The sequence below is a fragment of the Pseudomonas sp. NKUCC02_KPG genome (assembly GCF_019345465.1).
GTDB lineage: Bacteria > Pseudomonadota > Gammaproteobacteria > Pseudomonadales > Pseudomonadaceae > Aquipseudomonas.
In genome coordinates, this window is sequence record NZ_JAHKRC010000004.1 from 170,384 (window position 1) to 228,054 (window position 57,671).

Genomic DNA, 57,671 nt, shown 5'->3' on the forward strand with positions numbered 1-57,671 from the left:
TCACCCACCGCACCTTCAATGGCGTAATTGGTCGCTGCCATGGCCACGGCCAGTGAATCCGTTGCACAGGTATGCCAGCACCAATCGTTGAGGGCCTGGAATTCAGCGGGAAGGTCCTGCGCGTTCAGCTCTTCAAGGCTCACGCCATGCGCCCGAGCCCAGTACACCCAGTAATCGGCATGGTTGAGCTCGACCCGAATATTGCGGATCAGCCAGCGACGCGCCATGTCCTCACCGGGATGACGCCCATAACGGGTTTTCCCAAGGTTACGTCCCATATACAACGAGAACTGCTCGACGACCGGCCAGCCGCCAATCAGGTACGTTCGCATGGCCCGTGGACTCAGGGTGTTATCACGCATGCGCTTGTATATTTCGTGCCCGACAGCCCGGCGCTTGCTCTCGCTGCAGTCGCGAATCAACTGCTGCGCCCACTGCGGATAACTGGCCTCTTCCATGAGAGGCCCTGCCCGGTTAAATACAGTAATCACAATCCAAATCCTTTTTGAGAAGAGACTTCAGAAACTGTACAACACCTCAACGTAAAGTTCCCGGCAACTTCAATGTCAAAGATCTGGATCGCACAGGGCGCTTTAATAAACTGTCAAAGGTAAACAACTGCGGACGCTGAACTATATAGCCCTGCGCATAATCAACTCCGATTTCAATCAACGCCTGCTCGATTTTCGTGCTTTCAACAAACTCTGCAATGGTGCGTTTACCCATGACATGGCCAATATGATTAATAACTTCAACCATGGCCCGGTTGATTGGATCATCCAGCATGTCCTTGACGAAACTGCCATCAATTTTCAAAAAGTCGACGGGCAAATGTTTCAAGTATGCAAATGACGACATACCGGCACAAAAGTCGTCCAACGAAAAATGACAACCCAACGCCTTGAGATCATTAATAAATCGGATGGCACTGCCCAAGTTTGCAATGGCGCTGGTTTCGGTTATTTCAAAGCAGATCAGTTTGGGCGACACGCCATAAAAATCAAATTGCTCATGCAAGAACTCCAGGAAATCGTCATCCCCAATGGTCGAACCTGACAAGTTGATGGCACACATTGCCATCGGCTGTCCGTCCGCCTGGGCTGAACATTCGGAAATGACCCTGAATACATTTTCGACTACCCAGCGGTCGATCAGGCTCATCAACCCATAACGTTCGGCGGCGGGAATAAAACTGTCAGGAAAAATCATCCGCCCGCTTTCATCCTGCAACCGCAGCAGAATCTCGATGTGCCCGCCGCCTTCCTGCACCTCCCCCAAGGGCGTGATTTCTTGTGCATAGAGGCTGAAATGGTTTTCTTCCAGCGCCACATGCAAACGCTGCACCCATGCCATTTCACCAAAACGCAACGAAAGCTCGGTGTCATCCACGTGATAGACCTGCACCCGGTTGCGGCCCTTCTCCTTGGCCATATAACAGGCCATGTCCGCAGCGCGCATCAACCCTTCCAGGGTCGCGGGGGGTTGATGGATGTGTACCAGGCCAATGCTGATGGTGCTCATGAACGGTCGCCCCTTCCAGGCAAAATGCAGGTTTTGCACCGACTGGCGCAAACCTCCCGCTATTTTTTCTGCCATATCGACCGGGCAGTTTTCCAGCAGGATACCGAACTCATCCCCTCCCAATCTTGCCAGGGTGTCGCCTTCGCGCAACCCGGCTCGCAGCAACACACATATATGTCGTAACAGCTCATCACCTGCCGCGTGGCCGCAGGTATCATTGACCAGCTTGAACTGGTCAAGATCGAGAAACATCAGTGCATGCCGGCCTTGTTGTCGGCCCAGATTCTTCAGCACCAACTCCAGGCGGTATTCAAACTCACGGCGGTTGGCCAAACCGGTTAGCCCGTCGTGGGTGGCTTGCCAGGACAGGTTGGCGATGTATTGACGCTCCTGGGTCATGTCATGCAGCACCAGCACCGCACCGCTCACCTCCCCCCCGTGGAGGATAGGTGCACCCACCAGCGTAACCGCGACGGTACTGCCATCCATTCGCTGAATCTGCCTGGAATGCTCGCGGCTGTTACCCAGCTGGCCGCTGAGAATACGATCAATCAGCTTGAAGCCGTCGTCCTGATCATTGTCGTCGAGCAACTTGAACAGCGCCGCGAGGGTGACGCCTTGTGCCTGCTCGGACTTCCATTGGGTCAGTTGCTCGGCCGCCGGATTCAGGTAGGCAATGGCACCATTCACGTCGGTCGTTATGACGCCGTCGCCAATGGACTGAAGCGTGATTTGTGCCCGTTCTTTTTCCAGCTGAAGCGCTTCTGCAAATGCCCGACTCTGAGCAAGTACTTTATGAGTCCGCTTGAGCACCAGAAGGATCAGCCCCAGGGCTGTGGCTAAATTGATGGCGACCAGCAACTGCCAGATAAAACGCGACCCCTCACCCAGGGCATCGCTGAAAGCCTTGGCCGCCGGTGCAATACCTTCATTGATGGCAAAGATATTGTCTTCCCAGCGCTTGACGTCCACTTCACTGACCGGGCCGCCAAGCAATGCCTGGTGCATATCTTGAGCCAGCTCATCGAGTTGAATGAGGTAAGCATCTCCCAGGGTCCACTTCTCAATGGCCGTTTTCATATAACTGACGTTACGGAAGTAGCGGTAGAACCAAATGATGCTGGAAGCATCTTGCTCACTGTTACCGCCTTGCAAAATACCTTCTCGGGCAGAGGCTACATCAGGGGGAGATTGATCCATCGCAAGCCGCAGCTTGTGGCCGCCCTGGGGGACACTTATAGCCTGCTGATATTTGCTGAAGTAAAGCGGATTTTGAGTATCGGAATACAAGTGGAGGAAGTAGATGGCATCTTTCTGGCCCTTGGACCACAAACTTTCGCCCCCTACATAACTGCGCACTGCAGAGAGCATATACAGACTCACACACCCCAATAGCGCCTGGAAAAGCACGACGGCAATAAAGGGCCAAACAATGCCCAGCAAGCGTGGTGTCCCATGGGGGCGTTTTGATTTCATGAGTTTCCTTGCTTCATGGCGTCGGATGAAAACCAGAGAGAAAATCTCACTACAAATCAGCCTAGGCCAATTTTCAAAAACCTGAGCAGTGCGTGTTGCCCGAAACCGACAAAAAACCCGAACCTGGGCAGCCCCCTGCCCTTTAAAGACAACCGCTTGTATCAAGTTTGTTGAAGATGCCCGTAGAGCTTGGCGTAAAGCCCTCCCTCTGCAATCAATTGCTGGTGACCGCCTTCTTCAGCAATGCACCCACCATCAAACACCAGCACTCTGTCTGCCTGTTTCACCGCAGACAAACGATGAGCGATGATTAAAGTGGTACGCCCGCTCAAGAATTTTCCCAAAGCGTGATGCAAGTTGTATTCGGTGGCCGCATCCAGGGCGCTGGTCGCCTCATCCAGGATCACGACCTTGGGTTCGGCCAGCACCATCCGTGCAATGGCCAGACGCTGGCGCTGACCACCCGACAATCGCACGCCTGAACGCCCGACAATACTGTCCAACCCTTGGGGGAGCGTGCGAATGGTGCCGTCGAGCTGGGCGATTTCCAGGGCATGCCAGCACGCCTCATCCGTTCGCTCACGGCCCATTGTGAGATTGGCGCGCACGGTATCGTTGAACAACGAGGGATGTTGCAGCACCACCGCGACATGCTCGCGAATGGTCTGCAAACCGATTTCTGGCTGGCTCGCACCTGCAAAGTGGATGCTCCCCGACTGCGGCGTATACAGCCCGAGCAACAGTTGCACCAACGTGCTTTTGCCCCCGCCACTGGTGCCCACGATGGCCACCTTTTCGCCCGGAGCAATGGTCAGGTTCAGATGATCCAGTACCTTTTCATCGCCATAGCTGAAACTCAGGTCGCGCACCTCGATACCCACGGTCTGGCGGCCCAGAAACGGATTAACACCTGCGGGGTATTGCGGCTCGTCGCTGCGTGCCAGTAACTGGTTGATTCTCGTCACGGCACCGTCGGCGGCGTAGAACGCATATTGCAAGTTAAGCAACTGCTCGACGGGCCCGATCATGAACCACAGGTAGCTGAACACGGCGAGCATCTGGCCAATGGACAAATCCGAAAACAGCACCGTGAGCATCGCAGCGGCGCGAAAAATATCGATGCCAAACTGGAACAACAACCCGCTGGCACGATTTGAAGCATCGCTCTTCCATTGCGAAGCCACGGCAAAGTCCCGGACTTCCCGCGCACGCAACCCCAGACGACCGAGGAAAAAGCCCTGGCGGTTACCCGCACGGACCTCTTGAATCGCGTCCAGTGTCTCGGTCAATGCTTGAGTGAAACGCGCCGTACTGTCGTTTTCGAGTTTTTTCAGATGCTTGACCCGCTTGCCCAATTGCACCGTGGCGTAGATCACCAGCGGGTTGAACAGCAAGATCAGCAGAGCCAGTTGCCAGTGCATCCATAGCAAAATCGCCGAAGTTCCCACCAGCGTGAGCATGGCCACCAAAAACCGGCTCAAGGTTTCGCCGACAAACTTGTCGAGGGTTTCGAGATCGGTGACCAGATGGGTGGTCACCGTGCCACTGCCCAGGTTTTCATACTCAGCCAGGGATATTCGCTTCAAACGCTCAATCAGGCGTAAGCGAATGCGAAACACGATGTCCTTGGCCAGGCGTGAAAACAGACGGGCCTGCAGGACGTTAAACAGCAATGCCCCACAGCGCAGCATCAAAGTAATGGCCAGCATGAGGCCAATGTAGCCCGCTGCACTTTGCCAGGCTGTCGGTAGCCAGTGGTTCATGACTTTCAGCGCTGCATCACCGTTGCCCAGCAACACTTCGTCCACCAGCAAGGGCAGTAGCAACGGGATGGGGACGCTGCACAGCGTAGCCAGCACGGCCACGCCGTTGGCAATCCACAGTGCTTTTTTATGGCGCAAGGCCAGGCGACGAATTTCAGCCCAGGTCAGGCGATCCGTCACAGGGGACGAGGGCGAGGACTGCACCGCAGAAGGGTCAAACACGCGTAGCGCGTTCAAGCCAACGGGCAAGCAGGTCAGACAATGGCTCAAGTGGCTGATAGCCATTGGTCAGCAAGGCCAGTTGACCGTTACGCTCGGCGAGCAACGTCGGAAAACCGGCAATTCCCAGGTCTTGTACCCAGGTAAAATCGGCACCCGTGGCCGTATGTTGTTCGGCCGAGTCAAAGGCGGCAGCAAACTCGATACGCGGCACCCCTGCCGTTTCAGCGAGCTCAACCAGCACACTGGCCTGGGTGACATCGCGCCCTTGCACATAAAAGGCCTGCTGAATCAGCTTGACCAGCCGCCAGGCGCAATCGGGCGCAAGACTGCGTGCCGCCACCACAGCCCGGCAGGCAGGTTCGGTGTCATACACAAAACCGTCCGGCAAGGCACCGTCGAAATTGAAGGTTTGCCCGGTAGCTTCTGTGACCGCCTGCCAATGCTCAAGGATGTAGCGTCGCGTGGCGGGCTCAAGCGCCGAGCCACTGCCAGTGCGCAATCCACCCACCACCAGGTGCAACTCGACGCCTGCGGCCTGCGCCTGCTCAACCAGCGCTTCGGCGATGGGCGAAAAGCCCCAGCACCAGGAGCACATAGGGTCCATCACATAGAGCAGGCGCGCTGTCATATCAGGCCTCGGCAGCTTTACGGTAGTTGTGGCCAATCGGGTGCGGCTGGTTACGTTCCTTGGCCAGGTCGATCTGCTTTTGCCGATCAATTGCGCTGCGACGGGTTTTCTCGCTCAGCGTGTCCCAGCAATGGGGGCAACTGATGCCGGGCTGATAGTGCTCGGACTCACGATCCGCGATGCTGATCGGCGTGCGGCAGGCATGGCACTGGTCGTACTCACCGGCACTCAGGTCATGGCGCACGGTGACGCGGTTATCGAATACGAAGCAGTCGCCCTGCCATTTGGTTTCTTCCTGCGGCACTTCTTCGAGGTACTTCAGGATTCCGCCTTTAAGGTGGTAAACCTCGTCAAAACCCTGGCTGAGCATGTAGCTCGACGCTTTTTCACAACGAATGCCACCGGTGCAGAACATCGCGACTTTTTTGTGCTTGGCCGGGTCGAAATTGGCTTTGATGTAGTCAGGAAATTCGCGAAAGCTGGTGGTCTTCGGGTCAATGGCACCTTCAAACGTACCGATCGAGACTTCGTAGTCGTTGCGGGTGTCAATCAGCAACACCTCTGGATCGCTGATCAGCGCATTCCAGTTCTCGGGGTCGACATAGGTTCCGACTTTCTTGTTCGGGTCTACGCCTTCAACGCCAAGGGTAACGATCTCTTTCTTGAGCTTGACCTTGGTCCGATAGAACGGCTGGTCATCGCAGTAGGATTCTTTGTGGTCGATATCGACCATGCGCGGATCGTTCTTGAGCCAGGCCATCAGCCCGTCAATGCCTTCACGAGTTCCGGAAACCGTGCCGTTGATGCCCTCTTCGGCAATCAGCAGGGTGCCCTTGATGCCGTTGGCGACCATGGCATTGAGCAGCGGTTCACGCAGTTCAACGTAATCTTCAAGGGTGACGAATTTGTACAGTGCAGCTACAACAATTGGCGCGGTCATCGTGTTTCTCTCCAGGTGGCTACCCTCGCAAAGGGTGAACCGGATGCAAAAAAAACGCGCCGGCTAAGCGGCGCGCTGCGGATTCTAGCAAAAAGCAGGTGTATTACACCAACTCAGTGCCCACCGCCAGCACAGGTCGGCGATGCCGGGGCCGTGCCGATTTTTGCCCATTCCTCAGGCGTGTACGTGTGCAGGGCCAGCGCATGGAACTCGCCCATCAGGTCACCCAGGGTGGCATAGACCTTCTGGTGACGCTTGACGCTGTTGAGCCCGGCGAACTGCTCGCTGACCACCACCGCCTTGAAGTGGGTCTGCAACCCGCGACTGTGCATGTGGCTTTCATCCAGCACACTCAGGTGCTCAGGTTGCAACGCGCTGAGCGTCGATTCGATACGTTGCTGCATGTCCATTCAGGCTCCGCTTACTTCTTCTTGGCCGGGGCCGCTGCTGGCTCCAGCTCGGCGGTCATGTCGGCCAACAGCTTGTTGACGACCGGCACTGCGCTTTCCAGTTTGGCCTGGGTCATTTGTGCCGATTGCTGGGTCAGCTGCGGCATTTTTTCCAGGACTTTCTTGCCCAGTGGAGACTGGTAGAACGCTACCAGGTCCTTGAGCTCGGATTCGGTGAAGTTGGTGGTGTACAGCTTGACCATGTCCGGCTTGAGTTTATTCCAGCCGATGGCCTGGTCCAGAGCGGTGTTGGCTTTGGCCTGGTAGGTTTCCAGCAGGGCTTTCTTGGAGGCTGGCGCTTTGGTTTGCTCGAAACGCTGAGCGAACATTTGCTGCACTTGCATATACACCGGGGTACCCAGCTTATCGGCATGTGCCAGTTTCAGGAACGTTTCAGCACTGGCAGCGTGGCTAGCTGCATCGGCGAAAACCTGGCCGCTGGCGCAAACCAGAGCAACCGCTGTACAGATGGCGCGAAGACGGGTCATCGAGTTTCCTTTTCTAGCAAGCGAGGTTGAACCCCAAGGGCGGTCATTCTGCGCCTAATAAAGTGTGTCACTCAACCCCGAGTCTGATAGACGTTCTCATCATCTGACCAAAAGCATTAAAAACATCAGATTGAACCCCCGGTGCAAACCAGCGCCTAAGCTGTCTGGTCAGACCTATAGGAGAAAGAGCCGATGAGCCGTATCGAAACCGACAGCCTGGGTGAAGTAAGTGTGGCCGATGAGGCTTATTGGGGCGCTCAGACTCAACGATCGCTGATCAATTTCGCCATCGGCAACGAAAAGATGCCCCTGGCCGTGTTGCACGCCCTGGTGCTGATCAAGAAAGCCGCTGCCCGGGTCAATAACCGCAACGGCGACCTGCCCGCCGACATCGCCCGCCTGATCGAACAGGCCGCCGATGAAGTACTCGACGGTGAGCACGACGACCAGTTCCCGCTGGTCGTCTGGCAAACCGGCAGCGGCACGCAAAGCAACATGAACGCCAACGAAGTGATCGCCGGACGCGCCAACGAGCTGGCCGGCAAAGGCCGGGGCGGCAAATCCCCGGTCCACCCCAATGACCACGTCAACCGTTCACAAAGCTCCAATGACTGCTTCCCGACCGCCATGCATATCGCCACCGCCAAAGCGGTACACGAGCATTTGCTGCCCGCGATCAGCGAGCTGTCAGGCGGACTGGCCGAGTTGTCGGCGCGGCACATGAAACTGGTTAAAACCGGCCGCACCCACATGATGGACGCCACACCCATTACCTTTGGCCAGGAGCTTTCAGCCTATATCGCCCAACTCGATTACGCCGAGCAAGCCATACGCTCAGCCATTCTGGCGGTGTATGAACTGGCGCAAGGGGGCACGGCGGTAGGGACCGGACTCAACGCGCCACACGGCTTTGCCGAAGCGATTGCCGCTGAGATCGCCGCATTGTCCGGGTTGCCATTTATCACGGCGCCAAACAAGTTTGCTGCACTGGCGGGGCACGAACCCCTGACCACCCTCTCCGGCGCACTCAAAACCCTGGCCGTTACCCTGATGAAACTGGCCAATGACTTCCGCTTGCTGGGTTCTGGCCCGCGTGCCGGGTTGGCCGAGATCAAGCTGCCAGCCAATGAGCCGGGCAGCTCGATCATGCCGGGCAAGGTCAACCCGACCCAGTGCGAAGCCCTGTCGATGCTGGCCTGCCAGGTGATGGGCAATGACGTGACCATCGGCTTTGCTGCAAGCCAGGGGCACCTGCAGCTGAACGTCTACAAACCGGTGATCATTCACAACCTGCTGCAGTCGATTCAGTTGCTGGGGGACGGTTGCGTCAACTTCCAAAAACACTGCGTCACCGGCCTTGAAGCCGACGCCGAAAAAATGGCCGAGCATCTGGAGCGCGGCTTGATGCTGGTGACAGCGCTCAACCCGCACATTGGCTACGACAAGTCGGCCGAGATTGCCAAAAAAGCCTACGCCGAAGGACTGACCCTGCGCGAAGCGGCATTGGCGCTGGGCTATCTGACCGATGCCGAGTTCGATCAGTGGGTACGCCCGGAAAACATGCTGGGTGCTGGCAAGCACTGAAACGTCGCCCTGTAGCCGCTGCCGAAGGCTGGGAGGGACTTGCAGGGGCATCAAGAAAACGGGGGGCTTCGCCCCCCTTCGCAGCCTTCGGCAGCGACTACTTCTTGCGCTTCTTGTCGCTCTTCTCGAATGCGGCTTCCAGCGCCTCGTTGATCGTGCGCAACACTTTGACCCGCGCCCAGCGCTTGTCATTGGCTTCAACCAGTGTCCAGGAGGAAATCTCGGTGCTGGTGCGGTCAACCATGTCGCACACTGCCTTGCGATACACATCCCACTTCTCGCGGTTGCGCCAGTCTTCCTCGGTGATTTTGAAGCGCTTGAACGGGATTTCTTCACGCTCATGAAAACGCTCAAGCTGGACATCTTTATCAATCGCCAGCCAGAACTTGACGACAATCACGCCCGCAGCACGCAACTGCTCCTCGAAGTCATTGATCTCACCATAGGCGCGCATCCAGTCAGCCGGGGTGCAAAAGCCTTCGACCCGCTCCACCAGTACCCGCCCATACCATGAGCGATCAAAGATCGTGAACTTGCCGCGCCCCGGAATCTGTCGCCAGAAGCGCCACAAGTAGGGCTGTGCGCGCTCATCTTCAGAAGGCGCAGCAATCGGCACGATATTGTACTGACGCGGGTCAAGCGCCGCCGCCACGCGCTTGATCGATCCGCCCTTGCCTGCCGCATCGTTGCCTTCAAACACCGATACCAGCGCATGACGACGCATCCGCTTGTCGCGCATCAATCCCGACAAGCGTGCCTGCTCGGTGATCAACTGTTCCTGATAATCGTCTTTTTCCAGATGCTGGGTCATATCCAGGCAGTCGAGCAGGCTCAAACCGTCCTGGGTTTCAGTCAACGGCGCGACATGGGTGGCGCGCACTTTTGTTTTGGGTTCATTCAGCGCGGCTTGCAGACCCTCAAGCAGAATCTTGCCCACTGTCAGGCTGCGGTAATACGGATCGACACCCTCAACGATGTTCCAGGGCGCGTAGTCACGGCTGGTTCGACGAATCACACGCTCGCCAAACCGTACGAAGCGATCGTAGGTTTCTGACTGTTGCCAATCCAGTGGACTGATACGCCAGCTATGCAACGGGTCATCCTTGAGTGCCTTGAGACGGGCTTTCATCTGTTTCTTGGACAAATGGAACCAGAACTTGAAAATCACCGCCCCTTCGTTGCACAGCATTTTTTCCAGACGTTCCGCGCCATTGATGGCCTGATCGAGCACGGCATCCTTGAAACGACCATGAACCCGGCCCTGCAGCATCTGGCTGTACCAGTTACCGAAGAACACCCCCATGCGACCTTTGGCCGGTAACTGGCGCCAGTAGCGCCAGGCGGGCGGGTGCGCCAACTCTTCATCGGTTTGCTGATCAAAGGTTCGCACTTCAATCAGCCGCGGATCCATCCACTCACTCAACAGCTTGACCGTCTCGCCTTTGCCGGCGCCTTCAATACCATTGATCAACACGATGACAGCCGAGCGCTTCTGCTGGTGGAGATCGTATTGAGCTTCAAGCAACGCTTCGCGTAAGGCGGGAACTTCCCTGTCGTAGGTTTCTTTATCGATGGCATGACCGATTTCAGCGGATTCGAACATAGAAAGCTCCCTGGCAAGATTTCACAAGCCTAGCGGATTGCGTCTAAACGTGTAGGAACAACACTCACAAAACTGTCATGGATCAGTCGCACCGCTGCTGATCCGCTAGAATGGCCGCCTTAACGTTGCCGAGCCGCACATGACTACTGAAATGCCCAATGCCCAGATTGACTGGGATGACCAAGGTCGCCCCCATTCGCGGGTGTTTGATGACGTGTACTTTTCGGACAAGTCCGGCCTGGAAGAAACCCGTTATGTCTTTATCGAGCAGAACGCACTCGCAGAGCGTTTCGCGGCTTTGCCCGCCAATGCCCAGCTGGTGATTGGCGAGACCGGTTTCGGCACCGGCCTGAATTTTCTGTGCGCCTGGCAGTTGTTTGAACAAACGGCACGGCCCGACGCCCGCCTGCACTTCATCAGTGTCGAGAAGTACCCGCTCACCCGCCAGGACCTGCAGCGGGCCCTCGCCCTGTGGCCCGAACTGACGCCATTCAGCGATCAGTTGCTGGCGGCCTACTTTGCGATTCACCCGGGATTCCAGACCCTGAGCCTGGACAATGGCCGGGTAACCCTCACGTTATTGATCGGTGACGTGCTGGAACAACTGCCGCAACTGGACGCGCAAGTCGACGCCTGGTTTCTCGATGGCTTCGCTCCGGCAAAAAACCCCGAGATGTGGACACCCGAACTGTTCGCGCAACTGGCGCGCCTGGCAGCTCCCGAGTCCACCATCAGTACCTTCACCAGCACCGGCTGGGTGCGCCGGGCGCTGAACGAAGCGGGTTTCAAGATGCGCCGCACGCCTGGGATCGGTCATAAATGGGAAATCCTGCGCGGCACTTTTGTCGGGTTGCCTGACAGCGTGACCGCGACACCCGGCGTCAAACCCTGGTTTGCCCGCCCGCCTCAGGTACAAGGCCCACGCAAAGCGTTGGTCATTGGTGGCGGCCTGTCGGGTTGCGCCAGTGCCAACAGCCTGGCCCGCCGCGGTTGGCAGGTGGTTCTGCTGGAGCGCCATGAGCGGCTGGCCAAGGAAGCATCGGGTAATCCACAGGGCGTGCTGTACCTCAAGCTGTCGGCGCACGGTACAACCCTGTCGCAGTTGATTGTCAGCGGATTCGGCTACACCCGTCGCCTGCTGGAACACCTGCAACGCGGGCGTGACTGGGATGATTGCGGCGTTCTGCAATTGGGCTTCAATGCCAAGGAAGCCCAACGCCAGGCCCAACTGGCCGCGGCATTTCCACCTGAGCTGGTGCATCTGGTGGATCAGCCCCAGGCACAAGCGCTGGCCGGAATAGAACTGGCTCACGGCGGGCTGTTCTATCCCGAGGGAGGCTGGGTTAACCCGCCCGCACTTTGCCATTACCAGACCTTGCACCCCAATGTTCAGGTCTTGACGCACCATGAGGTGTTGCAACTGCACAAGGTCGATGACCAGTGGCAAGCCTGTCAGGACGACACACTACTGGCTCAAGCACCGGTGGTAATTCTTGCCGGTGCTGCAGAGGTCAAGCGTTTCCCGGCCAGCAGCGACTTGCCGCTCAAGCGCATTCGAGGACAAATCACTCAGCTGGTTGAAACCCAGAACAGCGCCGTGCTTAAAACGGTGGTCTGTGCCGAAGGATATGTGGCCCCCGGCCGCCTGGGTGAGCACACGCTGGGTGCCAGTTTCGACTTTCATAACGAAGACCTGACCACCACCCCCGAGGGGCATCAGGGCAACCTCGACCTGCTACAGGAAATATCCCCGGACCTTGCCCATCGACTCGGTGACGGGCAACTCGATCCCCATACCCTGCAGGGTTGGGCTGCCTTTCGTTGCACCAGCCCGGACTATTTGCCGATTGTTGGCCCACTGACGGACCCGGAGCAGTTTGCAAGTGCCTATGCCGTTTTGCGCAAGGATGCCCGCCAGGTGCCAGACACGTCCTGCCCCTGGCTCGCAGGCTTGTATATCAACAGCGGCCACGGTTCCCGAGGGCTGATTACCGCGCCGCTGTCCGGTGAACTACTGGCGGCCTGGATCAACAATGAGCCTCTGCCCCTGCCACGGGTTGTGGCCGAAGCCTGCCTGCCAAACCGTTTCGGTCTGCGAGCGCTGATCAAAGGGTTATAGCCTTAGTGCTGGCCGGTTAACGGCAGATTTCTGCCCCCTTGCGTTAACCGGCAGCCCATTGATGGATGGCATTGCTCAACAGCAATCGTTGAGGATGCCTTGTCGCCTATCCAGAGGTGCATAAAGCCCTGGTCAACCCCCTTGAAATACCCTGCCTTGCGCCCCGTGCAAACGTCTGCTTGATCAACCTCCTGTAAGTTTTATTGAACGATCCGGGCCTCAGTTACTCGATAAAACACGGTCGTTTACCGCGCCGCGGGTATCTTTTGCCCTGCGCCGCACGGGCTGGCGATGGCGCCTGACGCTTCATCGCCCCTTTAAAACCGGGCCCAAGCGCTACATGGCGTCTCGCAAAGACGCTGACTCAACCTGTAGCACCACATGCCGAAATACCAAGGATTTAAACACCATGTGCGGATTAGCTGGAGAGTTACGTTTTGATCAACACCCTGCCGACCTGGCAGCCATCGAACGCATTACCCACCACCTGGCCCCCCGTGGACCTGATGCCTGGGGTTTCCACAGCCAGGGGCCGATAGCCCTCGGCCACCGTCGTCTGAAAATCATGGATTTGTCGGACGGCTCCGCTCAACCGATGGTTGACAGCCAACTGGGCCTGTCACTGGCGTTCAACGGCGCAATCTATAACTTCCCCGAATTGAGAGCCGAGCTTGAACACCTCGGTTATGCCTTTTACTCCGACGGCGACACTGAAGTGCTGCTCAAGGGCTATCACGCCTGGGGTGAAGCGCTGCTGCCCAAACTCAATGGCATGTTTGCGTTTGCCATTTGGGAGCGCGACACCCAGCGCCTGTTTATCGCCCGCGACCGTTTGGGGGTTAAGCCTCTTTACCTGTCACGTACCGGGGAACGTTTGCGCTTTGCCTCCACCCTGCCCGCGCTGCTCAAGGGCGGCGATATCAATCCGATGCTCGACCCCGTGGCACTCAATCACTATTTGAATTTCCATGCCGTGGTGCCCGCGCCCCGCACGCTGATTGCCGGGATTGAAAAATTGCCCCCCGCCACCTGGCTGCGTATCGATGCCAACGGTCATACCGAGCAGAAAACCTGGTGGACCCTGCCCTACGGCCCCCATGCCGATGAACTCGACTTGACCCTCGAGGACTGGCGCGACCGTGTTCTGGACAGTACCCGCGAAGCTGTGGCTATTCGCCAACGTGCGGCAGTGGATGTCGGCGTGCTGCTCTCGGGCGGGGTTGACTCCAGCTTGCTGGTGGGTTTGTTGCGCGAAGTGGGCGTACAGGACTTGTCGACCTTTTCCATCGGCTTTGAGGACTCGGGCGGCGAGCGCGGCGATGAGTTCCAGTATTCGGACTTGATCGCCCGGCATTACGGCACCCGCCATCACCAACTGCGCATTGGTGAGCACGAAATCATTGAGCAACTGCCTGCGGCCTTTCGCGCCATGAGCGAACCGATGGTCAGCCACGACTGCATCGCGTTTTATCTGCTGTCGCGTGAGGTGGCCAAGCACTGCAAGGTGGTGCAGAGCGGCCAGGGCGCCGACGAACTGTTTGCCGGGTATCACTGGTATCCGCCCGTCGATGCCGCCGACGACCCTTATGCCGCTTACCGCGAAGCGTTTTTTGATCGCAGTTACGACGAGTACAAGGCCACGGTGCAGCCGCAATGGCTGACGGCCAATGATGCGGCCGGGGATTTTGTACGCGAGCACTTTGCCCAGCCAGGCGCCAGCGCGGGGGTGGACAAAGCCCTGCGACTGGACAGCACGGTGATGCTGGTGGATGACCCGGTCAAACGGGTCGACAACATGACCATGGCCTGGGGCCTTGAGGCCCGTACACCGTTTCTGGATTACCGTCTGGCCGAACTCTCGGCACGTATTCCGGCGCGGTTCAAATTGCCGGACGGCGGCAAGCAGGTACTCAAGGAAGCGGCGCGGCTGGTGATCCCAAGCGAAGTGATCGACCGCAAGAAAGGTTACTTCCCGGTGCCTGGTCTCAAGCACTTGCAGGGCGACACGCTGAACTGGGTCCGTGACCTGCTGCTGGACCCGAGCCAGGATCGAGGGCTGTTTCAGCCAGCGATGCTTGATCAACTGCTGACCCACCCACAAAGCCAGCTGACGCCTCTTAACGGTTCAAAGCTATGGCAACTGGCAGCCTTGAACCTGTGGCTGAGCGAACAAGGAATCTGATCGATGAAACCCCTCGCTACGGCTTACAGCCAGCGTCTGTTGCGTGGTCAAACACCGTCCTACGAACGCCTGCAAGCGCGCCTGGCCGAAGACGGCAGCCCACTCGACGCACAACCCGTGGCCGTGCATTGCGGCTGGGGGCGGTTGCTGATCGGGCATACTTTTCCCGACCCCGCCAGCCTCGCCAACGAGTTGCTCAACGAACAACCCGGTGAGCGCGATATCGCGCTGTATGTGGCGGCGCCGCAGCAAGTGCTGGCCCAGTCGCCACAACAGCTGTTTCTCGACCCTTCGGACACCTTGCGCCTGTGGTTTACCGATTACCGCCCGGCTACCCGCGTGTTTCGCGGCTTCCGGATCCGTCGGGCACAAAGCGAAGCGGACTGGAACTCGATCAACACGCTGTATCAGGCGCGCTCGATGCTGCCCATCGACCCGGCATTGCTCACCTCCCGAGATCAGGGCGGGCCGGTGTACTGGATGGCCGAGGATGAAGACAGCGGCGCGGTGATCGGCAGCGTCATGGGCCTGAACCATCACACCGCGTTCCACGACCCGGAGAACGGCAGCAGCCTCTGGTGCCTGGCAGTGGACCCCCACTGCTCGCGGCCCGGTGTAGGCGAAGTGCTGGTCCGGCATTTGATCGAACACTTCATGAGCCGCGGCTTGAGCTACCTCGACCTGTCGGTGCTGCACGACAACGCCCAAGCGAAAAGCCTCTACAGCAAACTGGGCTTTCGTACCCTGTCGACCTTTGCCATCAAGCGCAAAAATGGCATCAACCAACCGCTGTTTCTCGGCCCCGGGCCTGAAGTCGGGCTCAACCCCTATGCCCGAATCCTGGTCGAAGAAGCCTTTAAACGCGGCATTGATGTGCAAATTGACGACGCGCCCGCCGGACTTTTCACTCTGAGCCACGGCGGACGACGGATTCGTTGCCGCGAATCCCTGAGCGATCTGACCAGCGCCATCAGCATGAGTCTGTGCCAGGACAAATGCCTGACCCACACAGTGTTGCAACAGGCAGGACTGAATGTCCCAAGCCAGCAATTGGCCGGTAATGCCGACGACAACCTGGGCTTTCTTGAGCAACACACGCGGGTGGTGGTCAAACCTGTGGATGGCGAGCAAGGCAATGGCGTGGCGGTGGATCTGGACAGCCTCGAGCAGGTGCAACTGGCCATCGAAGCAGCGCGTGCATTCGATAGCCGGGTGCTGCTCGAAAGCTTCCACGAGGGGCTCGACCTGCGAATTGTGGTGATCGGCTTTGAGGTCGTGGCAGCCGCCATCCGCCGTCCTGCCCAGGTGACGGGTGATGGCCTGCACACGGTCCATCGACTGATCGAAGCACAAAGCCGACGCCGTCAGGCCGCCACTGCGGGTGAAAGCCGCATCCCGCTGGACGCAGAAACCCGGCGCACCGTACAAGCCGCTGGCTATGAGTACGACAGTATCTTGCCCGCAGGCCTGGTGCTCGCCGTGCGCCGTACGGCCAATCTGCACACGGGCGGTTGCCTCGAAGATGTGACCTCCGTGCTGCACCCGGCGCTGGCCGACGCGGCCATTCGCGCCGCCCGGGCGCTGGATATTCCCGTGGTCGGCCTGGACTTGATGGTGCCTGCCGCCGACCAGCCCGAGTACGTATTTATCGAAGCCAACGAACGGGCCGGGCTCGCCAACCATGAGCCACAGCCGACCGCCGAACGCTTTATCGATTTACTCTTCCCCCACTGTCAGCCTGCTCTCTAGCTGACCGGCCCTCAGGAGCTTTTATGAATCGCACCCTCCCTGAACCCGACCTCGACTACCTGCAACGGGTACTGCTGGAAATGCTCGCCATCCCCAGCCCCACCGGGTTTACCGACACCATCGTGCGCTATGTCGCCGAACGCCTCGATGAGCTGGGGATTCCCTTTGAGCTGACTCGACGCGGCACTTTGCGCGCGACCCTCAAGGGCCAGAAGAACAGTCCTGACCGTGCCGTTTCCGCGCATTTGGACACCATCGGCGCCAGCGTGCGGGCGATCAAGGACAACGGCCGTCTGGTCCTGGCGCCCGTGGGGTGCTGGTCCAGCCGTTTTGCTGAAGGCAGCCGGGTCAGCCTGTTCACTGACAATGGCGTGATCCGCGGCAGTGTCCTGCCATTAATGGCTTCAGGTCATGCCTTCAATACCGGGGTGGATGAGTTGCCGATCAGTTGGGACCACATCGAGTTGCGTCTGGATGCATATTGCGCGACCCGGGCCGACTGCGATTCCCTGGGGATCAATATCGGCGACTACGTGGCATTTGATCCGCTGCCGGAATTCACCGAAAGCGGCCATATCAGCGCGCGGCATCTGGACGACAAGGCCGGGGTGGCTGCACTGCTTGCCGCATTGAAGGCCATTGTGGACAGTGGCGAGCAACCGCTGATCGACTGTCATCCGCTGTTCACCATCACCGAAGAAACGGGCAGTGGCGCGGCCGCCGCATTGCCGTGGGATGTGAGCGAGTTTGTCGGGATTGACATTGCCCCGGTAGCGCCGGGCCAGCACTCCAGCGAGCACGCGGTAAGCGTGGCGATGCAGGATTCGGGCGGGCCGTATGACTATCACTTGTCGCGGCACCTGCTGCGCCTGGCCAGCGATAATGAACTGCCGGTACGCCGTGACATGTTCCGCTACTACTTCAGCGATGCCCATTCGGCCGTCACTGCCGGGCATGATATTCGGTGCGCCTTGCTGGCGTTTGGTTGCGATGCGACCCACGGGTATGAACGCACCCATATCGACAGCCTGGCGGCGTTGAGCCGATTGCTGGGGGCTTACATCCTGAGCCCGCCGGTTTTTGCCAGCGATGCGCAGCCGGCACAAGGCTCACTGGATCGCTTCAGTCATCAGATCGAACACGACGCGCAGATGGAAAGCGACACGCGAGTGCCGTCGGTGGAGAGTCTGGTGGGGGACAACCGGAACTGAGGCACAGCAGAAGCAATGATGGGAGCTGGCTTGCCTGCGATGCAATCAACTCGGTTTAACTGAAAAACCGCGCTGAAACCATCCCGAGCAAGCCCGCCCCACCATGCACCTAGACCTGCGACTGAGCGCCTTCAAACCACTTCAGTTTCTCACGCAGCAAAACCACTTCGCCCACGATCACCAGCGTCGGCGCATGAACTTCATGCTCCGCCACCAATGTTGGCAAGTCAGCCAGGGTGCCCGTAAATACCCGCTGGTTGGACGTAGTGCCCTGCTGAATCAACGCAGCCGGGGTGTCTGCCGAACGACCGTGCTTGATCAGCTCTTGGCAGATGGTCGGCAAACCCACCAGGCCCATGTAGAACACCAGGGTCTGTGCCGGAGAAACCAGATCACTCCAGGGCAAATTGCTGGTGCCGTCCTTCAGGTGGCCCGTCACGAAACGCACGGATTGCGCGTAATCACGATGGGTCAGCGGAATACCGGCATAGGCTGCACAACCGCTGGCAGCGGTGATGCCCGGCACGACCTGGAACGGTATCCCGTGAGCGGCCAGCTCTTCGATTTCTTCACCGCCACGACCAAAGATAAACGGATCGCCACCCTTGAGCCGCACCACGCGCTTGCCTTGCTTGGCCAGGTCCACCAATTGCTGGTTGATCTGGTCTTGCGGCACCGCATGCTCGGCGCGACGCTTGCCGACATAAACGCGTTCGGCATCGCGACGGCACAACTCAAGAATTGCAGGGGCCACCAGGCGGTCGTAAAGGACCACATCAGCCTGTTGCATCAGTCGCAGCGCGCGGAATGTCAGCAGGTCCGGATCACCCGGCCCGGCACCCACCAGATAAACCTCACCGGTGGTTACGGTCGCCTGACCATTGATTTTGGCCAGCAGCAAACGCTCGGCCTCAGCGCCCTGCCCGGCCAGTTGGCGGTCGGCAATCGGGCCCTGGAAAACGTCTTCCCAAAAACCACGGCGCTGCTGTACATCCGGAAACAAGCCTTTGACCTGGGTGCGAAAACGAGCAGCAAGGCCCGCCAACTGACCGTAGGTCGAAGGAATCCAGGTTTCGATCTTGGCGCGAATCAAGCGCGCCAGCACCGGCGCATCACCGCCACTGGAAATGGCGATCACCAGCGGCGAGCGGTCGACAATTGCGGGGAAGATCACGCTGCACAAGGCAGGAGCATCCACCACATTGACGGGCACGCAGCGACGGTGGGCGTCAGCGGAGACCTGGGCGTTGAGTGGCTCATCGTCCGTTGCAGCAATGATCAGGACACACCCTTCAAGGTCAGCCTCAACATAGCCGCGCAGCACCTGTTCGCCACCGCTGCTGTTTATCAACTCGCACAACTGGGGCTCTATGGCGGGTGCAACCACCCGCAGCACGGCACCGGCATCGGCCAGCAGCCGGGATTTGCGCAAGGCAATCTCCCCACCGCCGACCACCAGTACACGGCTGCCACGCAGGTTATGAAACAGCGGCAGAAACTCCATTTAGCCGATGACCTCAATGCCGCCCATGTAAGGCTTGAGTACTTCAGGTACACGGATCGAGCCGTCTGCCTGCTGGTAGTTTTCCAGTACGGCTACCAGCGTACGGCCTACAGCCAGACCGGAACCGTTGAGGGTGTGAACCAGTTCAGGCTTGTTGGTTTCCGGGTTGCGGAAACGTGCTTGCATGCGACGGGCCTGGAAATCACCGCAGTTGGAGCACGACGAAATTTCGCGGTACTTGTCCTGGCTCGGGATCCACACTTCCAGATCGTAGGTTTTGACAGCGCTGAAGCCCATGTCGCCGGTGCACAACGCCAGGGTGCGGTATGGCAGTTCAAGCAATTGCAGGACTTTCTCTGCGTTGCCTACCAGACCTTCCAGTGCATCCATCGAGGTGGAAGGCTCAACGATCTGGACCATTTCAACCTTGTCGAACTGGTGCTGACGGATCATGCCGCGGGTATCACGGCCTGACGCACCGGCTTCACTGCGGAAGCACGGCGTGTGAGCCACCAACTTGATCGGCAGGGCTTTGTGCTCAACGATTTCGCCGGCAACGATGTTGGTCAGCGTCACTTCAGCCGTCGGGATGAGGTAGAAATCAGCTTCGCCTTCACGGCTGATCTTGAACAGATCTTCTTCGAACTTCGGCAACTGGCCAGTGCCTTGCAATGCAGGGGCCTGAACCAGATAAGGCGTGTACGCCTCTTCGTAGCCATGCTCACCGGTGTGCAGGTTGATCATGAACTGGGCCAGCGCGCGATGCAGGCGGGCAATCGGGCCGCGCAGCAGGGCAAAACGGGCACCGGACAGTTTGGCGGCGGTTTCGAAGTCCAGCCAGCCATGCTGCTCGCCCAGGGCCACGTGGTCCTTGATCGCGAAATCGAAGGCAGTCGGGGTGCCCCAGCGACGGATCTCGACGTTGTCGTCTTCGTCAGCACCTACCGGCACGGAAGCATCCGGCAGGTTGGGCAGGCCCAGCAGGATGGCGTCCAGTTCGGCCTGGATGGCGTCCAGCTCAACCTTGCCATTGGCCAGATCGCTGCCCATGGTTTCAACACTGGCCATCAGTGGCGCGATGTCTTCGCCGCGAGCCTTGGCCTGGCCAATGCTTTTGGAGATGGCATTGCGCTCGGCCTGCAGCTTCTCGGTCAGGGTCTGGACTTCCTTGCGCTTGGCTTCCAGCGCGTCGATGCGCGCCACGTCCAGCTTGAAGCCACGGGATGCCAGGCGATCCGCTACGTCCTGCAGGTTGCTACGTAACAGTTTGGAATCAAGCATGTCGGTTTCTCGTTATCAAAGTTTGGTCAGGGACAGGCCAGCCCACGTCGCGAGCAGCCCGCCGAATACGCTGAGGGCCGCGTAGCCCAGTGCCAGTGGCACCTGCCCGCTTTCAAGCAGGCGCACCGTATCCAGTGAAAAGGATGAAAAAGTGGTCAAGCCACCCAGGAAACCGACCATCAGCCCGGCGCGGACTTCAATCGGTACTTCCGGGCGTATCAGAAAAAGTCCGTACAGGACGCCAATCAGCAGACAGCCCACGATATTAACGGCCAACGTCGCGGTATAAAAGTGCCGCGGCCAATTGGCGTTGATCCAGTTTCCTGTGGCAAAGCGCAACAGGGTGCCCGCAATGCCACCCACCGAGACTGCAACCACCAATGGAATCACGGTCTTCTCCGCTGTTTGGGACTGGCTCGATCGAGTGCGGCGAGGTGTTTAAGCTTTTCGCCGATTTTAAGCTCAAGGCCTCGAGGGACAGGCTGATACAGATTCAACGGCTCCAGCTCATCGGGGTAATAGTCCTCGCCAGCGGCATAAGCGTCCGGTTCGTCATGGGCATAACGGTATTCGTCGCCATACCCCAACTGCTTCATCAGTTTGGTCGGCGCGTTGCGCAAATGCAGCGGGACTTCGAGCGAACCATACTCGGCGGCGCTGCGCAGTGCCGCCTTGAACCCCATATACACCGCGTTGCTTTTGGGCGCGCAGGCCAGATAGGTAATGGCCTGGGCCACCGCCAACTCACCCTCCGGGCTGCCAAGACGTTCTTGTACGTCCCAGGCCGACAGGCACAGGCTCAAGGCCCGTGGATCGGCGTTACCAATGTCTTCGCTGGCCATGCGCACAACGCGCCGGGCGATATACAGCGGGTCGCATCCGCCGTCGATCATTCGCGCAAACCAATACAGGGCACCATCCGGATTGGAACCACGCACCGACTTGTGCAACGCCGAAATCTGGTCGTAAAAAGCTTCGCCACCCTTGTCGAAACGACGCTGGGTATCGCCCAGCAGGTTATGCAACAGATCGGTGCCGATTTCGCTGTGGTCTTCAGCCAGGTCCGAGGCGTTTTCCAGCAGGTTGAGCAAGCGCCGGCCATCACCGTCAGCCGCCCGCAGCAATATCTGGAAACCTTCATCGCTGAGGGTCAGGTCACGCTTGCCCAGGCCCTTGTCTTCCGTCAGCGCGCGTTGCACCAGCTTGTGCAGGGCCGCTTCGTCGAGGCTTTTGAGCACATAGACCCGCGCCCGCGAAAGCAATGCGTTGTTCAGTTCAAAGGATGGGTTTTCGGTGGTGGCACCGATAAAGATCAGGGTACCGTCTTCAACGTAGGGCAAGAAGGCATCTTGCTGTGACTTGTTGAAGCGATGCACTTCGTCGACAAACAGGATGGTGCGCCGGCCATACTGGCCCGCCTGCTGCTTGGCGATTTCGACGGCCTGGCGGATCTCCTTGACCCCGGCCAGCACCGCCGAAACAGTTTCAAAATGCGCATCCGACACTTCTGCCAGCAGTCGCGCCAGGGTGGTTTTACCCACCCCCGGCGGCCCCCAGAAAATCATCGAATGCAGCGCGCCCTGCTCCAGCGCTTCACGCAAGGGCTTGCCGCGAGCGAGCAGGTGTTCCTGACCGACGTACTCGTCCAGATTGGCCGCACGTAAACGGGCAGCCAGAGGCTGGGCAATCGGGGCACTTCGAAACAGATCCATGGGCAGCGCTTGAAACCTCTTCCAGGGCTTATTCCTGGATGACATCAGCCCCTTTCGGGATATCGAACTTGAATTTGGATGCAGGAATCGGCTCGTTGACCTTGACCCCGGTGAACAGGATGTTGGTGCGCTGACCCACGCTGTCGATCAACTGCATGTCGTTGATTTTGCCGCCGCGAAAGGACAGGCGCAGGGAGTCGAACAGGGTGTCCTTGGTCTTGGGCTTGAGGGTGAAGTCCATGACATCACCGGCCTGTTTGGAGGTAATGTCAAAGCTGTCGCTGATTTTCGACACATCACCCGACAGCAACAAGGCTGGGGTCTGGGTCAGGCGCTGATCGAGTTTCTTGATCGTGACCTGCTCCAGATCCGGGTCCCAGAGCGAGACTTTCTGGCCATCGGAGACCATCAGTTGTTCTTGCGGTGCGTCGGTGTGCCAGTAGAACAAACCCGGACGCTTTACCGACATTTCGCCGGCAGTTTCCTGCAACTGGGTGCCGCTACCGTCAAGGGTCAGCTGAGAAAAACGGGCGGTGATGGTGTCGGAGCCCAACAGTTGGCCAAGACGTTTCACACTCTCGGCGTCGGCATGGGCCGACAGCGAAGAAAAAGCCAGTACCGGTAGCAACAGCATGCTGACAAAACGCATGGAGATCCTCATTGATTAGTTAGATGCCGTGGGGCAGATCAATCGCGCATCGGGGCTGGCGCCAGTACTTCGCGCGAGCCATTAGTGTTCATCGAGGTCACGACCCCGGCCATTTCCATGGACTCAATCATTCGCGCAGCGCGGTTGTAACCGATCTTCAACTTGCGTTGTACCGCAGAAATAGAGGCACGACGGCTTTCGAGTACAAACTGTACGGCCTCGTCATAGAGCGCATCGGTTTCAGCGTCATCGCTGCCTTCGCTGCCACCATCAAAACCGCTGCCAGGCTCTTCGACGCCCGCAAGGATGTCTTCGTTGTAGTCCGGGGAGCCTCGCAGCTTCCAGGCTTCGACCACACGATGTACTTCGTCGTCGGAAACAAACGCGCCGTGCACCCGAATCGGCAGGCTGGTGCCGGGCGGCATATACAGCATGTCGCCGTGACCCAGCAGTTGCTCGGCGCCACCCTGGTCGATGATGGTGCGCGAGTCGATCTTGCTCGATACCTGGAACGCCATACGGGTCGGGATGTTGGCCTTGATCAGGCCGGTGATCACGTCCACCGACGGGCGCTGGGTAGCGAGGATCAAGTGGATACCCGCCGCCCGTGCTTTCTGGGCAATACGGGCGATCAGCTCTTCAACCTTCTTGCCGACGATCATCATCATGTCGGCAAATTCGTCGACCACCACCACGATGGTTGGCAACTTCACCAACAGCGGGGCTTCGTCGTGAATGCTTTCACGCTTGTACAGCGGGTCAACCAGGGGCTCGCCAGCGTCCTGGGCGTCCTTGACCTTCTGGTTGAAGCCGGCGAGGTTACGCACGCCCATCTTGGCCATCAGCTTGTAACGGCGTTCCATCTCGGCAACGCTCCAGCGCAGGGCGTTGGCGGCATCCTTCATGTCCGTCACTACCGGGCACAGCAGATGCGGGATGCCTTCGTAGATCGACAATTCAAGCATCTTCGGGTCGATCATGATCAATTTGGCGTCTTCAGGGCCAGACTTGAACAGAATCGACAGGATCATGGCGTTAACGCCTACAGACTTACCGGAACCGGTTGTACCGGCCACCAGCAAGTGCGGCATTTTCGCCAGATCGGTGATCACCGGACGCCCGCCGATATCATGGCCCAGGGCCAGGGCCACTGGAGACTTGGCATTGTCGTATTCAGGGGTCGACAGCACTTCGGAGAAGCGCACGATCTGACGATCCTCGTTGGGAATCTCGATACCGACCGTGGTCTTGCCCGGAATAACCTCAACCACCCGCACGCTGGTCACAGCCAGGGAACGCGCCAGGTCTTTGGCCAGGTTTGAAATACGGCTGACCTTTACCCCGGCAGCAGGCTGGATTTCGTAGCGGGTAATGACCGGGCCGGGGTGAATGGAGTCCACCGTGACCTCAACCCCGAATTCCTTGAGCTTGATTTCAAGCAAATGGCCAACGGCCGCCAGGGATTCAGGGGAATAATTGAGCTGCTTCTTTTCAGCAGGGTCAAGAATCGAGATCGGCGGCAACGTGCCTTCAACCGCGCTGTCCACAAACAGCGGCGCCTGCTTCTCTTTCTGTACACGCTTGCTCGGTTCAGGTGCCTTGGGCGGTGCCGGCGCGATAACTGCCGGTACGTGCTTTTCACGCTCGGACATGTGCTTGGTCAGCGCCTGCTCACGTTCAATCAGACGCTCTTTGGCCTTGGCCTGCTCCCGCTTGTCGGAAACGCTTGGGGCAACCACTTCATTGACCCGGCTGTCGACTTCGCGCAGTTGGGCAACAAGCTGTTTACGCTCGTTGCGCTCGGACCACCAGCGATTGGCCGCACCCTGGATGAGTTCAAACAGGTCAAGGGTGATCTTGCCCGTCACATCCATGACCTTGAACCATGAAAGGTCCGTAAAGACCGTCAGGCCAAACAGGAACAACGCAATCAGCAACAGGGTACTGCCCTGGATATTCAGCGCATTCTTGGCCAGATCACCCAGGCTTTCGCCCAGCGCACCGCCCGCGCCTGCAGGCAGGGCCACGGCAGAGTGAAAATGAATATGGGCAAGGGCTGCGCCCGAGATCACCAGGAACACCAGACCAACCAGGCGCCACGAGAACAGCCACCCGCTCCACTGCCAGGGCTGATGCCGCTCGCGGAAGATCTGGTACGCCTTGACCGCCAGCAGCAACGGAAAGATGTAGGCAAAATAGCCAAGCACCATAAACAGGATGTCTGCACTGTAGGAGCCGGCTGGCCCACCAAAGTTCTGTACATCCACGACACGGCTGTTATGGCTCCAGCCGGGATCGTCCTTGCCGTAGGTCAACAGGGCCATGATCAGGAACAGGCACAGGGCGCCGATAGCGATCAATGCACCTTCCTTGAGTCGGTAGTGCAATTGCTGACGCCAGAGAGGAACTGCTTTGGGTGCTGCTGTGGATTTCTTCAAAACGGGTCTTTTCCTGCGCCTGTGGCGCGCCCAACTATTAATTGACTAATGTGACTGCAAAATACTGTTCGTATCGAACAGGCGACACGCTCAAACGTGAAATGAAACCAGCCTTGTATTATTTTGCCAGCAGTAACCTGCTGCAAGGTGGGTGTAGCTTAGATCAGCTCAAACAGGCCAGCCATTGTACGGGTTTGAGCCGTTGATGCCATGCTGGCTCAAGCTGCGGTCCGATTCGTCCCGGAACTGGCCGGGAAGCGCCAATTTGAGCATGTATTACCTTTTGTGACAAAGACTTATACCACCGTCAAAACAGAGCTCGCATTTCATTGGCAGATCGACTGAGACCGCACTTGCGCGACAGAGTTGCAGCCGCCCTTCCCTTCTTCTGTAAGACTGATTGCCATGCTGACCTGGTTAAAACGCGACACCCTGACATTTCCACCATTGGCAAAAGCCATGCGCGAACCCAATGGCCTTCTGGCCGCAGGTGGCGACCTGTCGGCAGACCGACTGATCCAGGCCTACCGTCACGGCTGCTTTCCGTGGTTCAGCGAAGGCCAGCCGATCCTCTGGTGGTCACCTGACCCGCGCACAGTGCTGTTTCCTGAAGAGCTGCACGTGTCCCGCAGCCTGGGCAAGCTGTTGCGCCAGCAGCGCTACCAAGTCAGCTTTGACCGTGACTTTGCCGCCGTGATTCAAGCCTGTGCAGCACCGCGCGACTATGCGGACGGCACGTGGATTACCGACAACATGCAAAACGCCTACATCGAACTTCACGCTCGCGGCCATGCGCATTCGGTTGAGGTCTGGGATGACGGCGAACTGGTGGGCGGGCTGTACGGCCTGGCAATGGGCCAGTTGTTTTTTGGCGAATCCATGTTCAGCCGTGCCGACAACGCGTCAAAGTTCGGTTTTGCAATACTGGTCAAACACCTCAAGGCCTGGGGCTTTGTGCTGATTGACTGCCAGATGCCGACTGATCACCTGCAGAGCCTGGGCGCACGTTCGATCCCGCGTCAGCAATTCGCCGATTATTTGCACCAGCACCTGGATCAACCCACAACTGCACAGTGGGTTTTATAGGCGACTTTTACACACTGGCTTACACTTAATTTAAAGATTTCCCGAGGGCCCATCATGACCGAGCTGGCGCGTCTGAAGTTTTATGCCACTCAACCTCACGCTTGCAGCTACTTGCCTGACGAACAGGCCACCACGCTGTTCCTCGACCCCAGTCAGCCGATGGATGTGCAGGTTTATGCCGATTTGTCCGAAATGGGTTTTCGGCGCAGTGGCGACCATCTGTATCGCCCCCATTGCCTGAAGTGCGATGCCTGCACCCCTGCGCGCATTCCTGTCGCCCGGTTCAAGCCCAATCGTCAGCAAAAACGCATTTTCAAGCGCAACGCCGATTTACAGGTTCGGCCGGTAAAGCCTGGTTTCAGCGAAGAGAACTTTGACCTTTACCAGCGCTATATCGAGCAACGGCATGCCGACGGCGACATGTACCCACCCAGCCGCGATCAATTTTCAACCTTCCTGGTACGCGACCTCCCGTTCTCGAAGTTCTACGAGTTCCGCCTGGACGGACGCTTGCTGGCTGTTGCCGTCACAGACGTGCTCCCCAACGGCCTGTCTGCCGTGTACACCTTCTACGACCCTGACGAAGAGCGGCGCAGCCTGGGGCGTTACGGCATTCTCTGGCAAATTGCAGAAGCGCAGCGCCTGGGGCTGGATGCGCTGTACCTGGGGTACTGGATCAAGAACTGCAAAAAGATGAATTACAAGACCGAATACAGGCCCATTGAGCTGCTGATTAATCAGAGATGGAGCTCTCTTGATTGAACCCTTGGCTTAAACCCCATTTTTCGGGCACAATGCACGCCGCTTTTGCCTGGCGCAGTTGCACCGGGCCATTCATTGGACACCGAGGGCTTTACTGCATGTCGAAAGAAGACAGCTTCGAAATGGAAGGCACTGTCGTCGACACCCTGCCCAACACCATGTTTCGTGTGGAGTTGGAAAATGGGCACGTCGTAACCGCGCATATTTCCGGCAAGATGCGCAAGAACTACATTCGTATTCTTACCGGTGACAAAGTGCGCGTCGAGCTGACGCCCTATGACTTGAGCAAAGGGCGCATCACTTACCGCGCTCGCTAATCAAGTCAATACAAAACGCCCGGCTCTGCCGGGCGTTTTTGTTTGTCTGCGATTTGAGTCTGTACCCAGGACCTGTGGGAGCGGGCTTGCCCGCGATGCAAGCGGCGCGATATTCCAGCTTAACCGCACCCGCTCCCACAAGGTGTGTGTGGCCAGGCGAATATCCCGCACCAACAATAAGTGCTGCGCACTTCAAACTTCTATACCTGTAACTTCCCTGTCATATTAATGACCTGCCCGGCAAACCACTCCAATAACTTTCAAACTTCCTGAACCGTTGCTGTACCAGCCACACTTATCGGGTTTTAAAGTTGACGCACCACCACCCACTGAGTAGATTGCACAGGTCGGTCATTCAGGCCGCCTATAAACTTCACAAAAGAAGCCAATGGACACAGTATCTAGTCGCTGTCCGGTCACCGTTAATACGGAGATCCGGACGCCCAACCCAGACATTGACGGGACTCGCCTGCACGGCGGGGTCAACTGCGCTAGAGCCTGACGCTCCAACGTAACGACCTCACCGGCAGCAGTCCGGTCACGAGGTGTGTTATGACCTTTAAAACCCATGTTCTACCCGGCGTTCGCGCCTTTGCCTCCAGCATGCGCGTGAAACTGTCCCGCGAGCCCACCTATGCTCGCTCGGCAAAATCCCCCTTCTCCATCCCCGTAACCGGCGTAAAACCTGCGCACCGCCAAGTGCAATGGCGCGTCAGTCCGGCCACCGGCCAACTGGAACAGCGCTGGAGCATGGCCGACTCTCAGGACCCGCAGAGTCGCTTTTTGCGCTAAGTACCCCCCCCATTAAAACACGTATTAATGAACTGGAGTTCCTTATGGAAGAAGCCAGTAGTTACCCGCTGCGCGAATATTAATTACCTCGCCGCAGCGGGAATATAAAGCGCACTTAACACTTCAACCAAACCGATTGCGAAGTTTGCGACTCGGCATATATTGGCTCGCCTCTTAAAAGGCAAATCAACATATGCCCGGTCAAGAGTTGGCGACAGGAGTACTCATCATGAGCGCCGTAAAAAACACTGAAGTTCGGGACAAGAACAACGCCAGCGACAATAACAAACTGTCCATGCGTGCCGCTCGGGAAGCCCAGAACGGTCTCTCGGCCACTCTGGCCAATGTACGCGCCACCACCGCAGGCCTGACCGAGCAGGACGCCGCCGAACGTCTGCAAAGCGATGGCTACAACGAGGTGGCTCACGACAAGCCACCTCACGCCCTGGTGCAATTTCTGCTGGCCCTGCACAACCCCTTCATCTATGTACTGCTGACCCTGGGCGTTATCAGCTTTGTCACCGACTACTGGCTGCCGGAGCGCGATGGCGAAGAAGGCGACCTGACCAAAGTCATCATCATTGGCTTGATGGTCGGCCTCAGCAGCCTGCTGCGTTTCTGGCAGGAACACCGCTCTGCCAAGAGCGCCGAAGCCCTCAAAGCCATGGTCCGCTCCACCGCCACTGTCGTTCGGCGGGACACAGCGAGCGGCAAAACCTCTGTCCATGAGGTGCCGATGCGCGAATTGGTCGCCGGGGATATCGTGCAGCTGTCAGCGGGCGACATGATCCCGGCGGACATCCGCCTGATCGAGTCCCGGGACCTGTTTATCAGCCAGGCCGTACTCACCGGCGAAGCCTTGCCCGTGGAGAAATACGACACCCTGGGGGATGTGACACAAAAGTCCGCCTCCAGCACCGCGGCCGACCAGAGCAATCTGCTGGACTTGCCCAACATTTGCTTCATGGGCACCAACGTGGTCAGCGGCACCGCCCGGGCCGTAGTGGTGGCCACCGGTCCGCGCACCTACTTCGGTTCGCTGGCCAAAGCAATCGTAGGTTCTCGCACCCAAACCGCGTTCGACCGCGGGGTCAACAGCGTCAGCTGGCTGCTGATCCGCTTCATGCTGGTCATGGTGCCCATCGTGTTTTTTCTCAATGGGTTCTCAAAGGGCGATTGGGGCGATGCCTTCCTGTTTGCCCTGGCAGTGGCGGTTGGCCTGACTCCGGAAATGCTGCCAATGATTGTCAGCGCCAACCTGGCCAAAGGTGCGACCGCCATGGCCAAGCGCAAAGTGGTGGTCAAGCGCCTGAATGCAATCCAGAACCTGGGCTCGATGGACGTGCTGTGCACCGACAAGACCGGCACCCTGACCCAGGACCACATCATCCTTGAGCATCACGTTGATCCAAGCGGCCAACGCGATGAGTCGGTACTGGCTCTGGCCTGGCTCAACAGCCATCACCAAAGCGGCATTCGCAACCTGATGGATCAGGCCGTGGTGCAGTTTTCACGGCAGGATCCCAAGTTCAATGCGCCGCTCAACTACAGCAAAGTCGATGAGCTGCCTTTTGACTTCGTGCGTCGGCGCCTGTCGATCATCGTCAAGGACACCCGAGGCGACCACCTGCTGGTGTGCAAGGGCGCCGTCGAAGAAATGCTCGGCATCGCCACCCATGTCATGGAAGGCGACACCCGCGCAGCACTGGATGCCACACGCCGCGAGCAATTGCTGGCACTGGCCACCGAGTACAATGAGGATGGCTTCCGCGTACTGCTGATAGCCACCCGCGAAATCCCCGAGGCCCAGGCGCAAAAGCAATACAACACTGCTGACGAACGAGATCTGGTGATCCGCGGCTTGCTGACCTTTCTCGATCCACCAAAAGAGACGGCGGGCCCGGCAATTGCCGCCCTGCAAGATATCGGTGTAGCGGTCAAGGTACTGACCGGCGACAACGCGGTTGTCACCAGCAAGATCTGCCGTCAGGTGGGCCTGGAACCCGGCACACCGCTGCTGGGCCCGCAGATAGAGACGATGGACGACGCCGCACTCCAACTGGAGGTCGAACAGCGAACGGTGTTCGCCAAGCTCACCCCACTGCAAAAGTCCCGAGTGCTCAAAGCCCTGCAAGCCAACGGCCACACCGTGGGCTTCCTTGGCGACGGCATCAATGACGCCCCAGCCCTGCGCGACGCCGATGTTGGCATCTCGGTGGACAGCGGCACGGACATCGCCAAAGAGTCGGCTGACATCATCCTCCTGGAAAAGAGCCTGATGGTACTCGAAGAAGGCGTGCTCAAAGGACGTGAGACCTTCGGCAATATCATGAAGTACCTGAACATGACTGCCAGCTCCAACTTCGGCAACGTGTTCTCGGTTCTGGTGGCCAGCGCCTTCATCCCTTTTCTGCCGATGCTGTCGATCCACCTGCTGCTGCAAAACCTGATGTACGACATCTCCCAACTGGCCTTGCCGTGGGACAAGATGGACAAGGAGTACCTGCAAAAACCACGCAAGTGGGACGCCAGGAACATCGGGCGCTTCATGATCTGGATCGGGCCAACTTCGTCGATCTTCGACATCACCACGTTCGCCCTGATGTGGTACGTGTTCTCGGCCAACAGCGTGGAAATGCAGACCCTGTTCCAGTCCGGCTGGTTTATCGAGGGGTTGCTGTCGCAAACCCTGGTGGTCCACATGCTGCGTACCCGCAAGATCCCGTTCTTCCAGAGCACTGCCGCATGGCCTGTCACCATGATGACCATCATTGTGATAGTGCTCGGGATCTACGTGCCGTTCTCGCCATTGGGCACCATGGTCGGCCTGGAGCCGCTGCCGCTGTCGTACTTCCCTTGGCTGGTGGCCACCCTGCTCAGCTATTGCTGCGTCGCGCAACTGATGAAAACCATCTACATCCGTCGTTTCAAGCAGTGGTACTGACTTGAACCGCCATGGGCTGGCGCAACACTGCGCCAGCCCGTGCCTTCGTATTACGACCTCGTAAAACATGACTATTTGTACTGTGGAGATTCCTCATGTCGGGAACCACTCTGTTACTCAACCTCGCGGGCGCCATCGCACTTTTGCTATGGGGCACCCACATGATTTCTACAGCCCTGCTGCGCGGTTTCGGCACCCAACTGCGCAACTGGATGGGGCGCAACCTGAATAACCGCTGGATGGCGCTGATTTCCGGAATGGGTATCACCGGCGTACTGCAAAGCAGTACGGCAGTCAGCCTGATGGCAACCTCGTTTACCGCCGCAGGCACCTTGAGCCTGGCGCCAGCCCTGGCAGTGATGCTGGGGGCCAACATCGGCTCAACCCTGGTGGTGCAGCTGCTGAGCTTCGATACCTCGCTGGCGATGCCTGTCATTTTGCTGGTGGGCTTTATCATCTTTCGCCTGCGCGATGATTCGCGCCATGAAAGCGTTGGCTGCGCATTGATTGGTCTGGGCCTGATGCTGCTGGCCCTGGGCTTGCTCAGCGCCAGTCTGGGCCACATGGAAGAAACCTCGGTGTTTCGCGCCGTGATGCAAAGCCTGGAAGGTGATGTGATCATTGCAGTGCTCGCCGCCGTGCTGCTGACCTGGATCTGCCACTCCAGTGTCGCGGTCGTGCTGCTTATCGCTTCGCTGGCGGGCGCAGGCATGATGACTCCGGTCACCGCCATCGCCCTGATGCTCGGCGCCAATATCGGCGGCGCCTTGCCGTCAGTGATGAGCGCCAGTTCGCCAGTCGCGCGACGCCTGCCGGTGGGCAACCTGCTGATCCGCCTGCTGGGCACCCTGGCCCTGCTGCCATGCCTGCCGCTGATAGCCACCTGGCTGGCTGGCACCGATATCGATCTCGCGCACTGGGTTGTTTACCTGCATACCGCGTTCAGCCTGGTGCTGGCAGTGGTGTTTATCGGCCTGACCGAACCTTGCGCTCGCCTGCTTACCCGCCTGTTTCCACAACAAGAACCGCCAGCAGACCCGGGCATGCCGCAGTATCTGGACGAAGCCGGGCTGGAAGTGGCCAATATCGGACTGTCCAACAGTGTGCGTGAAGCCTTGCGTCTGGCGGACATGACATCCCTGATGCTTAACCAGGTCTTGCAGCTGTTCGAGAAACCCGATCAGCGCACGATGGACAACGTGCGCCAGCTGGATCACTCCATCGATCTGCTAAGTGCGGCGATCCGCGCTTATCTTGCCGACATCGGCCAGGATGGCCTGAGCGATGCCGATGCCGACCGCGCCCAGGAAGTCCTGATGTTCGTGATCAATCTGGAACATGCCGGTGACATCCTCAACAACCTGGCGCAGTTGGCTATTCGCAGGACTCGCCGGGGTGAACGCTTCTCTTCGTTCGAGCTGATTCACATCCAGGCCATGCACCTGGCCCTGCTGGACAGCCTGAACCTGGCCATTACCGCTTTTTTGCGCGAAGACGTAGCCGCTGCAGATGCACTGATCAGCCACAAGGAGACCATGCGCAAGCTGGAAGCAAGAGCCAGCCGCGAACACTTTCGCAAGCTGCAGAATGACAAGACGGCATGGGCAGAATCCGGAGACATCTTCCAGCGCGTGCTGCGCGACTACCGTCGCGTTCATCACCATATTGCCGCCCTGGGCTACCCGGTACTGGAGCGCAACACCGCGCTGAGCCCGACCACCTGATTGCAGACAGCAAAAAGGCGCCCGAAGGCGCCTTTTTTTACTGCGATGTCACATCAAGCCATTTCAACTGAGGTTTCATACTCGAAGGTCAACTCGCCATTCTCCAGGTCGATGTGTACTACACCGCCATGGTCGGCCAGCTCCCCAAAGAGAATCTCCTCGGCCAACGGACGCTTGATCTTGTCCTGGATCAAACGCGCCATTGGGCGTGCACCCATCAGAGCATCATAGCCACCCGCCGCCAACCAGCCGCGAGCCGCATCCGACACTTCAAGCTGCACATGCTTGTCTTCCAGCTGGGCTTGCAGTTCGGTAAGGAACTTGTCCACCACGTGCTTGATAACCTCGTGGCTGAGGCGACCAAACTGGATGATGGTGTCCAGGCGGTTACGGAACTCGGGGGTGAAGCTCTTCTTGATCGCTTCCATCGCATCGGAAGCATGATCCTGATGAGTAAACCCGATCGAAGCCCGAGAAGCCGTTTCAGCCCCCGCGTTGGTGGTCATGATGACGATCACATTGCGAAAGTCAGCCTTGCGCCCGTTGTTATCGGTCAGCGTGCCGTGATCCATGACCTGCAACAGCAGGTTAAAGACTTCAGGGTGGGCCTTCTCGATTTCGTCGAGCAGCAACACGCAGTGAGGCTGCTTGGTGATGGCTTCAGTCAGTAAACCGCCCTGATCGAAACCGACATAGCCCGGAGGCGCACCAATCAGACGCGATACGGTGTGACGCTCCATGTACTCGGACATGTCGAAACGGATCAGCTCGATCCCCAACGCCTTGGCCAACTGGCGCGCGGCCTCGGTTTTACCGACACCGGTCGGCCCTGCGAACAGGAACGAACCCACAGGCTTGTCTGGCGACTTGAGCCCGGCACGGGACAACTTGATCGCCGTGGACAACGAATCGATTGCCGCATCCTGGCCGAATACGGTCAGACGCAGGTCGCGCTCTAGGTTGCGCAACAGTTCCTTGTCAGAGACAGAGACATGTTTTGGCGGAATACGGGCGATTTTCGCCACGATATCTTCCACCTGCGCCACTTCAATGCGCTTGACCCGGCTCTCGACCGGCTGCAGGCGCTGGTAGGCGCCAGCCTCGTCGATCACATCGATGGCCTTGTCCGGCATATGACGGTCATTGATATAGCGCGAAGCCAGCTCAGCCGCTGCACGCAGGGCCTCATCGCTGTATTCGATACCGTGATGCTGCTCGAAACGACCTTTAAGCCCGCGCAGAATGCCAATGGTGTCTTCAACCGAAGGTTCGGACACATCGACTTTCTGGAAACGTCGCGCCAAGGCACGGTCTTTCTCGAAAATTCCGCGAAATTCCTGGAACGTAGTGGAGCCGATGCAACGAATGTCGCCCGAAGACAACAAGGGCTTGAGCAGGTTGGAGGCATCCATCACCCCGCCAGAAGCCGCGCCAGCACCGATAATGGTGTGAATTTCGTCGATAAACAGAATCGCTTGTGGACGCTTTTTCAGCTCGCCGAGCAACGCCTTGAAGCGCTTCTCGAAATCACCGCGGTATTTGGTACCCGCCAGCAACGCGCCCAGATCAAGGGAGTAGACGATGCTGTTAGCCAGCAGGTCAGGCACTTGATTGTCGACGATGCGCTTGGCCAGACCTTCGGCAATCGCGGTTTTACCCACACCTGCCTCACCGACCAGCAACGGGTTGTTTTTGCGACGACGGGCCAGGATCTGAGCAACGCGCTCAACTTCCATTTCGCGCCCAACCAGCGGATCGATGCGACCCTGGCGGGCCAGCTCGTTCAGATTGCTGGCGTAGGCATCCAGAGGATTGCTTGAAGACGACGACTCGCCACCCTCTTCATCCTGCATCTCATGATCGCTGTCAGTGTGGTCGCCATGCCCCGGCACCTTGGAAATGCCGTGGGCAATAAAGTTGACCACATCAATGCGCGCCACGCTCTGCTGCTTGAGCAGAAACACAGCCTGGCTTTCCTGCTCGCTGAAGATGGCAACCAGTACATTGGCGCCCGTTACTTCACGCTTGCCGGAACTCTGCACGTGGAATACGGCACGCTGCAAGACACGCTGAAAACCAAGGGTTGGCTGCGTTTCGCGGTCTTCGTCGTGGACAGGGATAAGGGGTGTCGTGGAGTCAATAAACTCTTGCAGGTCATGCTTGAGTTTGTCGAGGTTTGCGCCACAGGCGCGTAGAACGGTTGCGGCCGCCTCATTATCCAAAAGCGCTAAAAGGAGATGCTCAACCGTCATGAACTCATGACGTTTGGAGCGGGCTTCCTTGAAGGCAAGATTGAGGGTGACTTCGAGCTCGCGATTTAACATGGCTTCACCTCATACCCAAGTGGTCGGCGTTAACCGTCCTTCTCGATTTCACAGAGTAGCGGATGCTGGCTTTCGCGTGCGTACTGGTTTACCTGCGCCGCCTTGGTCTCGGCAATGTCGCGGGTATAGATGCCGCACACAGCCCGTCCTTCTGTATGGACGGCCAGCATGACCTTGGTCGCCAATTCGCGATTCAAGTTAAAAAACGCCTCAAGGATTTCGACAACAAAATCCATGGGAGTGTAGTCATCATTAAACAAAACCACCTTGTACATCGGCGGCGCCTGAAGCGCAGGCTTAGCCTCTTGCACAGCCAAGCCAGCGGAATCTTCGTCATCAAAATCCGGATGATCCTGATTGAATGTTAGTCGAGTCTGGCTGATTGCATGCATGGAAAAAAGGTTCGTCGTAGGTTGTACAGATACAGTGATGGAGGCACACGTCTCAAATTTCAACCGCGCCGCCGCGTGACCTTGACTATCGGTAAAACGGTGTTACAACCATTAGTGCCCACAGTGGGAAAAATGGTCCGCACAGTCAACCATAATTACTGGTTTCTGTGCGAGTGAACTGGATGATACTCCAGTGATGGAGTTGTTTGCAGCAGAGGGATATGAGTATGCAAGGCAAGGTCAAGTGGTTCAACAACGCGAAAGGCTTTGGCTTTATTAATACGCAGGCCAAGGAAGGCATCGATGAACACGGAAACCCAATCGACTTTTTTGCACATTTTTCAGCAATCCAGATGGATGGTTACAAGACCCTCAAGGCTGGCCAGCCTGTGAGTTTCGAAATAACCCAGGGCCCCAAGGGCCTGCATGCTGTTGCTATCACCAACGTTCAAGTTCCAGCCAGCGCACAGGCGACTGTGCAAGAGGTGACGAGCCTCTCGGTCTGACCCACTGCAAAAGAAAACCGGCCGATTCAATCATTGAACCGGCCGGTTTTTTTATGCCTGCTCCATCTGGGAGAAAGATGAAGATTGCCGAAAAAACCCGCAAACACGGGCTAAAGCACCAACAATAAGGGCATTTTGACGCAGGGACTTAGACCAATTGATGATTCGTGATAGGCCGCCCCCCTCGCAGCAACCTTAGTGACCTATGTATACTGCGCCGGTGACCACGGAGTCACAGTGAAACACCTACTGGAATGAGTCTTTCAGGCCTAGAAAGGCTGAGCCGTTACCCCGGTTCGACCGCTTGACGCTCTACTGATGCATTCAATCACCGCGAAGAACCTCGACTTTCGGCTCATTGTTCACTGTGAACGAAAGCGCCTACCCTGCGCATCTCGAGTATCTGAGCACGCTCAGCAAAGAAGAGAGTTAATCCGAAATGCCCAACCGTTCGAAGATCATCTACACCTTCACCGACGAAGCTCCGGCGCTCGCCACCTATTCACTGCTGCCTATCATCGAGGCGTTTACCGCCAGCGCCGATATCGCCGTTGAAACGCGCGACATCTCTCTGGCAGGCCGCATCCTCTCAAGCTTCCCCGAGCAATTGGGTGACAAGGCTGTAGCAGACCACCTCGCCGAACTGGGCGCCCTGGCCGTTACTCCTGAAGCCAACATCATCAAGCTGCCTAACATCAGCGCCTCGGTCCCGCAATTGCAGGCCGCGATCAAGGAACTGCAAGCGCAGGGCTTTGATATCCCGGATTACCCGGAAACCGTGACCACTGACGCTGACAAAGAAGTCAAAGCGCGTTACAGCAAAGTCATGGGCAGCGCCGTAAACCCGGTTCTGCGCGAAGGCAACTCTGACCGCCGCGCACCGCTGTCGGTCAAGAACTACGCTCGCAAGCACCCGCACAAAATGGGCGCCTGGGCGAAAGACTCCAAGTCCCACGTCGCTCACATGAGCGAAGGCGACTTCTACGCCAGCGAAAAAGCCGCCCTGATCGAAGCACCGGGCAGCGTTAAAATCGAACTGATCGCTCAAGACGGCACCACCACCGTCCTGAAAGAAAAAACCGCCGTCCAGGCCGGTGAGATCATCGACTGCTCCGTCATGAGCAAAAAAGCCCTGCGCCAGTTCGTAGCGGCCGAAATCGAAGACGCCAAGAAACAGGGCGTACTGTTCTCGGTTCACTTGAAAGCCACCATGATGAAGGTCTCCGACCCGATCATGTTTGGTCAGATCGTGGCTGAGTTCTACAAGGATGCGCTGGAAAAACACGCCGACGTCCTGAAAGAAATCGGTTTCAACCTGAACAACGGTATCGGCGACCTGTACGCCCGCATCAAGGCGCTGCCAGCCGAGAAGCAAGCTGAAATCGAAGCCGACATCGAAGCCGTGTACGCCAACCGCCCTGCGCTGGCCATGGTCAACTCCGACAAAGGCATCACCAACCTGCACGTGCCGAGCGACGTTATCGTCGACGCCTCGATGCCGGCCATGATTCGTGATTCCGGCAAAATGTGGAACACCGAAGGCCAGTTGCAAGACACCAAGGCCGTGATCCCGGATCGCTGCTACGCCACCATCTACCAGGCGACCATCGAAGACTGCAAGCAACACGGCGCCTTCGATCCGACCACCATGGGCAGCGTGCCAAACGTTGGCCTGATGGCGCAAAAAGCCGAAGAATACGGTTCCCACGACAAGACCTTCCAGATCAAGACCCCGGGCGTTGTACGGGTAACTGACAGCAACGGCAACGTGCTGATGGAACAGAACGTCGAAGAAGGCGATATCTGGCGCATGTGCCAGGCCAAAGACGCGCCGATCCGCGACTGGGTCAAACTGGCCGTCAACCGCGCCCGCGCCAGCAACACCCCGGCCGTGTTCTGGCTTGATCCAAAGCGTAGCCACGACGCTGAAATGATCAAAAAGGTAGAAACCTACCTGAAGGATCACGACACCAGCGGCCTGGACATCCGCATCATGGCCCCGGTAGACGCCATGAAGTTCACCCTGGAGCGCACCCGCAAGGGTCTGGACACCATCTCGGTAACCGGCAACGTTCTGCGTGACTACCTGACCGACCTGTTCCCGATCATGGAACTGGGCACCAGCGCCAAGATGCTGTCGATCGTTCCGCTGATGAATGGCGGCGGTCTGTTCGAAACCGGCGCAGGCGGTTCGGCCCCCAAGCACGTTCAACAGCTGCTGGAAGAAAACTTCCTGCGCTGGGACTCGCTGGGTGAATTCCTGGCACTGGCTGCCTCCCTGGAGCACCTGGGCACGACCTACAACAACCCGAAAGCGTTGGTGTTGGCCAAGACCCTGGACCAGGCTACCGGCCAGTTCCTCGACAACAACAAATCGCCATCGCGCAAAGTCGGCAACATCGACAACCGCGGTAGCCACTTCTACCTGGCGCTGTACTGGGCTCAGGCCCTGGCTGCCCAGACTGAAGACAAAGAGTTGCAAGCCCAGTTTGCTCCAGTAGCAAAAGCCATGGCCGAGAACGAGGCAAAAATCGTTGCCGAACTCAACGCCGTGCAGGGCAAGCCTGTCGATATCGGTGGCTACTACCACGCCGATGCCGACAAGGTCAGCAAAGTAATGCGCCCTAGCGCCACGCTGAACGCGATCATCGCCTCACTGGTGTAAGAGCAACAGGCAACACCACAGACCCCGGCCCACGACGCCGGGGTTTGTGTTTTTACGGTGCTCGCAACCCTGTAGTCGCTGCCGAAGGCTGCGATCGACGGCGAAGCCGGCGTAAAATCAACGCATGCGATCTCTCGGTCAAACTCTTTACACGGCATAACGATTTCTTCGCAACCGAACGCAGCCTTCGGCAGCGACTACAACATCTCACCCCCAAGGAGTGAACACTATGGAATGGAAACCCCACATCACCGTCGCCACTGTCGTCGAAGACAATGGCCGCTTCCTGATGGTTGAAGAGCTCAAGCGCGACCTCGCCGTGCTCAACCAACCGGCCGGGCATCTGGACCCGAACGAAAGCCTGATCGAGGCCGCCATCCGCGAAACCCTCGAAGAAACCGGTTACGACGTCGAACTGACCGGCGTGATCGGCATTTATCTGTATACCGCCCCCAGCAATGGCGTGACCTACCAGCGTATCTGCTTTGCCGGCAAGGCCATCAAGCACCACCCCGAATACCAACTGGACACGGGCATTATCGGCCCGCTGTGGCTGACCCGCGACGAGCTGATAGCCCAGCGTGAACGCTGGCGCAGCGAGCTTACCCTGCAGTGCATCGACGATTATCTGGACGGTAAACTGTTCGACCTGACGTTAATCCGCCCTTCGGTTTAGCCTTGAGCGCTCGGGCCTGCTAGAATCGCGTCCTTTTTCAAGACACTCATTGAAACCTTATGCGTGATCCAGCCCTAGTCGCCCCCGAAAAGCAGCGCGTCATCGTCGGCATGTCCGGCGGTGTCGATTCTTCCGTTTCCGCCGTTCTGCTCATGGAGCAGGGCTACCAGGTGGAAGGCCTGTTCATGAAGAACTGGGAGGAAGACGACGGAACTGATTACTGCACCGCCATGGATGATCTGGCAGACGCCCAGGCCGTGTGCGACAAAATTGGCATCAAGCTGCACACCGCCAATTTTGCTGCCGAGTACTGGGACAACGTGTTTGAGCACTTCCTGGCCGAATACAAGGCCGGTCGCACGCCGAACCCGGACATCCTGTGCAACCGCGAAATCAAGTTCAAGGCGTTCCTCGACTACGCCGTAATGCTCGGTGCCGACTTGATCGCCACCGGCCATTACGTGCGCCGTCGCGACATCGATGGCCGCACCGAACTGCTCAAGGGCCTGGACCCTAACAAGGACCAAAGCTACTTCCTGCACGCCGTTGGCGGCGAGCAAATCGCCAAGACCCTGTTTCCGGTCGGCGAACTGGAAAAACCCGAAGTGCGCAGGATCGCTGAAAAGCACGATCTGGCCACCGCGAAGAAAAAAGACTCCACCGGGATCTGCTTTATCGGCGAGCGCCGCTTCAGCGACTTCCTCAAGCAATACCTGCCGGCGCAGCCTGGCGAGATCAAAAATACCGAAGGTGAAGTGATCGGCCGCCACCACGGCCTGATGTATCACACCATCGGCCAGCGCCAGGGCCTGGGCATTGGCGGCCTTAAAGACGCCAGCGACGAGCCGTGGTACGTGCTGATCAAGGACCTGGAACACAACGAACTGATCGTTGGCCAAGGCAATGATCACCCGTGGCTGTTCTCCGGCGCCCTGCTCGCCTCCGAAATCTACTGGGTCAACCCGATCGACCTGAGCACCCCGCTGCGCCTGACAGCCAAGGTTCGCTATCGCCAAAGCGATCAACCCTGCACCCTGGAAAAAACCGCTACGGGATATCGCGCGACCTTCGACGACCCGCAACGGGCGGTCACTCCCGGCCAGTCCGTGGTGTTTTATGACGGCGAAGTCTGCCTGGGCGGCGGTGTGATCGAAGTGGCCGAGCCATGGTCCAGCAAGGGCAACCGGACATGAACGCCACTCAGGAGCAACTGGTAGCCCTGGGGGGCGTGTTTTTGGCCGCCGTGCTGGTGGACAAGATCGCCAAGACCGGACAGGTCAGCGAGGCCGACCTGAGCTGCATGCTCGGCAGCCTGCTGGTGCGCGACCCCAAGGACACGCTTGAAGTGTTTGGCGGTGACGACATCAACCTGCGAGAAGGCTATCGAGCCCTGATTGGCGCCCTTGAGCGCGACCCCAACACCCTGCAGCGCGAACCCCTGCGCTACGCGTTGTCGATGCTGGGCCTTGAACGCCAACTGGCCAAGCGCAATGACATGCTGGAACTGATCGGCAAACGCCTGCCGCAGATCCAGTCCCAGGTCGAGCACTTCGGCCCGGCCCACGAAAACGTGGTGGCCGCCTGTGGCGCGCTGTACCAGGACACCCTGAGCACTTTGCGTCAGCGAATCCAGGTACACGGCGACATGCGCAACCTGCAACAACCGAACAACGCATCAAAAATTCGCGCCCTGCTGCTGGCCGGTATCCGCTCAGCGCGGCTTTGGCGTCAATTGGGTGGCCACCGCTGGCAGCTGGTCATCAGCCGCCGCAAGCTGCTCAAAGAGCTTTATCCGATGCTGCGCGGCAACTGAAGCACGCCAGCTGGCACAGGTTTGAAAATCGATACGCGTATGACGCCGGTCACTTGGCAACGGACCGGCCGTTTTTTCATGTATGATACGCGCCCCATTTCGTTGCCCGACTGTCCGAGAACACCCCATGAAGCTTTCTTCGCTCACTGCGGTTTCCCCTGTTGACGGCCGCTACGCCGGCAAAACCCAGGCCCTGCGCCCAATTTTCAGCGAATACGGCTTGATCCGTGCTCGCGTCCTGGTTGAAGTTCGCTGGCTCCAGCGCCTGGCTGCTCACGCTGCCATCCCTGAAGTCCCGGCTTTTTCCGAGCAAGCCAACGCCGTTCTGAATGAACTGGCCGAAAACTTCTCCCTGGAACACGCCGAGCGCGCCAAAGAGATCGAGCGCACCACCAACCACGACGTCAAAGCCATTGAGTACCTGCTCAAGGAACAGGCTGCCAAGCTGCCTGAACTGGCCAACGTCAGTGAGTTCATCCACTTTGCCTGCACCAGCGAGGACATCAACAACCTGTCCCACGCCCTGATGCTGCGCGAAGGCCGTGATGACGTGATGCTGCCGCTGATGCGTCAAACCGCCCAGGCCATCCGCGAACTGGCCATCAAGTTCGCTGACGTGCCCATGCTGTCGCGCACCCACGGCCAACCGGCTTCGCCGACCACCCTGGGCAAAGAACTGGCCAACGTGGTTTACCGCCTGGAGCGTCAGATCGCTCAGGTTGCAGCCGTACCGCTGCTGGGCAAAATCAACGGCGCCGTAGGTAACTACAACGCCCACCTGTCGGCTTACCCGCAGATCGACTGGGAAGAAAACGCCCGCGCCTTTATCGAAGACGAACTGGGCCTGGGCTTCAACCCGTACACCACCCAGATCGAACCGCACGACTACATCGCCGAGCTGTTCGATGCAATCGCCCGCTTCAACACCATCCTGATCGACTTCGATCGCGATATCTGGGGCTACATCTCCCTGGGCTACTTCAAGCAGCGCACCATTGCCGGCGAAATCGGTTCCTCGACCATGCCACACAAGGTCAACCCGATCGACTTCGAAAACTCCGAAGGCAACCTGGGTATCGCCAACGCCCTGTTCCAGCATTTGGCCAGCAAGTTGCCAATTTCCCGCTGGCAGCGTGACCTGACCGACTCCACCGTACTACGCAACCTCGGCGTGGGCTTTGCCCATAGCGTGATCGCGTACGAAGCCAGCCTCAAAGGCATCAGCAAGCTTGAGCTTAACGCTCAGAAAATCGCTGCTGACCTGGACGGTTGCTGGGAAGTCCTGGCTGAGCCGATCCAGACCGTAATGCGCCGCTACAACATCGAAAACCCGTACGAGAAGCTCAAAGAGCTGACCCGCGGCAAGGGCATCAGCCCTGAAGCACTGCAAACTTTCATTGACGGCCTTGAAATGCCGGAAGCGGCCAAAGCCGAGCTGAAACTGCTGACCCCTGCCAACTACATTGGCAACGCGGTCGAGCAAGCCAAGCGCATCTGATCGCTGCAACGACCTATTAACGCCCGGCCGTGCCGGGCGTTTTTATTCCCGATTACAAAGTGCATTTTTTCAATAGGTTACACATGAATCCTGATATTCCTCTTCAACTTCTGGGCGGCATCACTGCACGCGAGTTCATGCGCGACTACTGGCAGAAAAAACCGCTGCTGGTCCGTCAGGCCATTCCTGACTTCGAAAGCCCGATCGACGCCGACGAACTGGCCGGTCTGGCCCTTGAAGAAGAAGTCGAATCGCGCCTGATCATCGAACACGGCGAGCGCCCATGGGAATTGCGCCGCGGCCCGTTCGCTGAAGACGAATTCGGCAAACTGCCTGAGCGCGAATGGACCCTGCTGGTGCAAGCGGTCGACCAGTTCGTACCTGAAGTCAACGAGCTGCTGGAAAACTTCCGTTTCCTGCCTAGCTGGCGCATCGACGACGTCATGATCAGCTACGCCGCCCCAGGTGGCAGCGTGGGCCCGCACTTTGACAACTACGATGTGTTCCTGCTGCAAGGCCACGGCCAGCGTCACTGGCAGATCGGCCAGATGTGCGACTCCGAGAGCAAGCTGCTGGAGCACGCCGACCTGCGCATCCTGGCCGACTTCCAGGCCACCGACGAGTGGACCCTGGAGCCCGGCGACATGCTCTACCTGCCGCCGCGCCTGGCCCACTGCGGCGTCGCCGTGGACGACTGCCTGACCTACTCGGTGGGCTTCCGCGCGCCGAGCGCCGCTGAAGTGCTGACCCACTTCACCGACTTCCTCAGCCAGTACCTGCCGGACGAAGACCGCTACACCGACGCCGACGCGCAGCCGGCCAGCGACCCGCACCAGATCCAGCACGACGCCTTGGGCCGCCTCAAGAGCCTGCTGACCGAGCACATGAGCGACGAGCGCATGCTGCTGACCTGGTTCGGCCAGTTCATGACCGAGCCACGTTATCCGGAACTCGTGGTCGGCCCTGAACTCGAAGAAGAAGACCTGCTGGGCAGCCTGGAACAGGGCGCGATCCTGATCCGCAACCCGAGCGCCCGCCTGGCCTGGTCCGAAGTCGATGAGGACCTGCTGCTGTTCGCCAGCGGCCAGAGCCGCCTGCTGCCGGGCAAGCTGCGCGAGCTGCTGAAAATGATTTGTGCCGCCGATGCGCTGCACAGTGACAACCTCGGCACATGGCTGGCCGATGAAGATGGACGCAACCTGCTCTGTGAGCTGGTTAAACAAGGAAGCCTGGGGTTCGCTGATGAATAGCATTCACGTACGTGTCGCCGACTGGCAAAAGGACAACGCCGAACTTCGACGCATTCGTGAGGCGGTGTTTATTGCCGAACAATCTGTACCTCCAGAACTGGAGTGGGATGCAGACGATGCCGATGCAGTGCATTTTCTGGCCTATGAAGGCGACTTTCCGATTGGCACCGCCCGGCTGCTGCCGGACGGCCATATCGGCCGCGTGTCAGTCCTCAAGGACTGGCGCGGCCTGAAAGTCGGCGACGCGTTGATGCAAGCCACGATCGAGGAAGCTGAAAAACGCGGCCTCAAGCAGCAAATGCTCAGCGCACAAGTGCATGCCACGCCGTTCTATGAGCGCCTGGGCTTCAAGATTGTCAGCGACGAATTCCTGGAAGCAGGGATTCCCCACGTTGATATGGTGCGCGGGAGCTGATCATCACGCCCCCCCACAAGAACCAGGCAACCCCAAAACGCCCTGCCATCCCCGGATCGCAGGGCGTTTTGCTATCTGCCACACTCTTCCCATCGCCCTCTCGAGCACCGCGGAGAAAACACAGATGCCACTACGCCCTTTTATCGCCAGTCTGCTGCTGATAGTCAGCGCCAGCGCGATCGCCGAAACCCAGGTCATTACCCTGCAAAACCGCACCAGCGCCAGCCTGCTGCCGATAGCCCGGGACTATATCGGCATCACCGGAAAAGTCAGCGCCTACGGCAATCAACTGATCGTCGACGCCCCGGCAGCGAGAATCCAGAGCCTGCAGGAGCTGCTGGCCAAGCTCGACAAGCCGGCCCGGCGCTTGCTGATCAGTGTTGATACCAGCGATAACAGCCCGCCCGACAGCAATGCCCGGGTCTACAGCACCGCCAGCCGGGAAGGTGGCACCCAACAGATTCAAGCCACAGAAGGCGTACCCGCCCTGATCCAGACGGGCAGCACCGTGCCGCTGACCAGCAGCCAGACCGATGCCTATGGCCGCATGCTGAGCCAGACCGATTACCGCGATGTAACCCGCGGGTTTTACGTCACCGCCAACGTCACGGGAAATACCGTACATCTGGCCATCCGTACAAATCGTGACCGAATGAGCCAGGAGCGTTCTGATGTAGTGGAAACACAAAGTACCGACACAGAAGTCAGCGCCCCCCTGGGCCAATGGATAACCCTGGCCGGCATCAGCGGCCGCAATATATCCCGCCAACCGCCCACAACCCGCACCTACGCTACTCAAAGCCGGGATGACATGACTGTACGAGTGAAAGTCGACGCACTCGACCAAAAGGGCCAAAACTGACTGACGAGTCGTTTTTCCGCAATTATGTAGTGTTATGAAAAAAGCACTACAAAACATTTGACGCCTCAAAAATGCAAGGGCATGATGGCCCCGCTCCCGCTGATCAGAGGCCCTGCAAAGGCCCTGGGGCCAGTACCGCCCATAGCGAGCAGCCATTCACGCACTCACTTCAAACAACATTGTTGTGTGCCTGGTGGAGCAACCATTTTTCAACCCAGACCTATGCGACGAGGTTTATCTCCATGGCACTGACACGCGAACAGCAAATTGCAGCCCTTGAAAAAGACTGGGCCGAAAACCCACGCTGGAAAGGCGTGACTCGCGATTACTCCGCTGCTGACGTGGTCCGCCTGCGCGGCTCGGTTCAACCCGAGCACACCTTTGCAAAAATGGGTGCCGACAAGCTGTGGAAACTGGTGACACAGGGCGCACACCCGTCCTTCCGTCCTGAGAAAGATTTCGTCAACTGCATGGGCGCCCTGACCGGGGGCCAAGCGGTTCAACAGGTTAAAGCCGGTATCCAGGCTATTTACCTGTCGGGTTGGCAAGTGGCGGCAGACAACAACTCTGCCGAATCCATGTACCCGGATCAGTCGCTGTACCCGGTGGACTCCGTTCCAACCGTGGTCAAGCGCATCAACAACTCGTTCCGCCGCGCCGACCAGATCCAGTGGAAAGCCGGTAAAAACCCGGGCGACCAGGGCTATATCGACTACTTCGCACCGATCGTGGCAGACGCTGAAGCCGGTTTCGGCGGTGTTCTCAACGCTTACGAACTGATGAAAAGCATGATCGAGGCAGGCGCCGCAGGCGTTCACTTCGAAGATCAGCTGGCCTCGGTTAAAAAATGCGGGCACATGGGCGGCAAGGTACTGGTACCGACCCAGGAAGCTGTGCAAAAGCTGACCGCTGCTCGTCTGGCCGCCGACGTTGCAGGCACACCGACGATCATTCTGGCCCGCACCGACGCCAACGCCGCCGACCTGCTGACCTCTGATTGCGACCCGTACGATCAGCCGTTCGTAACCGGTGAACGCACCAAGGAAGGCTTCTACAAAGTACGCGCCGGCCTGGATCAAGCCATCGCTCGCGGCCTGGCGTATGCGCCTTATGCCGACCTGATCTGGTGCGAAACTGCAAAGCCTGACCTGGACGAAGCCCGTCGCTTTGCCGAAGCGATCAAAAAGGAATACCCGGACCAACTGCTGTCGTACAACTGCTCGCCTTCCTTCAACTGGAAGAAAAACCTGGACGACGCGACCATCGCCAAGTTCCAGCGCGAACTGTCGGCAATGGGCTACAAGCACCAGTTCATCACCCTGGCGGGCATCCACAACATGTGGCACAGCATGTTCAACCTGGCGCACGACTACGCCCGCAACGACATGACTGCCTACGTAAAACTGCAAGAGCAGGAATTCGCTGACGCCGCCAAGGGTTACACCTTTGTGGCTCACCAGCAGGAAGTGGGCACCGGCTACTTCGACGACATGACCACCGTGATCCAGGGTGGCTCGTCTTCGGTCACTGCCCTGACCGGTTCGACTGAAGAAGAACAGTTCCACTGATAGTGGAACCACGGCCATTGCCCGGCTCGTAAAGCAAAAACGCAATGCCTCGCACATGACGCCCCGACTGGCTCGGGGCGTTTTTTTGCCTGCTAACTCCCATTACCACCACCAAACACCAAACACCAAACGTAGTCGCTGCCGAGGAACGAAGGCTGCGAGCTTTTGATTTTCATGGCGGCATATAAACAGCTCGCAGCCTTCGTTCCTCGGCAGCGACTACGGGATCAGAAAGGTGAGTTGGATCAGAAGAATCAGGAATCAGGCCCATCCGACAAAACCCTGACCCAGATCCATAACCGAAAACAGAAACCGGGTTAAAAAGCCAAGTTCAAAACTTGCGAAGTGCGCTTATATAAGCCAACTTCAACCGGTACAAAGCACCGCGTCGCACTTAAACAATATTGATTATCATTTAGAGTTGCTGTTGTTGATTACCGGCGCTGTAAAACATAATCAACAAAACTCGCTGTAATGCCCGTGCCACAAGGCTTACAGCACATTCCAGGAAGGCCATACCACTAAAGGACTGAATTAATTCATCTTAGAAAATTTACTTGCTGGGTGTTTAGCCATAAAATCCCGGCAATCAATAGCACTGCGACATAACGTCACTGCTTTATTACCTTTTTAAGCTCAGAGACCTTTGCTCTCTGTTAAGGATTTCCAGCATGCCCGAAGCGACAGGACTCATAGCCCACAACTGGGGCTTTGCCATTTTCCTTCTCGGCGTTGTCGGCCTCTGCGCCTTCATGCTCGGTGTCTCCAGCCTCCTCGGGTCAAAAGCCTGGGGTCGCAGCAAAAACGAACCGTTCGAGTCCGGCATGCTACCCACCGGTGGCGCCCGCTTGCGGCTCTCAGCCAAATTCTATCTGGTCGCGATGCTGTTCGTGATCTTCGATATCGAAGCCCTCTATCTCTTTGCATGGTCTGTGTCTGTTCGCGAAAGCGGCTGGACCGGATTCGTCGAAGCTCTCGTTTTCATAGCAATTCTGTTGGCAGGCCTTGTCTACCTATTTCGGGTGGGTGCTCTTGATTGGGCACCGGAAGCTCGTCGTAAGCGGCAGGCCAAGCTGAAACAATGAGGCTTTGGCAATGCAATACGAACTCACCAGGATCGACCCGGATGCTCCTAACGAGCAATACCCGATCGGCACACGGGAAACCGTTGCCGATCCGTTAGAAGATCAAGTCCACAAAAACATCTTCATGGGCAAGCTGGAAGACGTGCTGAACGGCACGGTCAACTGGGGGCGTAAAAACTCCCTGTGGCCGTACAACTTCGGCCTGTCCTGCTGCTACGTGGAAATGACTACCGCCTTCACGGCGCCCCACGACATCGCACGCTTTGGCGCCGAAGTTATCCGGGCATCGCCGCGTCAGGCGGATTTCATGGTTATTGCCGGTACCTGCTTCATCAAGATGGCGCCGATCATTCAGCGTCTCTATGAGCAAATGCTTGAGCCTAAGTGGGTTATTTCCATGGGTTCTTGCGCCAACTCCGGTGGCATGTACGACATCTACTCCGTGGTTCAAGGGGTCGACAAGTTCCTGCCCGTGGACGTTTACGTGCCAGGCTGCCCACCCCGCCCTGAGGCTTTTCTGCAAGGTTTGATGCTCTTGCAAGAGTCGATTGGCCAGGAGCGTCGCCCACTTTCCTGGGTTGTCGGCGAGCAAGGCGTTTACCGCGCCGAGATGCCGTCCCAAAAGGAACAGCGCCGTGAACAGCGTATTCAGGTAACCAACCTGCGCAGCCCCGACGAAGTCTGATCCAGCACCGTTTCTATCAATAGAACGAAACCCTGGCTTCATTCTTTACGTTGACCGAAAGCGATAAAAAAACCATGACTACAGGCTCCGCTCTGTACATCCCGCCTTACAAGGCTGACGACCAAGATGTGGTTGTCGAACTCAATACCCGCTTTGGCCCTGAGGCGTTCACCGCCCAGGCCACGCGCACCGGCATGCCGGTGCTTTGGGTTACCCGCGCAAAACTGGTTGAAGTCCTGACCTTCCTGCGCAACCTGCCAAAACCTTACGTCATGCTCTATGACCTGCACGGTGTAGACGAACGTCTGCGTACCAAGCGTCAGGGCCTGCCATCGGGTGCGGACTTCACCGTCTTCTATCACCTGATGTCGCTTGAACGTAATAGTGACGTAATGATCAAGGTCGCCTTGTCCGAGAGCGACCTCAGCGTACCGACCGTGACCGGTATCTGGCCGAACGCCAACTGGTACGAGCGCGAAGTCTGGGACATGTTCGGCATCGACTTCAAAGGCCACCCTCACCTGTCGCGCATCATGATGCCGCCGACCTGGGAAGGTCACCCGCTGCGCAAGGACTTCCCGGCCCGTGCCACCGAGTTCGACCCGTACAGCCTGACCCTGGCCAAGGTGCAACTGGAAGAAGAAGCCGCACGCTTCCGTCCAGAAGACTGGGGCATGAAACGTTCGGGCGAAAACGAGGACTACATGTTCCTCAACCTGGGTCCGAACCACCCTTCGGCCCACGGTGCCTTCCGTATCATCCTGCAGCTGGACGGTGAAGAGATCGTCGACTGCGTGCCAGACGTCGGCTACCACCACCGTGGTGCCGAGAAAATGGCAGAGCGCCAGTCCTGGCACAGCTTCATCCCGTACACCGACCGTATCGACTACCTCGGCGGCGTGATGAACAACCTGCCGTACGTGCTCTCGGTCGAGAAGCTGGCCGGCATCAAGGTTCCGGATCGGGTCGATACCATCCGCATCATGATGGCCGAGTTCTTCCGCATCACCAGCCACCTGCTGTTCCTGGGTACTTACATCCAGGACGTGGGCGCCATGACCCCGGTGTTCTTCACCTTCACCGACCGTCAGCGCGCCTACAAAGTGATCGAAGCCATCACCGGTTTCCGTCTGCACCCGGCCTGGTACCGCATCGGCGGCGTTGCACACGACCTGCCCCGCGGTTGGGAAAAGCTGGTTCAGGAATTCATCGACTGGATGCCAAAGCGCCTGGACGAGTACCAGAAAGCCGCTCTGGACAACAGCATCCTGCGTGGCCGTACCATCGGCGTTGCCGCCTACAACACCAAAGAGGCCCTGGAATGGGGCGTCACCGGTGCTGGCTTGCGTTCGACCGGTTGTGATTTCGACATCCGTAAAGCGCGCCCGTATTCCGGCTACGAGAACTTCGAGTTCGAAGTCCCGCTGGCAGCCAACGGCGATGCCTACGATCGTTGCATCGTGCGTGTCGAAGAAATGCGTCAGAGCCTGAAAATCATCGAGCAGTGCATGCGCAACATGCCGGCAGGCCCGTACAAGGCGGATCACCCGCTGACCACGCCGCCACCTAAAGAGCGCACGCTGCAGCACATCGAGACCTTGATCACGCACTTCCTGCAAGTTTCGTGGGGCCCGGTCATGCCGGCCAACGAATCCTTCCAGATGATCGAAGCGACCAAGGGCATCAACAGTTATTACCTGACGAGCGATGGCGGCACCATGAGCTACCGCACCCGGATTCGTACTCCAAGCTTCCCGCACCTGCAACAGATCCCTTCGGTGATCAAAGGTGAAATGGTCGCGGACTTGATTGCGTACCTGGGTAGTATCGATTTCGTTATGGCCGACGTGGACCGCTAAGCATGAACAGCACGCTTATCCAGACAGACCGTTTCGCCCTGAGCGAAACCGAGCGCTCGGCCATCGAGCACGAGATGCATCACTACGAAGATCCACGCGCAGCGTCGATCGAAGCCCTGAAGATCGTTCAGAAGGAACGCGGCTGGGTGCCGGACGGCGCGATTTACGCCATTGGCGAACTGCTGGGCATCCCTGCCAGCGACGTTGAAGGTGTGGCCACGTTCTACAGCCAGATCTTCCGCCAGCCCGTTGGCCGTCACATCATCCGCGTGTGCGACAGCATGGTCTGCTACATCGGCGGCCACGAATCCGTGGTTGGCGAAATCCAGAACAAGCTGGGCATCGGCCTGGGCCAGACCACTGCGGACGGCCGCTTCACGCTGCTGCCGGTGTGCTGCCTGGGCAACTGCGACAAGGCGCCGGCGTTGATGATCGACGACGACACATTCGGTGACGTGCAGCCTGCTGGCGTCGCCACGTTGCTGGAGGCCTACCCATGAGCCTGACTTCTTTCGGCCCTGCCAACCTGATCAAGCGTTCGGCAGAAACCCACCCCCTGACCTGGCGTCTGCGTGACGACGGCGAGCCGGTGTGGCTCGACGAATACCAGGCCAAGGACGGTTACGCCGCTGCGCGCAAGGCATTCGCTGACATGGCCCAGGACGACATCGTCCAGACCGTGAAAGACGCTGGCCTCAAGGGTCGCGGCGGTGCGGGCTTCCCCACGGGCGTGAAGTGGGGGCTGATGCCAAAAGATGAGTCCATGAACATCCGTTACCTGTTGTGTAACGCCGATGAAATGGAACCCAACACCTGGAAAGACCGCATGCTGATGGAGCAACTGCCCCATCTGCTCATCGAAGGCATGCTGATCAGTGCCCGTGCGCTCAAAACCTACCGCGGCTATATCTTCCTGCGTGGCGAATACACCACGGCTGCAGTGCACCTGCGCCGTGCTGTCGAAGAAGCCAAGGCAGCAGGCCTGCTGGGCAAGAATATTCTGGGCTCGGGGTTTGACTTCGAACTGTTCGTTCACACCGGCGCCGGGCGTTACATCTGCGGCGAAGAAACCGCACTGATCAACTCCCTCGAAGGCCGTCGCGCCAACCCGCGCTCCAAGCCGCCGTTCCCGGCTGCCGTGGGCGTATGGGGCAAGCCGACCTGCGTGAACAACGTTGAAACCCTGTGCAACGTACCGGCCATCATCGGCAACGGCGTTGACTGGTACAAATCCCTCGCCCGCGAAGGCAGCGAAGACCACGGCACCAAGCTGATGGGCTTCTCCGGCAAAGTGAAGAACCCTGGCCTGTGGGAACTGCCGTTCGGCGTGACCGCTCGCGAACTGTTCGAAGACTACGCTGGCGGCATGCGCGACGGCTTCAAGCTCAAGTGCTGGCAGCCAGGTGGCGCCGGTACCGGGTTCCTGCTGCCGGAGCACCTTGACGCACAAATGTACGCCGGTGGTATCGCCAAGGTCGGCACCCGTATGGGTACTGGCCTGGCAATGGCCGTCGACGACAGCGTCAACATGGTCTCCCTGCTGCGCAACATGGAACAGTTCTTCGCTCGCGAATCGTGCGGTTTCTGCACCCCTTGCCGTGATGGTCTGCCGTGGAGCGTCAAGCTCCTGATGGCGATTGAACACGGCGAAGGTCAGCCCGGCGATATCGAGACCCTGCTGGGTCTGGTCGGCTTCCTCGGCCCTGGCAAGACGTTCTGTGCTCACGCACCGGGTGCCGTGGAGCCTTTGGGCAGCGCGATCAAGTATTTCCGTCCAGAGTTCGAAGCCGGCATTGCGCAAGCAAAACCCGGTGTACCGCCTCTGGCACGCCCGATTGTAATCGGCGCGTAACGCTCTGTAGGAGAGCGGTCCGTGCCGCTCTTTGATCGTTCGATAACGCCGTGAGGCTGAGTTGTTTCGAACGCATAACAAGATTCCATTAGCCACGCCCGCTGACACCGGGCCAACGAAGACCTTTGAACAATGGCCACTATCCACGTAGACGGCAAAGATCTCGAAGTCGATGGGGCAGACAACCTGTTACAGGCGTGTCTGTCGCTAGGCCTCGATATCCCGTATTTCTGCTGGCACCCTGCCCTGGGCAGTGTTGGCGCTTGCCGCCAATGCGCCGTCAAGCAGTACACCGACGAGAACGACAAGCGTGGTCGTATCGTCATGTCATGCATGACCCCGGCCACCGACGGTAGCTGGATCTCCATCGACGACGAAGAGGCGAAAGTGTTTCGCGCCAGCGTTGTTGAATGGCTGATGACCAACCACCCGCACGACTGCCCGGTGTGCGAAGAAGGCGGTCACTGTCACCTGCAAGACATGACCGTGATGACCGGCCACAACGAGCGCCGTTATCGCTTCACCAAGCGTACCCACCAGAACCAGCAACTGGGCCCGTTCATTTCTCACGAGATGAACCGCTGCATCGCCTGCTATCGCTGTGTACGCTTCTATAAAGACTACGCTGGCGGCACTGACCTGGGCGTATTCGGTGCCCACGACAACGTGTACTTCGGTCGCGTTGAAGACGGCGTGCTCGAAAGCGAGTTCTCGGGCAACCTCACCGAAGTCTGCCCGACCGGCGTGTTCACCGACAAAACCCACTCCGAGCGCTACAACCGCAAGTGGGACATGCAGTTTGCACCGAGCATCTGCCACGGTTGCTCCAGCGGCTGCAACATCAGCCCGGGCGAGCGTTATGGCGAACTGCGTCGCATCGAAAACCGCTTCAACGGTTCGGTCAACCAGTACTTCCTGTGTGACCGTGGCCGTTTCGGCTACGGCTACGTCAACCGCACCGATCGTCCACGTCAGCCACTGCTGGCCGACGGCACCAAGCTGAGCCTGGACAACGCGCTGGATAAAGCCGCTGACCTGCTACGCGGTCGCAACATTGTCGGTATCGGTTCGCCACGGGCCAGCCTCGAAAGCAACTACGCGTTGCGCGAACTGGTCGGCGCCGAGCACTTCTACTCGGGCATCGAAGCCGGTGAGCTGGAGCGCATCCGCCTGGTGCTGCAAGTATTGAAAGACAGCCCGCTGCCAGTGCCGAACATGCGCGAGATCGAAGATCACGACGCCATTTTCGTCCTCGGCGAAGACCTGACCCAGACCGCCGCCCGCATGGCGCTGTCACTGCGTCAATCGGTCAAGGGCAAGGCTGAGGACATGGCCGACGCCATGCGCGTTCAGCCGTGGCTCGATGCCGCCGTGAAAAACATCGGCCAGCACGCGCTGAACCCGCTGTTTATCGCAAGCCTGGCTGAAACCAAGCTCGATGACGTGGCTGAAGAATGCGTACACGCTGCGCCGGATGACTTGGCCCGTATCGGTTTCGCCGTGGCTCACGCCCTCGACGCCAGCGCCCCTGCCGTTGCCGGCCTGGACGCTGAAGCACTGGAGCTGGCCAAGCGCATCGCCGACGCCCTGCTCGCGGCCAAACGCCCATTGATCATTGCCGGTACTTCCCTGGGCTCCAAGGCCCTGATCGAAGCGGCAGGCAACATCGCCAAAGCCCTGCACCTGCGTGAAAAAGCCGGTTCCATCAGCCTCGTCGTGCCGGAAGCCAACAGCCTCGGCCTGGCCATGCTGGGTGGCGATTCGGTAGATGCAGCCCTGCAAGCGGTGATCGACGGTAAAGCCGACGCCATCGTGGTACTGGAAAACGACCTGTTCACCCGCGTCGACGCCGTCAAGGTCAACGCCGCGCTGGACGCTGCCAAAGTGGTGATCGTTGCCGACCACCAGAAGACGGCCACCACCGACCGTGCCGACCTGGTACTGCCGGCAGCCAGCTTCGCTGAAGGCGACGGTACTCTGGTCAGCCAGGAAGGCCGCGCCCAGCGCTTCTTCCAGGTCTTCGACCCGACTTATCTGGACGCCAGCATCCTGGTTCACGAAGGCTGGCGCTGGTTGCATGCCCTGCGCAGCACCCTGCTGAACAAGCCGGTTGACTGGACCTTGCTCGACCACGTCACGCAAGCCACTGCTGCAAGCACACCTGCACTGGCCCGCATCGTTGATGCCGCGCCGTCTGCTGCGTTCCGCATCAAGGGCATGAAACTGGCTCGCGAACCGCTGCGTTACAGCGGCCGTACCGCCATGCGTGCCAACATCAGCGTGCACGAACCTCGTACCCCGCAAGACCCGGACACCGCGTTCGCCTTCTCCATGGAAGGTTACTCGGGCTCCGTCGAACCGCGCCAGCAAGTGCCGTTCGCCTGGTCGCCGGGCTGGAACTCGCCACAAGCGTGGAACAAGTTCCAGGACGAAGTGGGTGGTCATATCCGCGCTGGCGACCCGGGCACCCGCCTGATCGAAAGCACAGGTGATTCGCTGAGCTGGTTCGCCAACATCCCGGGCGCATTCAACCCGGCACGTGGCACCTGGCAAGTCGTGCCGTTCTTCCACCTGCTGGGCAGCGAAGAGAACTCTTCCAAAGCCGCGCCGGTTCAGGAACGCATTCCGGCTGCCTACATCGCACTGGCCAAATCCGAAGCCGACCGTCTGGGTGTCAATGATGGCGCGCTGCTCAGCCTGAACGTTGTCGGCGTGACCCTGCGTCTGCCGCTGCGTATCAATGAAGAGCTGGGTTCAGGTCTGGTGGCATTGCCAGCAGGCCTCGCCGGTATCCCGCCTGCGATCTTTGGCCTTACCGTTGACGGTTTGCAGGAGGCAGCCCAATGACCTGGTTCACCCCTGAAGTGATCGACGTGATTATCTCGGTGCTCAAAGCCGTGGTCATCCTGCTCGCCGTCGTGGTGTGCGGCGCGCTGCTCAGCTGGGTCGAGCGTCGCCTGCTGGCCTTGTGGCAAGACCGTTACGGTCCGAACCGCGTGGGCCCGTTCGGCGCGTTCCAGATCGCCGCCGACATGATCAAGATGTTCTTCAAGGAAGACTGGACCCCACCGTTTGCCGACAAGGTGATCTTCACCCTGGCACCGGTTGTGGCCATGAGCGCCTTGCTGATCGCCTTCGCGATTATCCCGATCACCCCGACCTGGGGCGTGGCGGATCTGAACGTCGGTATCCTGTTCTTCTTCGCGATGGCCGGCCTGTCGGTCTATGCGGTGTTGTTTGCAGGCTGGTCGAGCAACAACAAGTTCGCGCTGCTGGGTGCCTTGCGCGCCTCGGCACAGACGGTTTCCTACGAAGTGTTCATGGGCCTGGCGCTGATGGGCATCGTGGTGCAGGTTGGCTCGTTCAACATGCGCGACATCGTTGAATACCAGGCGCAGAACCTGTGGTTCATCATTCCGCAGATCTTCGGTTTCCTGACCTTCTTCATCGCAGGCGTGGCCGTGACTCACCGTCACCCCTTCGACCAGCCAGAAGCAGAACAGGAACTGGCCGATGGTTACCACATTGAATACGCCGGCATGAAATGGGGCATGTTCTTCGTCGGTGAATACATCGGGATCGTGTTGATCTCGGCGTTGCTGGTGACTTTGTTCTTCGGTGGCTGGCACGGGCCTTTCGGCATCCTGCCGCAGATCCCGTTTATCTGGTTCGCCCTGAAGACCGCGTTTTTCATCATGATCTTCATCCTGTTGCGCGCTTCTATTCCGCGCCCACGGTATGACCAAGTGATGGACTTCAGCTGGAAGTTCTGCCTGCCGCTGACCCTGATCAATTTGCTGGTGACCGCCGCAGTCGTGTTGTTGAACACGCCTGCCGGCGCGGTTCAGTGAGGATAGAGACCCATGTTCAAGTACCTGTTTGACATCGTGCATGGCACCTACACCCAGCTTCGCAGCTTGGTGATGGTCTTTGGCCATGCCTTCCGCAAGCGTGACACGCTGCAATACCCGGAAGAACCGGTCTACCTGCCACCGCGCTACCGTGGCCGGATTGTCCTGACCCGCGACCCGGACGGCGAAGAGCGTTGTGTAGCCTGTAACCTGTGCGCCGTCGCGTGCCCGGTAGGCTGCATCTCGCTGCAAAAAGCCGAAACCGAAGATGGTCGTTGGTACCCGGAGTTCTTCCGCATCAACTTCTCACGCTGCATTTTTTGCGGCCTGTGTGAGGAAGCCTGCCCGACCACCGCGATCCAGCTGACACCGGATTTCGAGATGGCCGAGTTCAAACGTCAGGATCTGGTGTACGAGAAAGAAGATCTGCTGATCTCCGGTCCCGGTAAGAACCCTGATTACAACTTCTATCGTGTTGCGGGTATGGCCGTTGAGGGCAAGCCGAAAGGCGCTGCCCAGAACGAAGCCGAGCCGATCAACGTGAAGAGCTTGCTGCCTTAAGGAAGAACGATGGAATTCGCTTTCTATTTCGCATCGGGTGTCGCTGTCGTGTCCACGCTACGCGTGATCACCAACACCAACCCTGTGCACGCCCTGCTCTACCTGATTATTTCGCTGATTGCCGTGGCGATGACGTTCTTTAGCCTCGGTGCACCCTTTGCCGGTGTGCTCGAAGTGATCGCCTACGCCGGTGCCATCATGGTGCTGTTTGTGTTCGTGGTGATGATGCTCAACCAGGGCCCTGCCTCGGTGACGCAAGAACGCCATTGGCTCAAGCCGGGCATCTGGATCGGCCCGAGCATTTTGTCGGCCATCCTGCTGGCCCAATTGCTGTACGTGCTGTTCGCTCACCAGAGCGGTGCGGCAATCGGTCAAACCACCATTGATGCCAAAGCCGTGGGCATCAGCCTGTTCGGCCCGTACCTGCTGGTGGTCGAACTCGCCTCGATGCTGCTGCTTGCTGCAGCTGTGACGGCGTTCCACTTGGGCCGCACTGAGGCGAAGGAGCAATAACATGCCAGGAATACCTCTCGAACATGGTCTCGCGGTAGCGGGCATCCTGTTCTGCCTCGGTCTGGTCGGCCTGATGGTACGTCGCAACATTCTCTTCGTATTGATGAGTCTGGAAATCATGATGAACGCCGCTGCACTGGCCTTCATCGTTG

General features: G+C 58.5%; 47 protein-coding genes (2 of these 47 running past the window's edge). 31 read left to right on the forward strand and 16 right to left on the reverse strand.

Translation table 11 applies throughout. From position 1 onward, the window contains the following. The 7 genes from KO536_RS07090 to KO536_RS07120 form a co-directional block, all read right to left on the reverse strand. On the reverse strand, positions 1-491 hold the 5' portion of the coding sequence (locus KO536_RS07090; RefSeq protein ID WP_219261550.1) for an iron-containing redox enzyme family protein. The gene continues 295 nt to the left of window position 1, outside the view; 491 of the gene's 786 nt are visible here — the first part of the coding sequence; it begins with the start codon at positions 489-491; its stop codon lies off the left edge, out of view. A 46-nt stretch (positions 492-537) separates the two neighbouring features. Beyond that, entirely contained in the window at positions 538-2,997 is a 2,460-nt protein-coding gene (locus KO536_RS07095; protein WP_219261610.1) for an EAL domain-containing protein, read from the reverse strand. Between the two features lie 161 nt (positions 2,998-3,158). Further along, on the reverse strand, positions 3,159-4,940 hold the full coding sequence (locus tag KO536_RS07100) for an ABC transporter ATP-binding protein (RefSeq protein WP_219261611.1): 1,782 nt from the start codon (positions 4,938-4,940) through the stop codon (positions 3,159-3,161). A gap of 34 nt (positions 4,941-4,974) precedes the next feature. Continuing rightward, entirely contained in the window at positions 4,975-5,610 is a 636-nt protein-coding gene (locus KO536_RS07105; protein ID WP_133077094.1) for a DsbA family protein, read from the reverse strand. A gap of 1 nt (position 5,611) precedes the next feature. Continuing rightward, positions 5,612-6,550 carry a rhodanese-related sulfurtransferase gene (locus KO536_RS07110; protein WP_133077093.1) on the reverse strand — a complete coding sequence of 313 codons (939 nt, stop codon included), beginning with the start codon at positions 6,548-6,550 and terminating at the stop codon, positions 5,612-5,614. Positions 6,551-6,663: 113 nt separating this feature from the next. Beyond that, entirely contained in the window at positions 6,664-6,960 is a 297-nt protein-coding gene (locus KO536_RS07115) for a BolA family transcriptional regulator (protein ID WP_019826801.1), read from the reverse strand. Positions 6,961-6,971: 11 nt separating this feature from the next. After that, positions 6,972-7,487: a DUF2059 domain-containing protein gene (locus tag KO536_RS07120; protein ID WP_095036428.1), complete on the reverse strand. Its 516-nt coding sequence runs from the start codon at positions 7,485-7,487 to the stop codon at positions 6,972-6,974. A gap of 192 nt (positions 7,488-7,679) precedes the next feature. Between KO536_RS07120 and KO536_RS07125 the strand changes: the two genes are divergently transcribed. Next, the gene (locus KO536_RS07125) at positions 7,680-9,071 is read left to right on the forward strand and encodes a class II fumarate hydratase (protein ID WP_133077092.1); all 1,392 of its coding nucleotides are present in this window, start codon (positions 7,680-7,682) and stop codon (positions 9,069-9,071) included. 97 nt (positions 9,072-9,168) lie between these two features. On the opposite strand, the gene pap is transcribed toward KO536_RS07125, so the two are convergent. Beyond that, the gene (gene pap, locus KO536_RS07130) at positions 9,169-10,674 is read right to left on the reverse strand and encodes a polyphosphate:AMP phosphotransferase (protein WP_133077091.1); all 1,506 of its coding nucleotides are present in this window, start codon (positions 10,672-10,674) and stop codon (positions 9,169-9,171) included. Between the two features lie 139 nt (positions 10,675-10,813). Here pap and mnmC point away from each other — a divergent pair, with 139 nt between their 5' ends. The 4 genes from mnmC (at position 10,814) to KO536_RS07150 (ending at position 17,935) form a co-directional block, all read left to right on the forward strand. Next, positions 10,814-12,793, forward strand: coding sequence for a bifunctional tRNA (5-methylaminomethyl-2-thiouridine)(34)-methyltransferase MnmD/FAD-dependent 5-carboxymethylaminomethyl-2-thiouridine(34) oxidoreductase MnmC (gene mnmC / locus KO536_RS07135; protein WP_219261551.1), 1,980 nt, complete (start codon positions 10,814-10,816; stop codon positions 12,791-12,793). Between the two features lie 409 nt (positions 12,794-13,202). Then, positions 13,203-14,975, forward strand: a complete 1,773-nt coding sequence (locus KO536_RS07140; RefSeq protein WP_133077089.1) for an N-acetylglutaminylglutamine amidotransferase — start codon at positions 13,203-13,205, stop codon at positions 14,973-14,975. Between the two features lie 3 nt (positions 14,976-14,978). Further along, positions 14,979-16,724, forward strand: coding sequence for an N-acetylglutaminylglutamine synthetase (ngg, locus tag KO536_RS07145; protein ID WP_219261552.1), 1,746 nt, complete (start codon positions 14,979-14,981; stop codon positions 16,722-16,724). A 23-nt stretch (positions 16,725-16,747) separates the two neighbouring features. Continuing rightward, a complete protein-coding gene (locus KO536_RS07150; protein ID WP_019828486.1) occupies positions 16,748-17,935 on the forward strand; it encodes an osmoprotectant NAGGN system M42 family peptidase in 1,188 nt (395 codons plus the stop codon). A gap of 109 nt (positions 17,936-18,044) precedes the next feature. Here KO536_RS07150 and cysG read toward each other — a convergent pair whose 3' ends face one another. The 6 genes from cysG to ftsK are packed head-to-tail and all read right to left on the reverse strand — an operon-like array spanning position 18,045 to position 25,561. Continuing rightward, on the reverse strand, positions 18,045-19,439 hold the full coding sequence (gene cysG, locus KO536_RS07155) for a siroheme synthase CysG (protein WP_133078178.1): 1,395 nt from the start codon (positions 19,437-19,439) through the stop codon (positions 18,045-18,047). Further along, the gene (gene serS / locus KO536_RS07160; RefSeq protein ID WP_133078177.1) at positions 19,440-20,720 is read right to left on the reverse strand and encodes a serine--tRNA ligase; all 1,281 of its coding nucleotides are present in this window, start codon (positions 20,718-20,720) and stop codon (positions 19,440-19,442) included. Positions 20,721-20,735: 15 nt separating this feature from the next. After that, positions 20,736-21,110, reverse strand: a complete 375-nt coding sequence (gene crcB / locus KO536_RS07165) for a fluoride efflux transporter CrcB (protein WP_133078176.1) — start codon at positions 21,108-21,110, stop codon at positions 20,736-20,738. Then, on the reverse strand, positions 21,107-22,432 hold the full coding sequence (locus KO536_RS07170) for a replication-associated recombination protein A (RefSeq protein ID WP_133078175.1): 1,326 nt from the start codon (positions 22,430-22,432) through the stop codon (positions 21,107-21,109). The genes crcB and KO536_RS07170 overlap by 4 nt, the downstream gene beginning before the upstream one ends. A 28-nt stretch (positions 22,433-22,460) precedes the next feature. After that, positions 22,461-23,081, reverse strand: a complete 621-nt coding sequence (gene lolA, locus KO536_RS07175) for an outer membrane lipoprotein chaperone LolA (protein ID WP_133078174.1) — start codon at positions 23,079-23,081, stop codon at positions 22,461-22,463. A 38-nt stretch (positions 23,082-23,119) separates the two neighbouring features. Next, complete coding sequence (ftsK, locus tag KO536_RS07180) at positions 23,120-25,561, reverse strand: DNA translocase FtsK (RefSeq protein ID WP_374105697.1); 2,442 nt, start codon at positions 25,559-25,561, stop codon at positions 23,120-23,122. Positions 25,562-25,924: 363 nt separating this feature from the next. On the opposite strand from ftsK, the gene aat reads away from it, so the two are divergent. The 6 genes from aat (at position 25,925) to KO536_RS07210 (ending at position 33,144) form a co-directional block, all read left to right on the forward strand. After that, positions 25,925-26,605, forward strand: a complete 681-nt coding sequence (gene aat, locus KO536_RS07185) for a leucyl/phenylalanyl-tRNA--protein transferase (protein WP_219261553.1) — start codon at positions 25,925-25,927, stop codon at positions 26,603-26,605. A gap of 54 nt (positions 26,606-26,659) precedes the next feature. Further along, positions 26,660-27,367, forward strand: coding sequence for an arginyltransferase (locus KO536_RS07190; protein WP_133078171.1), 708 nt, complete (start codon positions 26,660-26,662; stop codon positions 27,365-27,367). Between the two features lie 98 nt (positions 27,368-27,465). Continuing rightward, positions 27,466-27,684: a translation initiation factor IF-1 gene (gene infA, locus KO536_RS07195; protein ID WP_002553999.1), complete on the forward strand. Its 219-nt coding sequence runs from the start codon at positions 27,466-27,468 to the stop codon at positions 27,682-27,684. A 552-nt stretch (positions 27,685-28,236) separates the two neighbouring features. Further along, positions 28,237-28,476: a hypothetical protein gene (locus KO536_RS07200; RefSeq protein ID WP_046809210.1), complete on the forward strand. Its 240-nt coding sequence runs from the start codon at positions 28,237-28,239 to the stop codon at positions 28,474-28,476. A 229-nt stretch (positions 28,477-28,705) separates the two neighbouring features. Then, complete coding sequence (mgtA, locus tag KO536_RS07205) at positions 28,706-31,420, forward strand: magnesium-translocating P-type ATPase (RefSeq protein WP_219261554.1); 2,715 nt, start codon at positions 28,706-28,708, stop codon at positions 31,418-31,420. A gap of 95 nt (positions 31,421-31,515) precedes the next feature. Then, complete coding sequence (locus KO536_RS07210; protein ID WP_133078169.1) at positions 31,516-33,144, forward strand: Na/Pi cotransporter family protein; 1,629 nt, start codon at positions 31,516-31,518, stop codon at positions 33,142-33,144. 53 nt (positions 33,145-33,197) lie between these two features. On the opposite strand, the gene clpA is transcribed toward KO536_RS07210, so the two are convergent. Next, positions 33,198-35,468, reverse strand: a complete 2,271-nt coding sequence (gene clpA / locus KO536_RS07215; protein WP_019828501.1) for an ATP-dependent Clp protease ATP-binding subunit ClpA — start codon at positions 35,466-35,468, stop codon at positions 33,198-33,200. 29 nt (positions 35,469-35,497) lie between these two features. Further along, positions 35,498-35,860 carry an ATP-dependent Clp protease adapter ClpS gene (gene clpS, locus KO536_RS07220; protein WP_019828502.1) on the reverse strand — a complete coding sequence of 121 codons (363 nt, stop codon included), beginning with the start codon at positions 35,858-35,860 and terminating at the stop codon, positions 35,498-35,500. A 227-nt stretch (positions 35,861-36,087) separates the two neighbouring features. Here clpS and KO536_RS07225 point away from each other — a divergent pair, with 227 nt between their 5' ends. The 20 genes from KO536_RS07225 to nuoK form a co-directional block, all read left to right on the forward strand. Beyond that, positions 36,088-36,366, forward strand: a complete 279-nt coding sequence (locus KO536_RS07225; RefSeq protein WP_133078181.1) for a cold shock domain-containing protein — start codon at positions 36,088-36,090, stop codon at positions 36,364-36,366. 439 nt (positions 36,367-36,805) lie between these two features. Further along, positions 36,806-39,031, forward strand: a complete 2,226-nt coding sequence (locus tag KO536_RS07230) for an NADP-dependent isocitrate dehydrogenase (RefSeq protein ID WP_219261555.1) — start codon at positions 36,806-36,808, stop codon at positions 39,029-39,031. A 229-nt stretch (positions 39,032-39,260) separates the two neighbouring features. Further along, on the forward strand, positions 39,261-39,707 hold the full coding sequence (locus KO536_RS07235; RefSeq protein ID WP_133078167.1) for an NUDIX hydrolase: 447 nt from the start codon (positions 39,261-39,263) through the stop codon (positions 39,705-39,707). A 59-nt stretch (positions 39,708-39,766) separates the two neighbouring features. Next, positions 39,767-40,900, forward strand: a complete 1,134-nt coding sequence (gene mnmA, locus KO536_RS07240; protein WP_133078166.1) for a tRNA 2-thiouridine(34) synthase MnmA — start codon at positions 39,767-39,769, stop codon at positions 40,898-40,900. After that, entirely contained in the window at positions 40,897-41,520 is a 624-nt protein-coding gene (gene hflD, locus KO536_RS07245; protein WP_019828508.1) for a high frequency lysogenization protein HflD, read from the forward strand. The genes mnmA and hflD overlap by 4 nt, the downstream gene beginning before the upstream one ends. Positions 41,521-41,647: 127 nt before the next feature. Continuing rightward, entirely contained in the window at positions 41,648-43,018 is a 1,371-nt protein-coding gene (gene purB / locus KO536_RS07250; protein WP_219261556.1) for an adenylosuccinate lyase, read from the forward strand. A gap of 83 nt (positions 43,019-43,101) precedes the next feature. Then, the gene (locus KO536_RS07255; protein ID WP_219261557.1) at positions 43,102-44,268 is read left to right on the forward strand and encodes a cupin domain-containing protein; all 1,167 of its coding nucleotides are present in this window, start codon (positions 43,102-43,104) and stop codon (positions 44,266-44,268) included. Further along, the gene (locus KO536_RS07260; RefSeq protein ID WP_133078163.1) at positions 44,261-44,683 is read left to right on the forward strand and encodes a GNAT family N-acetyltransferase; all 423 of its coding nucleotides are present in this window, start codon (positions 44,261-44,263) and stop codon (positions 44,681-44,683) included. Before KO536_RS07255 ends, KO536_RS07260 begins: the two co-directional genes overlap by 8 nt. Before the next feature lie 124 nt (positions 44,684-44,807). After that, on the forward strand, positions 44,808-45,545 hold the full coding sequence (locus KO536_RS07265; RefSeq protein ID WP_219261558.1) for a secretin N-terminal domain-containing protein: 738 nt from the start codon (positions 44,808-44,810) through the stop codon (positions 45,543-45,545). Between the two features lie 242 nt (positions 45,546-45,787). Then, positions 45,788-47,113, forward strand: coding sequence for an isocitrate lyase (aceA, locus tag KO536_RS07270; RefSeq protein WP_003446991.1), 1,326 nt, complete (start codon positions 45,788-45,790; stop codon positions 47,111-47,113). Between the two features lie 671 nt (positions 47,114-47,784). Then, the gene (locus KO536_RS07275) at positions 47,785-48,198 is read left to right on the forward strand and encodes an NADH-quinone oxidoreductase subunit A (RefSeq protein ID WP_048358577.1); all 414 of its coding nucleotides are present in this window, start codon (positions 47,785-47,787) and stop codon (positions 48,196-48,198) included. Positions 48,199-48,208: 10 nt separating this feature from the next. Further along, positions 48,209-48,883, forward strand: coding sequence for an NADH-quinone oxidoreductase subunit B family protein (locus tag KO536_RS07280; RefSeq protein WP_016780200.1), 675 nt, complete (start codon positions 48,209-48,211; stop codon positions 48,881-48,883). A 74-nt stretch (positions 48,884-48,957) separates the two neighbouring features. Beyond that, positions 48,958-50,742 (forward strand): NADH-quinone oxidoreductase subunit C/D, encoded by a 1,785-nt coding sequence (gene nuoC, locus KO536_RS07285; RefSeq protein WP_019828515.1) that lies wholly within the window; start codon positions 48,958-48,960, stop codon positions 50,740-50,742. Between the two features lie 2 nt (positions 50,743-50,744). Then, the gene (gene nuoE, locus KO536_RS07290; RefSeq protein WP_016780198.1) at positions 50,745-51,242 is read left to right on the forward strand and encodes an NADH-quinone oxidoreductase subunit NuoE; all 498 of its coding nucleotides are present in this window, start codon (positions 50,745-50,747) and stop codon (positions 51,240-51,242) included. Then, positions 51,239-52,594 carry an NADH-quinone oxidoreductase subunit NuoF gene (gene nuoF, locus KO536_RS07295; protein WP_086796175.1) on the forward strand — a complete coding sequence of 452 codons (1,356 nt, stop codon included), beginning with the start codon at positions 51,239-51,241 and terminating at the stop codon, positions 52,592-52,594. Before nuoE ends, nuoF begins: the two co-directional genes overlap by 4 nt. A gap of 132 nt (positions 52,595-52,726) precedes the next feature. Then, positions 52,727-55,441 carry an NADH-quinone oxidoreductase subunit NuoG gene (gene nuoG / locus KO536_RS07300; RefSeq protein WP_133078161.1) on the forward strand — a complete coding sequence of 905 codons (2,715 nt, stop codon included), beginning with the start codon at positions 52,727-52,729 and terminating at the stop codon, positions 55,439-55,441. Then, positions 55,438-56,445 carry an NADH-quinone oxidoreductase subunit NuoH gene (nuoH, locus tag KO536_RS07305; protein ID WP_019828518.1) on the forward strand — a complete coding sequence of 336 codons (1,008 nt, stop codon included), beginning with the start codon at positions 55,438-55,440 and terminating at the stop codon, positions 56,443-56,445. The genes nuoG and nuoH overlap by 4 nt, the downstream gene beginning before the upstream one ends. 12 nt (positions 56,446-56,457) lie before the next feature. Next, positions 56,458-57,006, forward strand: coding sequence for an NADH-quinone oxidoreductase subunit NuoI (gene nuoI / locus KO536_RS07310; RefSeq protein ID WP_016780194.1), 549 nt, complete (start codon positions 56,458-56,460; stop codon positions 57,004-57,006). Positions 57,007-57,015: 9 nt separating this feature from the next. Continuing rightward, positions 57,016-57,519, forward strand: coding sequence for an NADH-quinone oxidoreductase subunit J (gene nuoJ / locus KO536_RS07315; protein WP_019828520.1), 504 nt, complete (start codon positions 57,016-57,018; stop codon positions 57,517-57,519). A 1-nt stretch (position 57,520) separates the two neighbouring features. Further along, a protein-coding gene (nuoK, locus tag KO536_RS07320) for an NADH-quinone oxidoreductase subunit NuoK (protein ID WP_019412103.1) crosses the window boundary here: on the forward strand, positions 57,521-57,671 show its 5' portion. 158 nt of this gene lie beyond the right edge of the window; the window shows 151 of its 309 coding nt (coding positions 1-151); it begins with the start codon at positions 57,521-57,523; the stop codon falls past the right edge of the window.

What these genes read in the sequence shown, in the direction of transcription:
- KO536_RS07095 (WP_219261610.1), bottom strand. Translation starts at nt 2,997, where the DNA reads ATGAAATCAAAACGCCCCCATGGGACACCACGCTTGCTGGGCATTGTT.
- KO536_RS07105 (WP_133077094.1), bottom strand. Translation starts at nt 5,610, where the DNA reads ATGACAGCGCGCCTGCTCTATGTGATGGACCCTATGTGCTCCTGGTGC.
- KO536_RS07110 (WP_133077093.1), bottom strand. Translation starts at nt 6,550, where the DNA reads ATGACCGCGCCAATTGTTGTAGCTGCACTGTACAAATTCGTCACCCTT.
- KO536_RS07115 (WP_019826801.1), bottom strand. Translation starts at nt 6,960, where the DNA reads ATGGACATGCAGCAACGTATCGAATCGACGCTCAGCGCGTTGCAACCT.
- KO536_RS07120 (WP_095036428.1), bottom strand. Translation starts at nt 7,487, where the DNA reads ATGACCCGTCTTCGCGCCATCTGTACAGCGGTTGCTCTGGTTTGCGCC.
- KO536_RS07125 (WP_133077092.1), top strand. Translation starts at nt 7,680, where the DNA reads ATGAGCCGTATCGAAACCGACAGCCTGGGTGAAGTAAGTGTGGCCGAT.
- pap (WP_133077091.1), bottom strand. Translation starts at nt 10,674, where the DNA reads ATGTTCGAATCCGCTGAAATCGGTCATGCCATCGATAAAGAAACCTAC.
- mnmC (WP_219261551.1), top strand. Translation starts at nt 10,814, where the DNA reads ATGACTACTGAAATGCCCAATGCCCAGATTGACTGGGATGACCAAGGT.
- KO536_RS07140 (WP_133077089.1), top strand. Translation starts at nt 13,203, where the DNA reads ATGTGCGGATTAGCTGGAGAGTTACGTTTTGATCAACACCCTGCCGAC.
- ngg (WP_219261552.1), top strand. Translation starts at nt 14,979, where the DNA reads ATGAAACCCCTCGCTACGGCTTACAGCCAGCGTCTGTTGCGTGGTCAA.
- KO536_RS07150 (WP_019828486.1), top strand. Translation starts at nt 16,748, where the DNA reads ATGAATCGCACCCTCCCTGAACCCGACCTCGACTACCTGCAACGGGTA.
- cysG (WP_133078178.1), bottom strand. Translation starts at nt 19,439, where the DNA reads ATGGAGTTTCTGCCGCTGTTTCATAACCTGCGTGGCAGCCGTGTACTG.
- serS (WP_133078177.1), bottom strand. Translation starts at nt 20,720, where the DNA reads ATGCTTGATTCCAAACTGTTACGTAGCAACCTGCAGGACGTAGCGGAT.
- KO536_RS07170 (WP_133078175.1), bottom strand. Translation starts at nt 22,432, where the DNA reads ATGGATCTGTTTCGAAGTGCCCCGATTGCCCAGCCTCTGGCTGCCCGT.
- lolA (WP_133078174.1), bottom strand. Translation starts at nt 23,081, where the DNA reads ATGCGTTTTGTCAGCATGCTGTTGCTACCGGTACTGGCTTTTTCTTCG.
- aat (WP_219261553.1), top strand. Translation starts at nt 25,925, where the DNA reads ATGCTGACCTGGTTAAAACGCGACACCCTGACATTTCCACCATTGGCA.
- KO536_RS07190 (WP_133078171.1), top strand. Translation starts at nt 26,660, where the DNA reads ATGACCGAGCTGGCGCGTCTGAAGTTTTATGCCACTCAACCTCACGCT.
- infA (WP_002553999.1), top strand. Translation starts at nt 27,466, where the DNA reads ATGTCGAAAGAAGACAGCTTCGAAATGGAAGGCACTGTCGTCGACACC.
- KO536_RS07200 (WP_046809210.1), top strand. Translation starts at nt 28,237, where the DNA reads ATGACCTTTAAAACCCATGTTCTACCCGGCGTTCGCGCCTTTGCCTCC.
- mgtA (WP_219261554.1), top strand. Translation starts at nt 28,706, where the DNA reads ATGAGCGCCGTAAAAAACACTGAAGTTCGGGACAAGAACAACGCCAGC.
- KO536_RS07210 (WP_133078169.1), top strand. Translation starts at nt 31,516, where the DNA reads ATGTCGGGAACCACTCTGTTACTCAACCTCGCGGGCGCCATCGCACTT.
- clpA (WP_019828501.1), bottom strand. Translation starts at nt 35,468, where the DNA reads ATGTTAAATCGCGAGCTCGAAGTCACCCTCAATCTTGCCTTCAAGGAA.
- clpS (WP_019828502.1), bottom strand. Translation starts at nt 35,860, where the DNA reads ATGCATGCAATCAGCCAGACTCGACTAACATTCAATCAGGATCATCCG.
- KO536_RS07225 (WP_133078181.1), top strand. Translation starts at nt 36,088, where the DNA reads ATGCAAGGCAAGGTCAAGTGGTTCAACAACGCGAAAGGCTTTGGCTTT.
- KO536_RS07230 (WP_219261555.1), top strand. Translation starts at nt 36,806, where the DNA reads ATGCCCAACCGTTCGAAGATCATCTACACCTTCACCGACGAAGCTCCG.
- KO536_RS07235 (WP_133078167.1), top strand. Translation starts at nt 39,261, where the DNA reads ATGGAATGGAAACCCCACATCACCGTCGCCACTGTCGTCGAAGACAAT.
- mnmA (WP_133078166.1), top strand. Translation starts at nt 39,767, where the DNA reads ATGCGTGATCCAGCCCTAGTCGCCCCCGAAAAGCAGCGCGTCATCGTC.
- hflD (WP_019828508.1), top strand. Translation starts at nt 40,897, where the DNA reads ATGAACGCCACTCAGGAGCAACTGGTAGCCCTGGGGGGCGTGTTTTTG.
- purB (WP_219261556.1), top strand. Translation starts at nt 41,648, where the DNA reads ATGAAGCTTTCTTCGCTCACTGCGGTTTCCCCTGTTGACGGCCGCTAC.
- KO536_RS07255 (WP_219261557.1), top strand. Translation starts at nt 43,102, where the DNA reads ATGAATCCTGATATTCCTCTTCAACTTCTGGGCGGCATCACTGCACGC.
- KO536_RS07260 (WP_133078163.1), top strand. Translation starts at nt 44,261, where the DNA reads ATGAATAGCATTCACGTACGTGTCGCCGACTGGCAAAAGGACAACGCC.
- KO536_RS07265 (WP_219261558.1), top strand. Translation starts at nt 44,808, where the DNA reads ATGCCACTACGCCCTTTTATCGCCAGTCTGCTGCTGATAGTCAGCGCC.
- aceA (WP_003446991.1), top strand. Translation starts at nt 45,788, where the DNA reads ATGGCACTGACACGCGAACAGCAAATTGCAGCCCTTGAAAAAGACTGG.
- KO536_RS07275 (WP_048358577.1), top strand. Translation starts at nt 47,785, where the DNA reads ATGCCCGAAGCGACAGGACTCATAGCCCACAACTGGGGCTTTGCCATT.
- KO536_RS07280 (WP_016780200.1), top strand. Translation starts at nt 48,209, where the DNA reads ATGCAATACGAACTCACCAGGATCGACCCGGATGCTCCTAACGAGCAA.
- nuoC (WP_019828515.1), top strand. Translation starts at nt 48,958, where the DNA reads ATGACTACAGGCTCCGCTCTGTACATCCCGCCTTACAAGGCTGACGAC.
- nuoE (WP_016780198.1), top strand. Translation starts at nt 50,745, where the DNA reads ATGAACAGCACGCTTATCCAGACAGACCGTTTCGCCCTGAGCGAAACC.
- nuoF (WP_086796175.1), top strand. Translation starts at nt 51,239, where the DNA reads ATGAGCCTGACTTCTTTCGGCCCTGCCAACCTGATCAAGCGTTCGGCA.
- nuoG (WP_133078161.1), top strand. Translation starts at nt 52,727, where the DNA reads ATGGCCACTATCCACGTAGACGGCAAAGATCTCGAAGTCGATGGGGCA.
- nuoH (WP_019828518.1), top strand. Translation starts at nt 55,438, where the DNA reads ATGACCTGGTTCACCCCTGAAGTGATCGACGTGATTATCTCGGTGCTC.
- nuoI (WP_016780194.1), top strand. Translation starts at nt 56,458, where the DNA reads ATGTTCAAGTACCTGTTTGACATCGTGCATGGCACCTACACCCAGCTT.
- nuoJ (WP_019828520.1), top strand. Translation starts at nt 57,016, where the DNA reads ATGGAATTCGCTTTCTATTTCGCATCGGGTGTCGCTGTCGTGTCCACG.